General features: G+C 63.3%; 49 protein-coding genes, 1 tRNA gene and 1 pseudogene (1 of these 51 running past the window's edge). 21 read left to right on the top strand and 30 right to left on the bottom strand.

Annotation, left to right across the window (positions count from 1 at the left end):
* A protein-coding gene (leuD, locus tag P1T08_06870; GenBank protein ID MDF1595803.1) for a 3-isopropylmalate dehydratase small subunit crosses the window boundary here: on the top strand, nucleotides 1–514 show its 3' portion. Its footprint begins 92 nt before the window's first position; 514 of the gene's 606 nt are visible here — the last part of the coding sequence; its start codon lies off the left edge, out of view; it ends in the stop codon at nucleotides 512–514.
* A gap of 89 nt (nucleotides 515–603) precedes the next feature.
* Here the strand turns inward: leuD and P1T08_06865 are convergent, their stop codons facing one another.
* From P1T08_06865 to P1T08_06800, 14 genes and pseudogenes are all read right to left on the bottom strand, one after another.
* The gene (locus P1T08_06865) at nucleotides 604–1,386 is read right to left on the bottom strand and encodes a glycerophosphodiester phosphodiesterase (GenBank protein MDF1595802.1); all 783 of its coding nucleotides are present in this window, start codon (nucleotides 1,384–1,386) and stop codon (nucleotides 604–606) included.
* A 65-nt stretch (nucleotides 1,387–1,451) separates the two neighbouring features.
* Nucleotides 1,452–2,798, bottom strand: a complete 1,347-nt coding sequence (gene hutI, locus P1T08_06860) for an imidazolonepropionase (GenBank protein MDF1595801.1) — start codon at nucleotides 2,796–2,798, stop codon at nucleotides 1,452–1,454.
* Between the two features lie 3 nt (nucleotides 2,799–2,801).
* A complete protein-coding gene (gene hutU, locus P1T08_06855; protein ID MDF1595800.1) occupies nucleotides 2,802–4,460 on the bottom strand; it encodes a urocanate hydratase in 1,659 nt (552 codons plus the stop codon).
* A 64-nt stretch (nucleotides 4,461–4,524) separates the two neighbouring features.
* Nucleotides 4,525–5,535: a branched-chain amino acid aminotransferase gene (locus tag P1T08_06850; protein ID MDF1595799.1), complete on the bottom strand. Its 1,011-nt coding sequence runs from the start codon at nucleotides 5,533–5,535 to the stop codon at nucleotides 4,525–4,527.
* A gap of 90 nt (nucleotides 5,536–5,625) precedes the next feature.
* Nucleotides 5,626–6,774, bottom strand: coding sequence for an IS30 family transposase (locus P1T08_06845; GenBank protein ID MDF1595798.1), 1,149 nt, complete (start codon nucleotides 6,772–6,774; stop codon nucleotides 5,626–5,628).
* A gap of 57 nt (nucleotides 6,775–6,831) precedes the next feature.
* Nucleotides 6,832–8,346 (bottom strand): histidine ammonia-lyase, encoded by a 1,515-nt coding sequence (gene hutH / locus P1T08_06840; protein ID MDF1595797.1) that lies wholly within the window; start codon nucleotides 8,344–8,346, stop codon nucleotides 6,832–6,834.
* Between the two features lie 99 nt (nucleotides 8,347–8,445).
* Nucleotides 8,446–9,288: a hypothetical protein gene (locus tag P1T08_06835; GenBank protein MDF1595796.1), complete on the bottom strand. Its 843-nt coding sequence runs from the start codon at nucleotides 9,286–9,288 to the stop codon at nucleotides 8,446–8,448.
* 33 nt (nucleotides 9,289–9,321) lie between these two features.
* Nucleotides 9,322–11,352, bottom strand: coding sequence for a hypothetical protein (locus P1T08_06830; GenBank protein MDF1595795.1), 2,031 nt, complete (start codon nucleotides 11,350–11,352; stop codon nucleotides 9,322–9,324).
* A gap of 35 nt (nucleotides 11,353–11,387) precedes the next feature.
* Entirely contained in the window at nucleotides 11,388–11,567 is a 180-nt protein-coding gene (locus P1T08_06825) for a hypothetical protein (GenBank protein ID MDF1595794.1), read from the bottom strand.
* Nucleotides 11,568–11,808: 241 nt separating this feature from the next.
* Nucleotides 11,809–14,730, bottom strand: coding sequence for an MMPL family transporter (locus P1T08_06820; protein MDF1595793.1), 2,922 nt, complete (start codon nucleotides 14,728–14,730; stop codon nucleotides 11,809–11,811).
* A gap of 57 nt (nucleotides 14,731–14,787) precedes the next feature.
* Nucleotides 14,788–15,375, bottom strand: a pseudogene (locus P1T08_06815) (aminotransferase class I/II-fold pyridoxal phosphate-dependent enzyme).
* Nucleotides 15,376–15,390: 15 nt separating this feature from the next.
* Nucleotides 15,391–15,870 (bottom strand): hypothetical protein, encoded by a 480-nt coding sequence (locus tag P1T08_06810; GenBank protein MDF1595792.1) that lies wholly within the window; start codon nucleotides 15,868–15,870, stop codon nucleotides 15,391–15,393.
* A gap of 62 nt (nucleotides 15,871–15,932) precedes the next feature.
* Nucleotides 15,933–17,264 (bottom strand): metallopeptidase TldD-related protein, encoded by a 1,332-nt coding sequence (locus tag P1T08_06805; GenBank protein ID MDF1595791.1) that lies wholly within the window; start codon nucleotides 17,262–17,264, stop codon nucleotides 15,933–15,935.
* Nucleotides 17,261–18,679 (bottom strand): TldD/PmbA family protein, encoded by a 1,419-nt coding sequence (locus P1T08_06800; protein ID MDF1595790.1) that lies wholly within the window; start codon nucleotides 18,677–18,679, stop codon nucleotides 17,261–17,263. Before P1T08_06800 ends, P1T08_06805 begins: the two co-directional genes overlap by 4 nt.
* 134 nt (nucleotides 18,680–18,813) lie before the next feature.
* On the opposite strand from P1T08_06800, the gene P1T08_06795 reads away from it, so the two are divergent.
* From P1T08_06795 to P1T08_06775, 5 genes are all read left to right on the top strand, one after another.
* Nucleotides 18,814–19,353 (top strand): LOG family protein, encoded by a 540-nt coding sequence (locus tag P1T08_06795; protein ID MDF1595789.1) that lies wholly within the window; start codon nucleotides 18,814–18,816, stop codon nucleotides 19,351–19,353.
* Between the two features lie 322 nt (nucleotides 19,354–19,675).
* On the top strand, nucleotides 19,676–20,542 hold the full coding sequence (locus P1T08_06790; protein ID MDF1595788.1) for an NUDIX hydrolase: 867 nt from the start codon (nucleotides 19,676–19,678) through the stop codon (nucleotides 20,540–20,542).
* 52 nt (nucleotides 20,543–20,594) lie between these two features.
* The gene (locus tag P1T08_06785; GenBank protein ID MDF1595787.1) at nucleotides 20,595–21,725 is read left to right on the top strand and encodes an aminotransferase class V-fold PLP-dependent enzyme; all 1,131 of its coding nucleotides are present in this window, start codon (nucleotides 20,595–20,597) and stop codon (nucleotides 21,723–21,725) included.
* A gap of 84 nt (nucleotides 21,726–21,809) precedes the next feature.
* Nucleotides 21,810–22,298 (top strand): hypothetical protein, encoded by a 489-nt coding sequence (locus tag P1T08_06780; protein MDF1595786.1) that lies wholly within the window; start codon nucleotides 21,810–21,812, stop codon nucleotides 22,296–22,298.
* 90 nt (nucleotides 22,299–22,388) lie between these two features.
* Nucleotides 22,389–24,770, top strand: a complete 2,382-nt coding sequence (locus P1T08_06775; protein MDF1595785.1) for an ATP-binding protein — start codon at nucleotides 22,389–22,391, stop codon at nucleotides 24,768–24,770.
* A gap of 229 nt (nucleotides 24,771–24,999) precedes the next feature.
* On the opposite strand, the gene P1T08_06770 is transcribed toward P1T08_06775, so the two are convergent.
* The 5 genes from P1T08_06770 to P1T08_06750 form a co-directional block, all read right to left on the bottom strand.
* Entirely contained in the window at nucleotides 25,000–25,377 is a 378-nt protein-coding gene (locus P1T08_06770) for a CBS domain-containing protein (GenBank protein MDF1595784.1), read from the bottom strand.
* A gap of 52 nt (nucleotides 25,378–25,429) precedes the next feature.
* Entirely contained in the window at nucleotides 25,430–25,819 is a 390-nt protein-coding gene (locus P1T08_06765) for a CBS domain-containing protein (protein ID MDF1595783.1), read from the bottom strand.
* A 132-nt stretch (nucleotides 25,820–25,951) separates the two neighbouring features.
* Nucleotides 25,952–26,959: a sigma-70 family RNA polymerase sigma factor gene (locus P1T08_06760; protein MDF1595782.1), complete on the bottom strand. Its 1,008-nt coding sequence runs from the start codon at nucleotides 26,957–26,959 to the stop codon at nucleotides 25,952–25,954.
* Nucleotides 26,960–27,207: 248 nt separating this feature from the next.
* Complete coding sequence (locus P1T08_06755; GenBank protein ID MDF1595781.1) at nucleotides 27,208–28,284, bottom strand: endonuclease/exonuclease/phosphatase family protein; 1,077 nt, start codon at nucleotides 28,282–28,284, stop codon at nucleotides 27,208–27,210.
* Nucleotides 28,285–28,447: 163 nt separating this feature from the next.
* A complete protein-coding gene (locus tag P1T08_06750; GenBank protein MDF1595780.1) occupies nucleotides 28,448–29,062 on the bottom strand; it encodes a VOC family protein in 615 nt (204 codons plus the stop codon).
* Nucleotides 29,063–29,157: 95 nt separating this feature from the next.
* Here P1T08_06750 and P1T08_06745 point away from each other — a divergent pair, with 95 nt between their 5' ends.
* Together P1T08_06745 and P1T08_06740 are read left to right on the top strand one after the other, a co-directional pair.
* Nucleotides 29,158–29,994, top strand: coding sequence for an NAD(P)-dependent oxidoreductase (locus tag P1T08_06745; GenBank protein ID MDF1595779.1), 837 nt, complete (start codon nucleotides 29,158–29,160; stop codon nucleotides 29,992–29,994).
* A gap of 39 nt (nucleotides 29,995–30,033) precedes the next feature.
* Nucleotides 30,034–32,049: a thioredoxin domain-containing protein gene (locus tag P1T08_06740; protein MDF1595778.1), complete on the top strand. Its 2,016-nt coding sequence runs from the start codon at nucleotides 30,034–30,036 to the stop codon at nucleotides 32,047–32,049.
* Nucleotides 32,050–32,160: 111 nt separating this feature from the next.
* On the opposite strand, the gene P1T08_06735 is transcribed toward P1T08_06740, so the two are convergent.
* Nucleotides 32,161–33,075, bottom strand: coding sequence for a COX15/CtaA family protein (locus tag P1T08_06735; protein MDF1595777.1), 915 nt, complete (start codon nucleotides 33,073–33,075; stop codon nucleotides 32,161–32,163).
* Nucleotides 33,076–33,166: 91 nt separating this feature from the next.
* Here P1T08_06735 and P1T08_06730 point away from each other — a divergent pair, with 91 nt between their 5' ends.
* Genes P1T08_06730 through P1T08_06720 form a run of 3 tightly spaced genes read left to right on the top strand, consistent with a single transcriptional unit; the run spans nucleotide 33,167 to nucleotide 35,891 of the window.
* Nucleotides 33,167–33,787 carry a hypothetical protein gene (locus P1T08_06730; GenBank protein ID MDF1595776.1) on the top strand — a complete coding sequence of 207 codons (621 nt, stop codon included), beginning with the start codon at nucleotides 33,167–33,169 and terminating at the stop codon, nucleotides 33,785–33,787.
* Nucleotides 33,784–34,737 carry a pyridoxal-phosphate dependent enzyme gene (locus P1T08_06725; GenBank protein MDF1595775.1) on the top strand — a complete coding sequence of 318 codons (954 nt, stop codon included), beginning with the start codon at nucleotides 33,784–33,786 and terminating at the stop codon, nucleotides 34,735–34,737. Before P1T08_06730 ends, P1T08_06725 begins: the two co-directional genes overlap by 4 nt.
* Nucleotides 34,737–35,891: a cystathionine gamma-synthase gene (locus P1T08_06720; protein MDF1595774.1), complete on the top strand. Its 1,155-nt coding sequence runs from the start codon at nucleotides 34,737–34,739 to the stop codon at nucleotides 35,889–35,891. The genes P1T08_06725 and P1T08_06720 overlap by 1 nt, the downstream gene beginning before the upstream one ends.
* A 506-nt stretch (nucleotides 35,892–36,397) precedes the next feature.
* On the opposite strand, the gene P1T08_06715 is transcribed toward P1T08_06720, so the two are convergent.
* Nucleotides 36,398–37,408: a helix-turn-helix domain-containing protein gene (locus P1T08_06715; protein MDF1595773.1), complete on the bottom strand. Its 1,011-nt coding sequence runs from the start codon at nucleotides 37,406–37,408 to the stop codon at nucleotides 36,398–36,400.
* Nucleotides 37,409–37,478: 70 nt separating this feature from the next.
* Here P1T08_06715 and P1T08_06710 point away from each other — a divergent pair.
* Nucleotides 37,479–37,573 (top strand) — tRNA-Sec (locus P1T08_06710).
* A gap of 65 nt (nucleotides 37,574–37,638) precedes the next feature.
* On the opposite strand, the gene P1T08_06705 is transcribed toward P1T08_06710, so the two are convergent.
* Complete coding sequence (locus P1T08_06705; GenBank protein ID MDF1595772.1) at nucleotides 37,639–38,589, bottom strand: LysR family transcriptional regulator; 951 nt, start codon at nucleotides 38,587–38,589, stop codon at nucleotides 37,639–37,641.
* Nucleotides 38,590–38,762: 173 nt separating this feature from the next.
* Between P1T08_06705 and P1T08_06700 the strand changes: the two genes are divergently transcribed.
* The 3 genes from P1T08_06700 to hflX all read left to right on the top strand — a co-directional run bounded on the left by P1T08_06700 (nucleotide 38,763) and on the right by hflX (nucleotide 42,167).
* Nucleotides 38,763–40,418: a tetrathionate reductase family octaheme c-type cytochrome gene (locus P1T08_06700; GenBank protein ID MDF1595771.1), complete on the top strand. Its 1,656-nt coding sequence runs from the start codon at nucleotides 38,763–38,765 to the stop codon at nucleotides 40,416–40,418.
* 157 nt (nucleotides 40,419–40,575) lie between these two features.
* Nucleotides 40,576–40,872, top strand: coding sequence for a hypothetical protein (locus tag P1T08_06695; protein ID MDF1595770.1), 297 nt, complete (start codon nucleotides 40,576–40,578; stop codon nucleotides 40,870–40,872).
* Nucleotides 40,869–42,167, top strand: coding sequence for a GTPase HflX (hflX, locus tag P1T08_06690; GenBank protein ID MDF1595769.1), 1,299 nt, complete (start codon nucleotides 40,869–40,871; stop codon nucleotides 42,165–42,167). The genes P1T08_06695 and hflX overlap by 4 nt, the downstream gene beginning before the upstream one ends.
* Before the next feature lie 35 nt (nucleotides 42,168–42,202).
* Here the strand turns inward: hflX and P1T08_06685 are convergent, their stop codons facing one another.
* The 3 genes from P1T08_06685 to P1T08_06675 all read right to left on the bottom strand — a co-directional run bounded on the left by P1T08_06685 (nucleotide 42,203) and on the right by P1T08_06675 (nucleotide 44,311).
* On the bottom strand, nucleotides 42,203–42,946 hold the full coding sequence (locus tag P1T08_06685; protein MDF1595768.1) for a hypothetical protein: 744 nt from the start codon (nucleotides 42,944–42,946) through the stop codon (nucleotides 42,203–42,205).
* Nucleotides 42,943–43,311, bottom strand: a complete 369-nt coding sequence (locus tag P1T08_06680) for a hypothetical protein (GenBank protein MDF1595767.1) — start codon at nucleotides 43,309–43,311, stop codon at nucleotides 42,943–42,945. Before P1T08_06680 ends, P1T08_06685 begins: the two co-directional genes overlap by 4 nt.
* 274 nt (nucleotides 43,312–43,585) lie before the next feature.
* Nucleotides 43,586–44,311 (bottom strand): ROK family protein, encoded by a 726-nt coding sequence (locus tag P1T08_06675; GenBank protein MDF1595766.1) that lies wholly within the window; start codon nucleotides 44,309–44,311, stop codon nucleotides 43,586–43,588.
* Nucleotides 44,312–44,387: 76 nt separating this feature from the next.
* Here P1T08_06675 and gnd point away from each other — a divergent pair, with 76 nt between their 5' ends.
* The 4 genes from gnd to P1T08_06655 all read left to right on the top strand — a co-directional run bounded on the left by gnd (nucleotide 44,388) and on the right by P1T08_06655 (nucleotide 50,877).
* Nucleotides 44,388–45,896 (top strand): decarboxylating NADP(+)-dependent phosphogluconate dehydrogenase, encoded by a 1,509-nt coding sequence (gene gnd, locus P1T08_06670; GenBank protein MDF1595765.1) that lies wholly within the window; start codon nucleotides 44,388–44,390, stop codon nucleotides 45,894–45,896.
* A gap of 409 nt (nucleotides 45,897–46,305) precedes the next feature.
* Complete coding sequence (locus P1T08_06665; protein MDF1595764.1) at nucleotides 46,306–48,855, top strand: M1 family metallopeptidase; 2,550 nt, start codon at nucleotides 46,306–46,308, stop codon at nucleotides 48,853–48,855.
* A 26-nt stretch (nucleotides 48,856–48,881) separates the two neighbouring features.
* On the top strand, nucleotides 48,882–49,943 hold the full coding sequence (locus P1T08_06660) for a calcium/sodium antiporter (protein MDF1595763.1): 1,062 nt from the start codon (nucleotides 48,882–48,884) through the stop codon (nucleotides 49,941–49,943).
* Nucleotides 49,944–49,959: 16 nt separating this feature from the next.
* A complete protein-coding gene (locus P1T08_06655; GenBank protein MDF1595762.1) occupies nucleotides 49,960–50,877 on the top strand; it encodes a universal stress protein in 918 nt (305 codons plus the stop codon).
* 435 nt (nucleotides 50,878–51,312) lie between these two features.
* Here the strand turns inward: P1T08_06655 and P1T08_06650 are convergent, their stop codons facing one another.
* The 3 genes from P1T08_06650 to P1T08_06640 are packed head-to-tail and all read right to left on the bottom strand — an operon-like array spanning nucleotide 51,313 to nucleotide 53,347.
* Entirely contained in the window at nucleotides 51,313–51,723 is a 411-nt protein-coding gene (locus tag P1T08_06650) for a hypothetical protein (protein ID MDF1595761.1), read from the bottom strand.
* On the bottom strand, nucleotides 51,720–52,442 hold the full coding sequence (locus P1T08_06645) for an ABC transporter permease (GenBank protein ID MDF1595760.1): 723 nt from the start codon (nucleotides 52,440–52,442) through the stop codon (nucleotides 51,720–51,722). Before P1T08_06645 ends, P1T08_06650 begins: the two co-directional genes overlap by 4 nt.
* Nucleotides 52,439–53,347: an ABC transporter ATP-binding protein gene (locus tag P1T08_06640; GenBank protein ID MDF1595759.1), complete on the bottom strand. Its 909-nt coding sequence runs from the start codon at nucleotides 53,345–53,347 to the stop codon at nucleotides 52,439–52,441. The genes P1T08_06645 and P1T08_06640 overlap by 4 nt, the downstream gene beginning before the upstream one ends.
* Nucleotides 53,348–53,546: 199 nt before the next feature.
* Here P1T08_06640 and P1T08_06635 point away from each other — a divergent pair, with 199 nt between their 5' ends.
* Entirely contained in the window at nucleotides 53,547–54,395 is an 849-nt protein-coding gene (locus P1T08_06635; protein MDF1595758.1) for an alpha/beta fold hydrolase, read from the top strand.
* 275 nt (nucleotides 54,396–54,670) lie between these two features.
* On the top strand, nucleotides 54,671–55,723 hold the full coding sequence (locus P1T08_06630; GenBank protein ID MDF1595757.1) for a bifunctional 3-deoxy-7-phosphoheptulonate synthase/chorismate mutase: 1,053 nt from the start codon (nucleotides 54,671–54,673) through the stop codon (nucleotides 55,721–55,723).
* A 48-nt stretch (nucleotides 55,724–55,771) separates the two neighbouring features.
* Here the strand turns inward: P1T08_06630 and P1T08_06625 are convergent, their stop codons facing one another.
* Together P1T08_06625 and P1T08_06620 are read right to left on the bottom strand one after the other, a co-directional pair.
* Nucleotides 55,772–56,371 (bottom strand): zinc-binding dehydrogenase, encoded by a 600-nt coding sequence (locus tag P1T08_06625; GenBank protein MDF1595756.1) that lies wholly within the window; start codon nucleotides 56,369–56,371, stop codon nucleotides 55,772–55,774.
* 279 nt (nucleotides 56,372–56,650) lie between these two features.
* Nucleotides 56,651–57,568: a heme o synthase gene (locus P1T08_06620; GenBank protein MDF1595755.1), complete on the bottom strand. Its 918-nt coding sequence runs from the start codon at nucleotides 57,566–57,568 to the stop codon at nucleotides 56,651–56,653.
* Nucleotides 57,569–57,671: the final 103 nt, after the last annotated feature.

Genomic DNA, 57,671 nt, shown 5'->3' with positions numbered 1-57,671 from the left:
ACGCATCGAGCGCACCGGCTACGGGGAGTTCCTGTTCTGGGACTGGCGTCGAACTGCCGATGGGGAACTCGATCCGGATTTCGTCCTGAACAAACCGGAGTACGCCTCGGCCCCGGTGCTCGTCACCGGCCCGAACTTCGGTTCCGGGTCCTCGCGCGAACACGCCCCCTGGAGCCTGGAGGGCTGGGGATTCGAAGCGATCATCGCCCCCTCCTTCGCAGAGATCTTCTTCACGAACTGCACGAAGGTGGGCCTGCTCCCGGTTGTGCTCACCGAGAAAGAGGTTCAGTACCTGCTCGATCTGGCGGCTGAAGACCCGAAGGCGATCGTGACCATCGACCTCGCCGACCTGGTCGTCGAAGCGCCGGGACTGACCGCCGAGTTCGAACTGGACCCCTTCGTGCGGCGTCGCATGCGCGAGGGTCTCGACGACATCGGAATCACCCTCCAGCAAGCCGACCTGATCGACGCCTTCGAGTCGAGGCGCCCGTCTCACCGACCGAGGGCTCGATAGTTGCGAGTCGCGGGTCGCTAGTCGCGGGTCCGGTCCCCCCTTGAGGGGAAGTACCGCTCGCCGACAGGCGAGGGGTAGGGGCTCCATCGCTACTGAAGGTGATCCCGCATGACCTGGTGCACGATGTCGACGCGATCCGAGATGAGGGCGTCGACGCCGAGGTCGAGGAGATAGCGCATCTCGTCGGGTTCATTCACCGTCCAGACGTGAACCTGCTTGCCTGCTTCGTGGGCCGCGTGCACGAACCTGGCGTCGACGACGGTGGTCCGTCCGTATGAGACCGGCACCTGTAGCGCGTCGGCCGGGATGCGCAGCGATCGGCCGAGGCGGGCGCCCGCCCAGAGAGCTCTCGTCTCCCATGGTCCTGCCGAGGTGGCGACGGACCGGCCCGCCATTTTCCGGAACCGGGCGATGCGCAGATCCTTGAACGATCCAACGATGACGCGATCGTGAAGCCGGAGACGATTGATCATCTCAACGACGATGTGCTCAATCCCGGATTGCTTGAGGTCGAGCGTGAACAGAGCATGCGGAAAGGCGGTCAGCACGTCTTCCAACGCCGGCACGGTCACTCCCCTGCCGCGGAAGGGGAACCCCTTCAACGGTTCATGGCGGAATCCGGCGTCCAGTCTCTGCACCTCAGCGAAGGTGCGGTCGGTGATGAGCCCGGTGGCATCGGTCGTGCGTTCGAGGGTGTCGTCGTGGAAGCACACGAGGATCCCGTCCGCAGTGGTGTGAAGGTCCGTTTCGAGGTATCGAAACCCCAGATCGACGGCACCCTGGAAGGCGGTCATCGTGTTCTCGGGCCACAGCAGGCGGCTGCCACGGTGCGCCATCGCAATCGGATACTCGTGACTGAAGAACGGTTTCATGGTGCCCAGAGCATAAAAGCTAACGGCGATACCTCATGCCTGCTACCCGGTCGGATGTGGACTGGCTATCCGACGACGACCCGGCCGTCTTTGACCACCTTCCAGGTGCAGGGCCGATCCGGCCGGTAGGCGAGATCGAGATAGTTGTCCGTATCGAGCACGTGCAGGTCGGCCACTGCACCTACCCGCAGCCATCCCTTGTCTGGTTCTTCGACGGCCAGAGCTCCGCCGCGGGTGGCCGCCCAGATCGACTCCTCCACCGTCAAACCCATTTCCATGGCGCCCAGGGCAACGACGAACTGCATCGACTCAACATTCGACGTTCCCGGGTTGCAGTCCGTCGCCAGGGCGACCGTCACCCCTGCATCTCGCAACAACCGGGCCGGAGCCTGAGCGGACTGCAACGAGAGCGAGGCCGCAGGGAGGAGCACCGCGATGACACCGGCATCTGCCAGATAGGAAGCCTGGCGTTCAGAGACGTGCTCGAGGTGGTCGGCCGAAACAGCACCGACCTCGACCGCCAGTTCGAGCCCGCCCGTGTCGCCGAGCTGATTGGCGTGGAGCCGCGGACGCAATCCGTGCCTGCGCCCGGCCGCCAACACCCGGCGCGCCTCGTCGACAGAAAATACCCCGGCATCACAGAACACATCGCAGTACTCGGCGATGGAGGCAACCGCGGGCAGCATCTCCTCCTCGATCAGCCACAGGTAGGCGTCCCGATCCGACCGGTATTCATCCGGAACGGCGTGAGCTCCGAGGAACGTAGACACCACGTCGAGCGGCAGGCGGCTCCCGATCTCGGCAGCTACCTCCAGTATGTGACGCTCGGTGAGCGTCTCGAGTCCGTATCCGGACTTGATCTCGACCGTGGTCGTACCGAGCGACAGCATCCGATCGGCTCGTGCCATCGACACCTCGAGCAGACGATCCGGCCCGGCTGCCCTGGTCGCCCTGACCGTCGCCTGGATACCGCCGCCGGCCGCCATGATCGTTTTGTAGCTCGCCCCCCGCATACGTTGACCGAACTCATCCGCCCGGTCCCCGTCGAACACCAGATGGGTGTGGGCATCCACAAAGCCGGGCAAGACCGTTCGACCTCCGCACTCGAGGGTGACTATCTCGCGATATCTCGATGGAAGGTCTTGCTCCCGGCCGATCCACGTGATCCGCCCGTTGCGGACGGCAATGGCGCCCTCCCCAATGGGCCCGTCGAGCCGTGGGTCGTTGGTGATGATGCGATCGATGCCGGTAATGAGGAGATCGCCCGAGGTCTGCTCGAACGCATGGTCACCGGTGATCTCCACTGCCAGTTCGGCGCACTCATCGCAGATGGCGACACCACTGGGTCCGGCGAGGAGATGGGCTACCTCGTCTTCGGGCTTCTCGCAGAAGCTACAAACGCGGCGTGCCAAGGTCTATCCCTCGAGCATCGGGATACCGACGCCCCGCTCTTTGGCAACGTCCTTCGCCCGCTGGTAGCCGGCATCCACGTGACGCATGACTCCGGTCCCCGGATCATTGGTGAGGACGCGGCTGAGTCGTAGCGCGCCTTCCTCGGTGCCGTCGGCCACCACCTGCGCCCCGGCATGGATGGACTTTCCCATTCCAACCCCACCACCATGGTGAACCGCCACCCAGGCGGCCCCGGACGCCGTGTTGAGTAGAGCATTCAGAATCGGCCAATCGGCCACGGCATCGGATCCGTCGGCCATCGCCTCGGTCTCCCGATACGGGGAGGCCACCGAGCCGGAATCGAGGTGATCGCGCCCTATGACAACCGGAGCGGCCACCTTCCCCGTGCGAACCAGTTCGTTGAAGGCGAGACCCGCCCTGTCCCGCTCGCCGTAGCCGAGCCAGCAGATCCGGGCGGGGAGTCCCTGAAAGTGGACCCGCTGGCGAGCCATCTCGATCCAGCGATGCAAGCCGCGGTTCTCGGGGAACAGGTCGATCAGTGCCTGGTCGGTGGCGGCGATGTCGGCCGGGTCCCCGGACAGCGCTATCCAGCGGAACGGGCCCATCCCCTCGCAGAACAGATCGCGAATGTAGGCGGGCACAAAACCGGGGTAGGCGAACGCGTTCTCGAAGCCGCCCAACTTCGCCTCGCCGCGCAGGTTATTGCCGTAATCGAACACCTCTGAGCCGCGTTCCAGGAATCCGACCATCGCCCCGCAGTGACGCGCCATCGAGTCCCTGGCCTCGGCGATGTAACGATCCCGATCGTCGCTCCTGAGCTTGGCAGCCGTCTCCAGGTCGTAGCCGCGGGGAATGTACCCGTTGAGCGGATCGTGGGCGGAGGTTTGATCGGTGACGATGTCGAATGCGATGTCGCGCCGAAGGAGCTCAGGAAATACGTCAGCAGCATTTCCCTCGATGCCGACCGAGAGCTTCCTCTTCTCGCGTACAGCCGACTCGCACAGGGCCATCGCCTCGTCGAGCGATCCGGCGGCCACATCGAGATATCCGGTCTCGATCCGCCGCTGGATTCGGATCGGATCGACCTCGACGCACAACACGACACCGTCATTCATGGTGACGGCCAGCGGCTGTGCACCGCCCATCCCACCGAGCCCCGCCGTGAGAGTGAGGGTGCCTTTCAGCGAACCTCCAAAACGCTTCTCGGCGATCGCCAGAAACGTCTGATACGTTCCCTGGAGGATTCCCTGCGTGCCTATGTAGATCCACGACCCTGCCGTCATCTGGCCGTACATCATGAGGCCGGCCGCTTCGAGATCCCAGAAGTGCTCCCAGTCGGCCCAATCGGGAACGAGCAGGCTGTTGGCGATCAGCACTCGCGGTGCCATCTCGTGGGTGCGAAACACTCCGACCGGTTTCCCCGACTGAACCAGCATCGTCTCATCGTTCTCAAGCGAGCGAAGCGTGCGCACTATGGCGTCGAAAGCATCCCAGTTGCGGGCTGCCTTGCCCCGACCTCCATACACGACGAGTTCATCCGGGTTCTCGGCTACCTCCGGGTCGAGGTTGTTCATCAGCGACCGCAGGGCGGCTTCCTGTAGCCAGCCCTTGGTCGACAGGTCGGTTCCGCGTGGAGCCCGGATGGCGCGTGGCCCGCTCATGTCAGCCTCTCGATTGCTCACCCTCACGCTACTCGGAGGGATAGACAATCGACCGCCGGACGAGCTAGACCGTGCGGATCCAACCGTGGATATCGGGCGCCACGCCTGTCTGGAGAGCAGTGAGGGCGGCACGAAGGCGCAGGGTGTTCGGCCCGACTTCCCCGCTCCCTACCTTGTGCTCCTTGCCCGCGTGCAGGATGGTGCCGACGCCGGCCAGCACAGCAGCCGTGCCCGAGAGAGCGGCCTCGCCGCGCTCGGCGAACTCCAGCATTTCGTCGATGGTGAAGTCGGCCTCGATCACCTCGTAGCCGAGGTCTCGAGCTATGACGAGAACGGAATCACGGGTAACGCCGGGCAAGAAGGATGGGTCGAGGGATTTGGTCAGCACACGGTCGTCGTCGAGCAGAATGAAGTTGGCGGCGCCGGTCTCCTGCACATCGCCGCCGGGAGCGAACAAGACCTGGTCTGCGGCGTGTGTGTGTTTGGCCTCCATGATGAGCCCCAGGGCGGACGCGTAATTGGCGCCGGTCTTGGCCATGCCGAAGGATGGTGTCGACCGGGGACGGTGCGCCTCTACCACCACCTTGAGCGGACGGATCCCCCCGGAGAAGTAGTCGCCGACCGGCGAGCCGAGCACATAGAGCAACGCCTCCTTGCTGGGCGAGGCGGCGGCTCCGACGTTGGCCTCGGTGCCCACCAGGGTCGGGCGCAGATAGAGGGAACCAGGCGGTTCGGGAATGGCCTCCCTGGCCGCATCGACCACCGCGATAATCATGCGCTCCAGGAGCGGCCCGTCCGGAGGTGGAAGGTAGAGCAACCGGGCACTGGCTTGCATCCGCTCGATATGCCGGTCGAGACGAAACAGACGCAGATCGCCCTTGACACCGCGATGGGCCTTGAGACCCTCGAACACAGAACTCGAGTAGTGGAGCACATGGGCGGCAGGGTGGATCGGGAGCGGGGCGACCGGTTCGAGCCGCGGCTCCTCGAAGTGTTCTCCGTCCCATCTGCTGAGTGCCATCTTGTCGGCAAATACCGCGCCGAAGGGGGCGGTCTCGTGCGCTGGAGTTGGCATAGTGCCTCCCTTCGGAATCGGCTCCGGCACTCTAGCGAACACTCCAGCACCGTTCTTGCGTGAGTTTGGCGCGCCGTGCGCCCGGCGGTTTCAAATGGTCTGCGCGACGAGTTGGTTGAATCGCTCGGCTGGGGTGTCCCATCCGAGCGTTTTTCTGGGTCGTGTGTTCAACAGTCTTGAGATCTCGTCGAGTTCGTTTTGGGTGTAGACGGAGAGGTCGGTGCCTTTGGGGAGCCACTGGCGGACGAGGCCGTTCCAGTTCTCGTTGCTGCCTCTTTGCCATGGCGAGTGGGGATCGCAGAAGTAGACGTCGATATCGGTCGCGACGGTGAACGACGCATGGTGGGCGAGTTCGCCGCCTTGGTCCCAGGCCAGTGAACGGGCGAGCCGGTCAGGGAGCCGCCCCATGATGTCGACGAGCCTGTCGGCGACGTGTGGTGCGGTGCGGTCGGCGAGTTTGATGAGCTGCCCGTAACGGGTGGAGCGTTCGACGACGGTGCCGACCTGGGACCTGCCGGCCTCACCGATGATCAGGTCGCCTTCCCAATGGCCCGGAACCGCACGGTCGTCGGCCTCTGGAGGGCGTTGCGAGATGTTGACCATGTCTTTGATCCTGCCCTGCCCGGTGTTGATCCGGCTCTGCGGCTGCCGCTTCGACCGGCCAGAACGCAGGCAGGCAGCCAGTTCCTTACGCAGCTCGCCCTTGGCCTGGACGTAGATGGCGTGATAGATCGACTCGTGCGACACCCACCATTGTTCATCGTCGGGGTGATCTTTGCGAAGCGTCGCAGCGATCTGCTGCGGCGACCAATAGTCGCGCAGCCGGTCTTTGATTTCTTCCCACAGCTCGGGACGGGTCTCGGTCCAGCCTTGGCGGGGACGCAACGCCGCATCACAGACACGCTCTTCGGCGGCGAACGCCCGATACACGTCACGGCCCCCGTTGACCTTGATCTCGTGCCACACCGTTGAACGGTGTCGCCCGATTCGCTTCCCGATCTGTTCGTTGGACTCTCTGCGATCGATCCCGACACGGATCTCTTCACGATCAGCGAGGGTCAACGCGTCAAACCCGCGGGTTCTATCACGAAAACACATCCGGCCATGTTCATCGACCAGACTGTCCACCGTGCGTGGACTGATCCCCGCCACCACAGCAGCATCCCCAATGGTCGCCCCCCGGGCAACCGCCAGCAGCGCAACACGCGCCACACGCCAAGGAGTCTTCGGACGGACCATACCTCACCTCCATGAGGACACCCCGTCGCGCTCACCACCTGAACTCAAGCCCGATTGTCACGCAAGATTGCGGGTGAGGTCGCCGCGCTCGATCATGGCTGCAACCGCCTCGATCTCATCCGACAGCACCCGATCATCCTCGAGGGTTGGAACTACCTCACGGACCTTCCGGACGACGACCGCCACCCGGGCGGACGGTTCGAGTGGCCGGCGATACTCGATGCCCTGCACCGCGCAGAGGATCTCAACCGCCAGGACCCGGCTGATGTTGTCGAGCACCTGCCAGAGCTTGCGACCGGCACCCCAGCCCATCGACACGTGATCTTCCTGACTGCCGGAGGTGGGAATGGACTCTACCGAGGCGGGATGGCTCAGCACGCGGCTCTCTGCCACGAGGGCGGCGGCGGTGTACTGGAGCAGCATGTACCCCGAGTTGAGGCCGGGTCGGGGCGAGAGGAACGCCGGTAGACCGGACGAACGCTCGGGATCGAGCATCCGGTCGGTGCGCCGTTCTGAGATGTTGGCGAGTTCCGTCACTGCAATCGTGAGGAAGTCGAGAGCAAACGCCAGCGGCTGGCCGTGGAAGTTCCCCGCTGAGATCAACTCGCCCGTCTCGGGAAACACAATCGGATTGTCGACGACCGCGCCCAACTCGCGACCGAACACTTCCCCGGCGTGGTCGAGGGTGTCCCACACCGCCCCGTGCACCTGCGGCGCACAACGAAGGCTGTAGGCATCCTGCACAGCATGCACGAAATCGTCCTGATGGCTCCGCCCGATGCCGGATCCCTCCAGCAGCCCCGCAATCCGTGCCGCCGAGGCGATCTGGCCCGGGTGCGGGCGCAGGGCATGGACCTCGGGCCGGAACGGACGGGAGCTCCCCTTCAATGCCTCGATGGAGAGCGCCGCTCCCAGATCGGCGGCGAGTGCCAGGAGACGGGCTCGATGGAGGCCCAGCACACCCAACGACAGCATGCCCTCGGTGCCGTTCAGAAGGCTGAGGCCCTCCTTGGCGCGGAGCCGGATCGGCGCCAAGCCGTGTCTCGCCAGCACGCGAGCGGCCGGCTCGATCTGATCGCCATCTTTGAGGTAGCCCTCGCCGATGATCGGGAGGGCCAGGTGAGCGAACGGAGCGAGGTCACCGGACGCTCCCACCGATCCTTGAGATGGCACAACCGGCAACAGGCCTTCCCTCAGGAACTCGATGTAGCGCTCGACGATGACAGGGCGCACACCAGAGTGGCCCTGGGCCAGCGTCCTGGCCCGCAGGAGCAACATGGATCGAACGAGCTCATCGGGAAGTGGATCGCCGACACCGGCGGCGTGCGAGCGAAGCAGCCGAACCTGGAGATCCTCGGCTTCGGCCGGGTCTATCCGCTTGGAGGCGAGAGCACCAAAGCCGGTCGTGACTCCGTACAGCGTCCGATCCTCGGCCACTGCCTTCTCAACGACGTCGCGGGCAGGAAGCATTCGGGCCCGGACCTCGTGATGGAGGACTGCCTCGGCGCGGCCTTGCGCAACCGCCACCACTTCGTCAATCGAAAGAGGTCCGCCGTCGATCGTCACGTGCATGTCGCGAGGCTATCAGTCGGCTAGCCCCGCGGCATACCACTCCCAGGGAGCCCAGTTACAGACGGATGGGCCGGGCCGCGAGGAAGCCTTCCAAACCCGTCACGGAACATCTGCAGACAACTCGTCAATCCACTTCTCGAACACGTCCAGGAACTCGTTGTAGCTTTGATCCAGCTCGAACGGGTCGCAGGACTCCTCCGGTCGGATCCGGGCGGTAAGCAGATGAATCCCGTTCGCACTCAACTGCACCAGGCTCCTGCGGCCGTCGTACTTGCCGGCGAAGTCGCTGCCGATCAAACCCCCAATCTCGAGTTGAACAGGGCCGCCAGCCGGCGGAAGATATAACGTAACGGGCACCGGAATGGCGCTCGCAGGATCGATGCCCTGCATCGGACCGAACGCAGATTCGATGAACTCCACAGGTATCCCGGCGATGCTTGGCGTCCCCTCGATCAACTCCGATGGGCTAGTGAGGGCTCCAAGTACCGAGATGGCTGCAACGGCGGGGTCCTGGAGGCTCATACCAAGGCCCGTAGTCACAGCCCCGGCCGCCTGAATCAGGCTCAAATAGGGGCCCGCCTCGATGTAGATGACCCCGCGCCACGCTCCCGACATGCCGAAACAGGAGCGGGCACCAAGAGTCACGCTCAGCGGGCCGGGAGCTATTGGACCATCGTCATCGGGGTTGAGCACGACCCGGTACTGGCCTTCGAGGGAGTAGGAGGAGGCGGACTGGAGAAGGGCAAAGGCCATCGTCGACCCCCATCTCTCGCCGCCGGCTTCAACGCCGACGGATCCCGAACCGCTGTCCGTCGTCAAGAGTGTCGCTTGTACCGTCCCTCCGGACGTGGTCCCGACCGATGGATCGACCGTCCCCAGCTCAAACTCACCGATCCGAACCGTGACGCCGTCGACCGGTTCGCCGGCCAGATCGGTGACCATGACCACCATCTGGGTGGCTTCGCCGGGGATGGCCTAGATGTCATCGAGGTCGACGCACAGCACACCGTCGGCCAGTGCCCGAGACACGCCCTGCAGTGGTTCTGTCACCGTCCACGGGCCGGAGCTGTCGCGGGGCGGGCCGGAGGCCCCGACCTCGCCCCCGAGAGCCGCGTCGGCGAACATGACCGGACGGGGTTCTTGGCTCATCGGTTTGATATGGAGACTGATCGTCTCGCCATCGTCGTTCGCGACTATGGCGAGATCCGGGAAAGCCCCCGCCACCGCGACCGCCACCTCGGAAGCACGTCCCGGGCCGAGGTAGCCACCGGCGGTAGCGCTCAGCAGCCAATCGAGCTCTGATCTCGTCGCCACCGCAGCCCTTGGAAGCTCCTGTCGCAAAGTGGCTGCGAGCAGAGTTCCCGCTGCATGATCTCCACCGTCGTCGATGACCAGATTGCGACAGGCGGGAGACGCCACCGCGGGATCGGGACCCCGCGCATCAAACAGAGAGACGGGCGCCACAGCCAGGGGATCAAATGTGACTTCGGTTGGCCCGACCGTTTGATCGGACATCGCCGGTGTTGTGAGGCCGAGAACGGTGCACGTGAAGTTGCCGGTCACCGCACCGTCCCCGGCGGCACCGGAATAGCGGGCATCGAGCTCGAACGTACCCTCGGCGAGGAGTGCCCCCGGGCTGTACGAGACTCCGATTTCTGCAAGACCGCCGGACTGCGCACCGCCCTGCGACCAGTCCCTGATCTCCAGCCGACCATCGTACGAATCGGGGGTGTCCCCACCGTCGACGAACAGCAACACGGCCGGTACGTCCGGGTCATAGGTGGCGAATGCGATCTTGATTTCGGACCCGCGGTAGTCGCAGAACGGCTCAACGAGGAACTCCGTTTCGATGTCTCCGGTGAAGGTGAGGGTTCCACTATCCCCAGGGAACTCGGCAACATCCGGGGCCTGCGCTTCGAGGGCGGTGACCTCGAAGTCGCCATGCTCCAGATCGACTACCGCCGCCGCTCCACATGGGATGTCGAACATGAGGGGCTCAATCTGTTGGCCGTCATCCCTGGCGCCAAAGGCGGCCAACCGACCATGCGGAGCGTCGATTGAGAATGTTCCATCTCCGGTGATCAGGCCGGCGCTTCGTAGGCCATCACCGGTGGACAGGACCCGCAGTGCACCCGGGCCTCCGATCGTTCCGGAGAGCCGGGAGGTTTCAGCGCAGCCCGCCCGAGGAAGGAAATTCGAGTAGAGCGCTTCTTCGCGTTCGGGATCGATGACGAGTGCCTGGAGACCGGCGACCTGCATGCCGGACATCAGCAGCGACCGACCGGCCAGGCCCTGGAGCGGAACGGGATCGTATCCGGGCTGCAGGAAACCGTCGCCATCCGGGACGAGAAAACCGAGCGGTTCGCCCTCCTCGCCCCCGTCGCCTTCGACATACGAGGCCAGATCAAGATCGCCCCACCCGAACAGGGCCAGCGCATCATCATTCACTCGATGGGCGTCCAGTCGCGCCACTACCTCATCGGCCGGACCGACCGACCGCCGATCCGATCGGAGCCAGACTGTAGGGCCGGCCGCCACCAGGAACGTTCCCACTCCGAGGGCCCCGTCCTCTCCCTCCATAATGACGAGGTACTCCCCTTCAGGAGAATCATCCGGGACGGGAATCTCGGCTCGACCGTCGACGAATGGTCCGATCAGCTCGCTACCGGCGGGAGCTACGAGGCGAAGGACTCCGGTCAGGCGACTGCGGGTTGAGAACGATGCGACGGTGCCCGGTTCGATGATTGCCTCCTCAGACTCCACCAGTACCACTGTGGCGCCACCTGCGGTGCTCGATTCGCCGAGATCATCGGAGACAGGCTGCTGCTGCGGCGCGGGAGCCAATGGCGAAGAGTCGGAGGGCGGTAGCGACGGCTGGTCCCGGACCGCCTCGCCATTCGATGTACACGCCGCCAGCAAGATGACCGACATTCCGACGGCGACCGACGACTTCGATCGACGCCCCAGTCTCCGATTACCAGTGGCCCTCCCGGCGAGGTCACGCATCAGCGCGGCCTGAGGCTCCGTCCATCACAGGCCCACTAGAGCTTGTTGAAGAGGTTGCCGATCAACAGCAGGACTGCTCCGCCGGCCGTCGTCCAGTATGCGATCTCGGGGTCGACACCGAGATCGAGCACATCCATCCAGAGGAGGATGCCGATGACGATCGCAACGATGGCGATCGAGAAGGTATTCCGGGTGGGGGCGCTCAGACGCGGCATAGTGGTTCCTCGCTCTCATCGGAGTGGCCTCCTGTGTCTTGCCCACGATGCCTGAAAGACCCAAAACATCGCCAAACAGAGAGACCACAGCTTTCTCAGCAATACAGTGAATCGCCACGGTCCATAGCATTGCGGAGAAACAGGGATGACTTTTCTCAGCAATACAGTGGATCACCACGATGCATAGCATTGCGGAGAATACTCTGAGGATTCACATCTGGCCGAAGACGGCGAGCGACGGCTACTCGACCCCGACTACCTGGCGGTGCTCGACGATCGGCTCACCGCGCCCGCGGTGCCAGCGGTCCCAGAGCACCAGCATGGACGGCAGAACCAAGACCGCGGCAATGAGCGCGAAGCTGATCGCGTAGACAGTCACCGCCCCGAACTGCTGGAAGGGCACGAGCGATGACGTGACCAGAATGCCGAAGCCGGCCACCGTCGTGAACGCCGATCCGGCCAGAGCGCCGCCGGTATGGCGCGTCGTCGAGTGAATCGCCTCTTCCGGGTTGTCGTAGCGTTGTCGGTCTTCCTGATACCGATGCGTGATGTGAATCGTGTACGGCACACCGATGCCAATCGCCAGCGCGGAAATCGTGGCAGTCACCGGCCCGAACGGGATTCCGGTCAAGGCCATCATCCCGAACGTCCAGAGAACAACCAGGGCAACCGGCAAGATCGTGATGATGCCCAGGAACGGTCGGCGAGCCTCGATGAGGAAGTTGAGAACGAGCAAAAAGGCTGCCGCCGCCAGGGTGATCAGCAGCGACCTGAGCTGCGACTCCGACAGCGAGGTCACCACTACCTGCGAGATGATGTTCTCATTCGTCGCCACCGCAGTCACCCCGTCGAGCGCAGAGACCGGCGCCAGGTCGGTAGCCAGATCCGCGGAGAGTTGTTGGACGCCTGCCTCGCCGGCCTGCGTGGACACCGACATGTCCACATAGCCGTAGGTTCCGTCGTCGCTGCGAGCCAGAACTGCGGCCATCTGATCCGGTGCGAGTTCGGCAGCCCGCTCGTAGAGAGCTGCTACGTCGGCCTCGGCGGCGACCGTCAAGTCCGGTTGGAGGCCTGAACTGAAGGCATATTGTGAGAACTCCTCGTTGAATAGCTCACTCCCCCCGGACTCCGGCGGTGTGACGAGTTGTCCGAGGATCGTGGCCGGGAAATTGGCCGCCGCCTGCCCACCGAAGTTGAGCACGTTCTCGGTGTCGGCCATGTTCTGCCATGCCGAGACCGATGCGTTGTGAACCGCCGGCGTCGCAACGTCACCCTCGATCAAGACCTGCGTCGATTCGCCGAACCCACCGGCGAATTGCTCGTTGAGGGCATCGACGGTTTCCAGGACCGCAGAGCCTTCCGGAATGAAGTCGGTGAAGCTGAACTCTGTAGACAGTTGGGTCGTGCCGTACACACCCAGCCCACCCAGGGCGAAGGCAACGATCAAGGTGGGGATTGGCAGTCTCTCGGCGAACACCGATGCACTACCCATCAAGCGTGGCAGCAACCGCTCGCCGCCCTGGCCGAAGGATTTGGTTGGGAGGCGGCCGGCCTTCTCCGCGCGCCTATCGAGGATCATTCGCACCGCGGGGAAGAACGTGAGCATCAGCCAGAACGCGGACGTAATCCCGATCGCGGCAAGGATCCCGAAGTCGCGCAGCGCCGGCACCGGATTGGTCACGTTGGTGAGAAACCCGACACCGGTCGTCACGGTGGCCAGCACCAAAGCAACCCCGACCGTCCTGGTCGCCCGACCGGCGCTCTTGTCGACCGGCGTATCTGAGCCGAGTTCCTCCCGGTACCGGGAGTTCAAGTGGATGGCGTAGTCAACGCCGAGTCCGATGAGCAGAATCGGAAGAATCTGCAACATCTCGGAAAACGCGCCGATCCATCCAAGGAACCCGGGGCCCAGCAGGACACCGATACCTTGCATCCAGGCGATCGACATCATGATCGTCAGCAACGTCAGGCCCATGTCGGCCCACGCACGACGCGTCCACCACTCAACGAACCGGAACCCGCCCAGGAACAACACAAGGAAGGCCAGGATCGCCCAACCGATCGGAACACTGATCAAGGAAGAGAGAATCCAGAAGACCAACCCGGCCGGCAACAGAATCACATGAAAGTCCCACAAGGTGCGACGCGCCCAGGGTTCGCCCAACGTGAGAACACGCCCAAGCCCGAACGCCACAACGAGCAGGACGGCGCCGAGGAGGCGCGCCAATATGAAGGAGCCGCCCTCGCCGCCCAGGTCCATGTTTTCCAATACCGGCGATGGCCAGATCAAGAGCCCGGCGCCCAGGACTCCCACCAGCGCAGTCGTGATCCACAAGGGAACCAGGCGTATGCCGCGGGTCCGGTCGTCCATTCCCCTCCGACCGCGAGGGCGAAGGAAGAACACGAAGATCAGAATCGCCAGGATGATGGCGGCTGCCTGACCGAACAACCGGCCGATGTCCTCCAGGAAGGCGTCCTGGTTCTCGAACAACAGGAAGAAGCTGAACGGCTGAACGGAGACGGAAGCGGACGACGCCTCGCGCAGTTTGGCCGCCAGATCGAACTGGATCTCCTGGATGCCGGCCTCGTCGAGATCGGCAACGTTCAGCCAGACGACCATCAGTCCGGCGCTCGAAGACGGGACGGCCAGATCGGTGTTCTCAGAAGACAGAAGCTGGGTGAAGAAGCCGGCGAACTCGGGCGGCAGCTGGCTCAGCGAATCGTCGAACCCACCTTTGACGGCGGCATCATCGGCCAGCGCAGAGATGGGAATCCCCTGCGCCTCCAGCCCTTGCAGAAGTGGCCTGAAGAAGCCCTGAATCGCGCCATCCGGTCGTTCGGACAGGTAGGGCGCGGCTTCACTGGCCAGGACCGCTTCAGTGGCGGCGGCATACGCCTGCAATCCATCCGCGGTCAGAACGTCACCGGTCTCCGACTCGAACAGCACCTGCATCGGGGTTTCGCTGTTCGAACTGAACTTCTCACTGATCGTCAGGCTGGCCGCCCACTCGGGCGCGTCGGGCGCGAACCCCTCATTGCCCTGCGTTTGCACTTGCTGCGAGATGAAAGATCCGAGGACGAGCGTAAAGATCAAAGATCCGATCACGATCAACCACGGCGAGCTGCGCACAACGCGGGCAAGCAGCCTGATGATTCTTTCCACAATTGCTCCTAGTGGCGGGAAACGACGGGGTACCAGCAGATTAGGAGTCGGGCGTTTCTAGGCGAAATCTCGGCGGGCGGATTGGAGAGCATGCAGCGCGGCCAGGAACCGGTCGTTCTCGCCGTCCAGGCCAACCGTTGTGCGTACCCATCCGTCGACTGCCGGTCGGACGATGACACCTTGGGAAATGAACTCCGACGCCCGGTTCGGCGAACGATGAAATATGAAGTTCGTCTGGCTGGTGGCGAACTCGATTCCGTGCCGCTCGAACGCCCCGATCATACGTGCCCGTTCGCGCTCATTGTGGGCCACCCGGGCAGAAACCCGGTCCTGATGGTTGAGAGCTTCAGCCGCGGCTGCTTGGGCGATCGCCGTGACCGGGAACGGTGCCTGGGTCTTGCGCAGCGAGCGGAGCGTGTCAGGCCTCCCGACCGCGTATCCGACCCGCAGCCCGGCTAATCCGTAGACCTTGGAGAATGTGTGCGTAACGACCACATTGTCGCGTTGGAGCGCCAGCGGAATTGCGGTAGAGAAATCGGTGGCGCCCGCGTAGTGCAGATAGGCCTCGTCTACCACGATGAGGACTCGATCGGGCACTTGATCGATGATCAATCGCACATCCTCGGCCGGCAGGTGGGGTCCGGTCGGATTATTGGGATTTCACAAATACAGCAGGGTGGTGTCCTCCCGAACCGCTTCGACGAGTCGCTGCGGGTCATGGACCCAGGTATCCGTCAGTGGGACCTCGAGTGGTTCTGAACCGGCGATGTGGGTGACGATCCGGTAGAGAACGAAAGAAGGCGACGCACACACCGCCGATGTGCCGGATCCGCCCATCGCCAGCCCGATCGAACGCAACAGGTCGGAGCTCCCGCCACCAAACCAGAGGTGATCCTCTGGAATGCCGAGGTGTTCGGCGGTGGCCGCCCGCAAGGCTCGCTGATCGTTGTCCGGATAGCGGTTGACGCCGCCACCGGCCACGGCCATTGCCTCGATCACTTCGGGACATGGAGCAAAAGGGCATTCGTTGGAAGCGAGCTTGGCGATGTCGCTGATACCCGACTCGGCAGCCACCTCTTCGATCGACCTGCCCGGTGTGTACGGGACGATCTGGTCGAGATCAGAGCGGAATCGGGGCACAAAGAGAAGATAGCAATAGGCAATAGGCAATAGGCCCAGAGTTACGGGTCGCGGGTCGCGGGTTATCCCCTGGCTCCTCCTGTGAAGTTCCAGGCAGCCAGGTGCATCGTGGGCGCGTGCACCATTCTCGGCCCGTACTCCGAATCGGCCAGGCGCGGGTCGTTGCCTATCGCCAGAACGTTTCCCTCACGCAGAGTCTCGAAGAAGGACTCTGTGAACCGCAGGTTCGATACCGGTCGGGTCACCTTTCCCTCCTCGATGAGGAAAGTTCCGTTGCGGGTCAAACCGGTCACGTAGAGGGTCGTCGGGTCGAGAATGCGGCAGTAGTTGAACTCGGTAACCAGCAATCCTCGCTCAATCGAGGCGATCATCTCCCGTTCGGATCGGTCGCCGCCCCCGATGAACAGGTTCGTGGGTGCCGGTCCGAACCAGGTCGAGAACTCCCAGTCGTGCCCGGTCGAGGTCACCTTCATCTGGGCAGCCGTGCGGCGATCGTGCACGAACCCACGGCTCACTCCATCGACGATGAGGTCGACCGGCAGCTTCGGGTTCCCTTCCCAGTCGACCGGAAGGCCAAGCGCGGCCGGATCGGTGACGTCGTCGCGCACCGACACCTTCGGATCAAACTGTGGTTCCCCAACCACCACCTGCGTCCTCCCTTCAGACGCCGCTTTCCCGCCGAAGGCGTACAACCCGACAAACGCCCCGATTGTGGCGACACAGTTGGGGCGAAGTACCACCTCATAGGAACCCGGGTCGACGTCGACGGCACCTACCGCAGCCCGAGCGATCCCGGCTGCCTCCGCCCCAACCGCGGCGCCGTCGAGTGCGGCGAGCGACCTGGAGGCGCGGTGCGCCTTACCCGCCGAGGTCGGAGTCTGGTGGATGCCGTCGAGGACAGCCGACGTGGCCGCACCCTCGAAGCGAAAGCCGAGGTGATTCGCAACCGCCAGAATTTCTTCGGTCGTATCGCAGAACCCGGCCGCGGAGAGTCCGCCGCCGGCTCCGATGAAGTCCGCCACGACCGCCGCCCGCTCCCCGGGGTCGGCCGCCGCGGTTGCCGGATCGTAATGATCGACCGCCGGGACTTGGCCCGGCGGAGCAAACCCGGTCCAGTACTCATCGACGGGATTCAGCGCCACGGCAGCGAGCGCCGCCGCCACCAACCGCTCGATCGAGGCATGGTCGGTGAGGGTCGTGGCGGTCCGGGCGGTTCTCCCGCCGTCGGCGAGATCGAGCGTCAGAACTGCGCTGTCCTCCGCAACGTTCTGGTGAATGAACGAGTTGGCGAACCGGGTGAGTGCTTTGCGGGTCACCCGGATGTTTGCCTGCGCTTCGATACCCGCAGGCACCCGTTCGACGACCTCCTCGCAGAGCTCGAGAAGACGCCTCATCCCAACACCCCCACCCGTACTTCGTGAAAACGGGCCGGTGCAGCACTGTGCCCGGTATGTCCAACCTGAGCCGGTTGGCCCTTTCCGCAGTTGGGCGTCCCCCAGTGGATCCACTCGTCGCCACCGGCCAAGCGATCGAGCGAGCCCCAGAATTGAGGCGTGATTCCGGTGTAGGTCGGGTTTCTGAGCATCCTCCCAATCCGGCCGTCTTTGACTTCCCAGCCAATTTCGCAACCGAACTGGAAGTTCAACCGTCGATCATCGATCGACCAGGATCGATTGGTCTCCATCAGGATCCCCTCCCTCGTATCGGCGACGATCTCTTCGAGAGAGTGCGGGCCCGGCTCCAAACCGACATTCGTCATACGGACCATGGGGATCCGCGCATGTCCATCTGCTCGTACCATCCCACCCGGCGGAAGGCCGGCAATGGAGGCGGTATCCCGCCCGGAGAGGACCCCAACCCAGATCCCTTCGGAGACGATCGGAACGCGTTGAGCGGGAGTTCCCTCGTCGTCGAAACCAAACGTTGCGAGGGCGCCGGGAATCGTGGCGTCGGCATTGATGTTCATGAGTTGCGATCCGTAGCGAAGTTTGCCGAGTTGGGCGAGGTCGAGGAAAGACGTCCCGGCGAAGGCAGCCTCCCACCCCAGGATGCGATCGAGTTCGGTCGCATGACCGACCGACTCATGAATCTGGAGGGCCAGTTGACTGCCGTCCAGGATTACGTCGGTGACGGCCGACGGACATCGATCGGCCTTCAGTAGCGCGGCGGCTTCCTCGGCGACCCTCGCCGTATGGCCCGGCAGGTTCCACTTGCGGATCACCTCATATCCGCCCGTCTCATACTGTCCAAACGACTGTGGATACGAGCGGGCTTGCGACTCTGCCTCGCCGATAGCGAGTGCGTCCATCCCGCCTCCGGACTCAACGATGTGCTGACTGATCCGGTGACCTTGTGAAGACACAAACCACTTGCTCGTATCCCAGAATTCGAGCTTCCCGCTCGTTCGTGAGATCCCCTCGCCGGCCATCATTTGAGCCGTCAGGTCGACGAGCAGATCCGCTTTCTCGCTTACCGCAACCGAGAACGGGTCGACTTCGACGGGAGTCGCATACGACGCTTCAACCACCGGAACATCGGCCAGCGGCAGTGCTTGTCCGGGGACCCGAGCAGACGCGGCGGCGATGGCCGCCGCCCGCTCCCCGGCGGCGCGGGATTGCTCGAAGTCGTTGACGGCGAAGAAGCCCCACGAGGAGCCGATCAGTGCTCGCACGCCGACACCGGCCTTCTCATCCTCGCTGATTCGGCTGATGTGCCCGTCCGCCGCATCGAGTCGTTGATGACGGGTCACTACCGTCCGCGCATCGGCATAGGTTGCACCCGCCGCCAGGGCCCCTTCGACGGCCGCCATTGCTGGATCGAACACAAGACCTCCATTGGACCAACCTTCACAGAGACAGATTACGCGTTCAGCCACCCGGGAGCATCGCCGGAAGTTGGCGGTAGGCAGTAGGCAGTAGGCAGTGCAGCTAACCTGCCGCGGTCATGTCCCGTACTCACGTCAGCGTGTTCGGGTCGTCCCAGTCGCAGCCGGGCGAACCTGATTACGAGAACGCCGTCACCCTCGGTGGGCTTCTCGCCGGGCGCGGCCACACGGTCATCAACGGCGGTTACGGCGGCCTCATGGAGGCGGTTTCGGTGGGAGCCGCCCGAGCCGGGGGCGAAGTGATCGGCGTAACCGCACCGACCGTGTTCCCCGGGAGATCGGGAGCGAATGGCTATCTGACCTCCGAGCGGCCGGCCCCCGACCTAGTGACCCGGATCGGCGCAATGCTCGCCATGTCTGATGCCGCGATCGCGCTGCCGGGATCCCTCGGGACACTGACCGAGCTCGTCGTGACATGGAACCTGAACTTCGTGGCGTCTTTCTCCGGAAGGACCCCGATCCCGCTCATCACAGTCGGCGCACCGTGGTCGGAACTCGTTCCGCTGCTCACCGACCGGGTCTCGACCAATGGGAATCTCGTTACTTGTGTCGACACCGTCGAAGATGCGGTAGCTCAACTCGATGCGCAGATGCCATAGAATCAAGGATGTAGCGAAGTAGCCTGCATGATCGCCAACGCATGACGAACACAAAGACGACTCCAAGTAAGAGTCCCGGCCGGAATCCGGCAGGCCGGCATAGGGCGCGCACCTTCTTCGACCATCTGCTCAGGGCTCAACAGCGCGCCTGCCGCAGAGGGCACCATCGCTACGGGAAGTCGATCCCAATCGGAGCCGGGATTCACCGAAGCTCATGCACAGCGTGCGGCAGCGTTTCGATCGACCTGCGAGACGCCCCCGACCCACTTCGACCGCCCAGCCTCATCCGGCGGCCGTCGGTCCGACCCCGAGCCTGACACCGGTGGCAGAAATCCTGGCCTCGGGGGGCGTCGTCTGGCGGTTCGCCGGCGACGACCTGGAAATCCTATTGATACACCGTGATCGCTACGGCGACTGGACGCTTCCCAAGGGAAAGCTCGACCCGGGCGAGTCCGACCTCGAGGCGGCTCTCCGGGAGGTTCGTGAGGAGACCGGCATGGTCTGCCGACCCGGAGTCCCGATCGGCACGATGCGATACGGGCTCAGCAACGGGAGCACCAAACGGGTGCACTACTGGTCGATGCAGGCGATCGATGGGGGCTTCGCTCCCAACAACGAGGTCGATGAGATCGTGTGGGCGAATCCGGCGGCGGCGGGTCGAATCCTCACCTACGAACACGACCGCGATCTGATCGCCTCGCTTCAGGACAACTGGTGGCAGCTGACCGGGCGGATCTACCTCATCCGGCACGCTACCGCAGGACGGCGCAAGGATTGGAAGGGCGATGATATGAAGCGCCCGCTGAGCAACCTGGGGTGGGAACAAGCGCAGGAGATCGGCACGTTTCTGGCCGATACCCAGGTGTCGCGTCTGCTCACCAGTAGCTATACCCGCTGCCGGCAGACCCTCGAGCCGGCCTCCAAACTGCTCAACATCACTATCGAGAGGCATCGCGCCCTTCTCGAAGGGGCAGGAACGAAACAACTCGAGAAGCTCCTGAGCAAGATCGGGAATACACCGTCGGCCCTGTGTACACACGGCGACATCGTCCCGGCCATTCTCGAGCGCCTGCGTGCAGGCGGTACAACGCTCGAACACGACCTCCAATCCGCCAAAGGCTCCATCTGGGCGATCGATGTCGTTGACGGCAGCTTTCCGACCGCGCGGTACATCGCGCCTTTCGCGTAGGGCCGGCAGGCGCCGATCGACCGGTAGGAATCGATCGCCGTACAATCACGCCATGGCCATGCTCCGCGACCGTTTCCCGATTCTCGATGACTATGCCTACCTCGTGAGCCATTCGCTGGGTGCCATGCCGGATGATGCCTCCGAAGAACTGGCGCGCTACGCCCTCGAGTGGGCGACCAGAGGCGTGCAGGCGTGGAGTGAGGGGTGGTGGGAGACCTCGGTTACGATCGGCGACGAGATCGCTCCGATCGTCGGAGCTCCGGCCGGATCGATTGCCATGATGCAAAACGTGACGGTGGCCGAGGCGGTCGTCGCCTCCTGCTTCCGTCTCCACGAGTCCCGCAACCGTGTCGTCTTCTCCGAGCTGAACTTCCCCTCGGTCATGTACCTCTGGCACAACGTCCCCGGTGCGGAGATCAAACAAGTGAGAAGTTGGGATGGGATCACGGTTCCCACCGAGACGTTCCTGGATGCCATCGACGACCGCACCGCAGTCGTCGCACTCAGCCACGTCCTCTTCAAGAGCGCCTACGTGCAGGACATCGCGGCCATCACCGAACGCGCCCATGAGATGGGAGCGATGGTGGTCCTGGATTGCTACCAGTCGGCCGGGACCCTCCCCTTCTCCCTGACCGACCTCAACGTCGACTTCGCGGTGGGGGGATCGGTGAAGTGGTTGTGCGGAGGGCCGGGTGCAGGATGGCTGTATGTGCGGCCGGATCTCCATGCGGTGCTGCGGCCCGGCCTGGTCGGCTGGCAGGCGGACGCCGACCCGTTCGCCTTCCACCCGGGCGGTATCACCTATGCCGAGGGTATCTGGCGCTTCCTATCTGGAACGCCGAACGTCCCCGCCTGGTACGCGGCGCGCGCCGGTTACCGGATCGTGCGGGAGGTCGGGATGGAGGCGATCAGGGCCTCGTCGCTGATCATGACCCAGCAGGTGATCGACATGGCCGACCGCCTCGACATCCCCATCCGGACCCCGCGCGATCCGGATCTGCGCGGCGGGACGGTCACTCTGGGAGTCGATGACGAGCAGCGAGTAGTCGCCCGACTGATCGAGCGCGGGGTGATCGTCGACGGTCGACCCGGCGCCGGCGTGCGGGTTGGACCGCATTTCTACAACAACGCCGACGACCTCAACCGCCTCGAAGAGGCGCTGAAGGCGGCCCATATCGGCTGATCGCCGGGCGCGCTAAAGGTTTTTCTCCAGATCCCGAAACGTCAGTAGAAGTAACACCTTGCTGGCTGGTAGAGGGAGCTCACGATGCGACGAATCGCAGTTGTAGGAATGATCATCTCGGGATTGGTAGCACTGCCGCTCATCGCCGGGGCGGCAGCCGGAGGCACTAACAAGGTGCAGGTGTGTCATTTCCCGGACGGCGGCGGAGATCCGCACGAAATCGTGATCGCCGAGAAGGCACTGAAGGGGCATGCCAACCATGGCGACATAGTGGGTGCTTGTCTGGAACGCGATTCGCTCCCACCCGTCAACACTCCACCCGTCGCGGTGATCGCACCCATTGACTGTGGAGCTTTCTCATGTGACATGGTTCTTGATGGGACCGACTCCTTCGACGATGAAGGCGATCCACTCACATTCGCCTGGACCGTGGTGGGGACATCGAACACATACAGCTCCAGCGAAGCGTTCTGGTACATCAACGCCCCACCGGCGGACACGTACGAGGTCACCCTCGTCGTTTCAGACGGAGAACTGTCAGACACCTCCCAGACCACGGTCGTTGCCCCGTAACCCTCCCGCGCTGAACGGCGTCGAGGCGGCCCACCCGGGCCGCCTCTTCGCGTCCGGATACAATCACCCGGAACCAAGTGAGGAGCCGGTGTGGTTGAGGTCGCCAGAGGAGAACTGTTCCTGGGAGGGACGCTCGATCCCGAAACGGGTGAGCGCGATGACGGGCAGGTCCTCTACGAGGCACACCAATTGACGACCCACGGGGTCATCGTCGGCATGACCGGGTCCGGCAAGACCGGCCTGGGCATCGTGGCACTCGAGGAGGCGCTGCTTTCGGGTATCCCGGCGTTGATCATCGACCCGAAGGGCGACATGGGGAACCTGTTGCTCAACTTCCCGCTCTTTCAACCCTCGGACTTCCGTCCGTGGATCGATGAGGGCGAAGCCAGACGCAAGGAGGTCACCCCCGAGGTACTGGCGACCCAGACCGCCGATCTCTGGAAGAACGGCCTGGGTTCGTGGGACATCGGCCCGGATCGCATGACCGCCCTCGGCACCGGCGCCGGGTTCACCATCTATACCCCGGGATCGACGAGCGGCATCCCGCTCAACATCATCGGCTCGCTGGCCGCCCCCGCCATCGACTGGGACTCCGACGCCGAGACCGGCCGCGACGAGATCGAGGGCTTCGTCTCCAGCCTCCTGGTGCTGGCCGGAATCGTCGCCGATCCGATCTCCAGTCCCGAGCACATCTTGCTCGCCAACATCATCGAAAAGGCGTGGCGGGAGGGCCGCAGCCTCGACCTGGCCACTTTGATCGGTCAGGTCCAGGAACCGCCCATTCGCAAGCTGGGCGTCTTCGACCTCGACACGTTCTTCCCGAAGAAGGAGCGTACGAAGCTCGCCATGCGCCTCAACGGCCTGGTGGCCTCGCCGTCGTTCGCCTCGTGGCTCGAAGGCCCTCCGCTCGATGTGCAAACGCTGCTGTATGAACCGGACGGGCGCCCGAAAGCCTCGGTGCTCTACCTCGCCCACCTGTCCGATGCCGAGCGCCAATTCGTCGTCACCTTGCTGCTCTCGAAGGTCGTCACCTGGATGCGCACGCAAGCTGGGACCTCGGATCTGCGGGCTCTGATCTACATGGACGAAGTGTTCGGCTTCGCTCCCCCGACCGCCGAACCGCCCTCGAAGAAGCCCATCCTGACCATCCTCAAACAAGCCAGAGCATTCGGCGTCGGGATGTTGCTCTCCACCCAGAACCCGGTGGACCTCGACTACAAGGCGATGTCGAACGCAGGGACCTGGATGATCGGCCGCCTTCAGACAGAACGGGACAAGGCGCGCATCGTTGAAGCTCTGAAGTCTGCCTCCGGCGAGGTCGACGTCCCGATGTTCGACAGGCTGATCTCCGATCTCGGGAAACGGGAGTTCGTGCTCCACAGCACGCGCTCCAAGGCCCCCTCCGTGTTCACGACCAGATGGGCAATGTCGTACCTGGCCGGGCCTCTGACCAGAGACCAGGTCGCCGAACTCATGAAGGACGCCCCTGCCTACGAAGCGCCGGCCACTGCACCAATAGGCGAAACGGCTGCACCCGTGGTAGGCGAGGACGCCACGGTCGTGATCCCTGAGATCGCACCGAAGATCTCCGTCTACCACCTCGATCCCGCCGCTCCCTGGGCAAACGAGGTCGGCGCGTCGTCCACGGGTCGCCGTTACGAGGCCGGAATCGTTGCTCGGGTGCATCTCACCTACGACGACCAATACGCCGCAATCGACCACGACGAGGAGTGGGAAGCAGTGTTCTTTCCCCTCGGCAAGAGCTTCGATGCCGGCACTGCCAGAGCAGTCGACTACGACGACCGGGACCTCCGCTCCGAGCGGACGGATGACGCCACGTACGTGCTGCCGGACGCTCCACTCGACTCGGCCTCGTACTTCACGTCCGTGTCGACGGACCTGAAGAACCACCTCCTGCGAAATCGGAGCGTAGAGATCTTCAAGAACCCGGGGTTGAAGCTCTATTCAAGGGTGGGCGAGACGACGGATGAGTTCTCCGAGCGATGCGGGGCGGCGGCCGAGGACGCCGCCGACGCGGACATCGCCAAACTCAAGGACCGCTACGAGGTCAAGATCAAACGAGTCAAAGATCAACTCGTCGCCACCGAACGCCGGGTGCGTGAACTCGAAACCGACGTCGAAGGCAAGCGCCAGAGCGAGTTGCTCTCGGGAGCGGGCGACCTGCTCTCGGTGTTCCTCGGAGGCCGGCGCCGCTCCGGCGGCCTCGGCCGCGCCGCCCGGCGCCGGTCATCAACCTCCAGTACACAGGAGCGCCTGCGAACGGCCGAACAGAAGATGGGCGACCAGCACGCCGAACTCAATGCCATCGAAGACGACCTAGCCACGGATGTGCTGGAGATCACCGAGAAATGGGATGCCATCGCATCGGAAATCGAGACGGTCGAGATCGGACTCGAAAAGACAGATATCAGCGTCGATGAGGTGGCGGTGGTCTGGATCCCGGTGGAATGAGCCAAGAAGGTTCCAGGTAGCAGGTTGCAGGTAGCTGGTAGCACGTCGAAAGAGGTTCTCGGTCATAGGTTCTGGGTTCTATGAGCGCCCATGAATCGGGTGACAGCTCCGGTGCCGTTTCATTGTGCCGGAACTAGCCCACCGGAAGTCGAAGGGGAGGGCAGCCGGCAGCAGCAAAACCCAAAACCTAGAACTCAGAACCTCCTGACGTTCGGAACCTACTCGGCTGTCAGTCGTTGTCAGACAGAAGCACCCAGAGCAGGTCCTTGATCGACACGATGCCGAGGAGCTCGTTGTCCTCCATCACCGGGAGATGCCGATAGCCGATCTCGAGCATCCATTTGGCAGCATCGCGGACTTCGCTCTCCGGCGAAGTGACATCGGGGTCCACGGTCATCCAGTCCCGCACCAGTTCATCGGTCGGATCGACCCCATCGGCAGCCGCCCGCAGAAGGTCGCGCTCGGTGAGGATCCCGGTTAGTCGAGGTCCATCGATGACCGCGATCGAACCGACACCTGCTCCGAGCATGGCATCAGCAGCATCCCGCAACGTTGTTTCCGGTCCGCACACTTCTGTGCGACCACCAACGAGTCCGTGGAGTTTCACAGCACGACCTCCCTATTAACCGTCACCCTAGATGGCGCGCGCCGGGTTGTGTTCATGGGGCATCGATGATCCGACCCGGATCGACGACTCCGGCGAGGACATCACGAATGCTCAAAATGCCGATCAGCTCATCCTCGACCACCGGGAGATGGCGGTAGCCGATCTCGAGCAGGTACTCGGCGGCGGCAAAGACCTCGGTATCGGGCGAGAAGACATCCGGATTGAACGTCATGCAGCAGCGGACCGGTTCCGTGTCGACGTCATAGCCGCGGGCAACGGCCTCGAGCACGTCGCGCTCGGTGACGATGCCGACGAAGCGCTCCTCGTCCAGCACGCCCATCGACCCGACACCCGCCGATGTCATCTCCTTGGCGGCCTGAGCAATCGTGATGTGGGCTCCGCACACCTCGGGTGGCGTCGAGAGCAGGTCTCTCAGTCGCACAATGTGCCTCCTTCGCAATTCAGGCTAGCGACGTGTGGCGGTCGCGATGCGGCGACCGATCAAGGGTGAGACCCACGCAGAAGAGCGGGCCCGTAGGCCCGCTCTATTCGACTCGCGACCGGTATCTCGCGATTAGACGAGATCCTGCTCCCGGATCCCGAATGACGGGTGACGGAGGCGGCACAGCGCCAGCTTCTCGAGTTGCCGGATCCGCTCGCGCGTTAGGTTGAACTCCTCACCGATCTCTTCGAGGGTCCGGGGAACGCCGTCGTAGAAGCCGTAGCGGAGAGCAAGGATGCGCCCTTCGCGTTCCGGCAACCGCTCGATCGAACGGCGCAGGCTGTTGGCGACGTCCATCTCTTCGGTGATCTGCACCGGGTCGGCGGCGTCCTCATCCTCGATGAAGTCACCGAGTTGGGCGCCGTCTTCACCGACCGGTTGCTCGAGCGAAACCGTGTCGGCCACGCCGAGCGCCAACTCGACTTTGTCGACGGTGACGCCTGCCTCTTCAGCGATTTCCTCGGGCTTGGGGTCGCGGCCCAACTCGGCCTTGAGGCTCGCCTGGGCGGCGCGCACGGCGGCCAGCGTGTCGTGCAGATGCACAGGGATACGAACGGTCCTGGACTTGTCTGCGATGGCACGGGTGATCGCCTGGCGAATCCACCAGGTGGCGTACGTAGAGAACTTGAAGCCCTTGCGCCAGTCGAACTTCTCAACCGCACGAATAAGGCCGAGGTTGCCTTCCTGGATCAGGTCGAGGAAGTCGATACCCGATGTGTTTGCGTATCGCCGGGCGTTGGCTACGACGAGACGGAGGTTGGCAGTGAGGAAGGCGTCTTTCGCCTCCTTGCCCTTCCTGGACTTGCGACGCAGCTCGAGTTCTTCCTTCTTGCCTTTGAACTCACCGTTCTCGAGCTTGGCAGTTGCGTCCTCACCCGTTTCGATCTTCTGGGCGAGTTCAACCTCTTGCTCGGCGGTGAGAAGGTCATACTCACCGATGGCCGTGAGGTACTGACTGACGAGGTCGGTCGTCAACCGGCCGCGTTCGTCTGTCAGCTTGCTGGCGCGGTCGCGTTCGCGCTTGGCACGGGCATCGGCAGCTTTCGAACGCGCAGGACGCGTCTTCTCAGCAGGTGGCATTGGGGGTGTCCTCCATCAGGGGCGAGGATGGAAACGTTTCCATCGCTCATTCAGACCGCACTATGACATACATCGGCACTCTTGTGAACCCCCTTTCTTGCTCGGACATTTCATCAGGCTGTCCACAGGTTTCCAGCCTTCCATCCACAGGGTTACCCACACATGTTGACGGGTGACTGTGCACAACGGAACTGTCGACTGAGCCTGGTCGGCGGTAATCGACCTTTCGCGGGTACCCGAGCAGGAGGCTACGGAAGCGAGAAGGTTGCGACCACGGGCAAATGGTCCGAGACCGACAGCGTATCGGCGGCGCGCACGGCGTGGTCCTTCAACCCGAGGGCGGGATCGAAGAACAGGAAGTCGATGGTCCGATCCGGGCCTGCCACCGCCGGGTCGTTGGGATAGTGCGTGTACCAGGCGGCGGCGTCGACGCCGTTCGCCTCGTCCAACGACGGCACCGACGGATAGTCGTCGGTCAGGACCGTCAATTCGCTGTCGGCCTCGTAATAGACCCGTTGATCGGGAGGCAGATTCTCGAACTGAGGACCGGGCGGAAGCAGGTTGAAGTCTCCGCCGATCACCCACGGGTTCCCGGCCGCGCTGAGGTCGTCGAGCAATCCCTTGGCGAGAGCCACCTGCTGCTGCATCGTGTCACTACCCTGCGCGAAAGCATCGAGGTGGGTGTTCAGCAGGGCGAGGGCGGGGCCGCCCTCCACAGGCAGACGAACTTCCAGGATCGCTCGCCGGAAGTTGAACTGCTTCGTCAGTGGGTCGGACGGCATGATCGGCAACTGATGACGGGTCGCATCGTCGATCCGGTACCGAGAGATGGTCGACAGTTTCATCCCGGCCGAGCCCATGATCCGGGGATGCGGCACGAACCGCGCCTGCCAGTAAAACGCGCTGGCCGAGCAGGCATAGTCATCGGGCAGCATTCCAAGCAGTCTCGCCAACTGATCTTCTTGGTCAGTACGGGAGGCTCCGTCATCGACTTCCTGAAGCAAGATCACATCGGGTGACTCGTCTGCGATGACGCGGGCGACTTCCTCGAACGTGGATGTGATTGCGGTCGCCGACGGTCGCTCATCGGGTCCAGACTCATCGAAGAGGTCGTACCAGAAGACATAACCCTTGCCCGCCATGTACTGGACGTTCCAGGACATCACTTGGAGATCCTGACCCGGTTGCAGGGTAGGAGTTCCCTCGGGGCAAGTGACGGTTTCCGCGCGGACCGCCGGGGGATGAAAAGTGGTGAGCCACACGGCCGCCGCCAGCACCACGACCACCGCCAGCAAACCAACCAGGATTCGCCGCGCCCACTTCACAACCCACCTCCATATATCGCGTCACTGTAGGCGGCCCGGCGTCCATCCTCACTTTCTCCGCAATGCTATGGATCACCACGCGCCACTGCATTGCCGAGAAAACATCGGGGGATTTCTCCGCAATGCTGGGGATCACTACGCGCCACTGCATTGCCGAGAAACCTCAGAAGATCAACTCGCCGGATTCAGTTGCCAGACCCACCCGATGCACCCCCGGCGGTCCATCGACGATGCGAAGGTTGAGATCGTTCGGACCAAGCCATCGTTCGATCTTTCGAACGTCACCGCCCAGCTCCACCCAGGCGATACGTCTCGGTCCGACGCGATGTGATGCCGTCAGACGGCCCGGATGGTCCTGTGGATCGACGTCCCACTCGATGAAAAAGGGCAGGCCCTTTTCGAGCCCGACATCCATGCCGAGTAGTCGCCAATTCAGCTCGCCACCATCCGGCCGCGTTCTGGACATCGCCACCGGGGCGAGATCGAGCCTCCGACCCTCCGCCTCGATGTCCCACGTGCGCAAGCAAAGCCCTGACAACGAGCCGGGCGACGAATGGGCGCCGACCCAGAGTCCGAACGGACTCTCCGCCGCTTCGAGAGGATCCACCACCGCAACCAACTCGAGGTAGTCGTGCCCCAGCGGCACGAGCCGGTTGGCCGTGCCGTGACCGGAGTGACGCCCTCCGGCAACAGAGTCCAGCCCCTGCTCAGCCAGAAGCAGGTTCGACGCGGCATCGAGATCAGGAACCGCCCTTATCACGTGGTCGAAACGCAACACCCCATCGATCCTACGCGTCGCCCACCCGGGAGCGCCGGGCCCACCGCTCGGCCCCTTGTCGTAGAGTCGATTGCAGCCAATCGAGGAGAGACGCAGTGCGCACGGTGGTGGTGACGGGTGGCAGCGGAAAGGCAGGCAGAGCTTGTGTTGCCGATCTACTCGAGCAGGGTTACAAGGTCGTCGATGTTGACATCGCCACGTCGCGCGACCCAGATGCATCGACCCTGGTCGCCGACCTCACGGATCTCGGCCAGACGATCGAGGTATTGAGCGCCGCCGATGCCGTGGTCCATCTGGCCGCCATACCCGCCCCCAATATCCTGTCGGACGGCGAAACCTTCCGGATCAACATGATGAGCACGTACAACGTGTTCACTGCCGCCGCGCTACTCGAACTCGAGAAGGTCGTCTGGGCATCGTCCGAAACCCTGATCGGCATCCCTTTCGAGCGGCGCGACCCGGAATACGCCCCCATCGATGAGGAGCATCCCCTCCTGCCCGAGTTCCACTATGCCCTCTCGAAGCTGGCCGGAGAGGTCATCGCAGCCCAGTTCAACCGGTGGCACGGAATCCCCTATCTGGGCCTTCGCATCTCGAACATCATGGAACCCGACGACTACCAGCGGTTTCCGGATTGGCAGGACGATCCGATGATTCGCAGGTGGAATCTCTGGGGATACGTAGATGCCCGCGACGTTGCGCAGGCCGCCCGGCTAGCCCTCCAATCCGATCTGACCACGGCTGACAACTTCCTGGTGGCAGCTGCCGACACGTGCATGGAACGATCGAGCATGGACCTGATGTCACAGGTGTTCCCCGACGTCCCCATGATCAGGCGGGTGGACGGCACCGAGACACTGCTGTCGATCGAGAAGGCGCGAGCCATGCTGGGCTATGCGCCACGGCACGCCTGGCGCGACGAACTCGGCTGAGCCCCTGCACAAACCGCAACGGTCGCTACGGTGACCGGCATGCCCAACCGCCTTGCCGACGAGACTTCCCCGTACCTACGCCAGCATCAGGACAATCCGGTCGACTGGTACCCGTGGGGAAACGAAGCGTTCGAACATGCACGCCTCCACGACAAGCCGGTCCTCCTCTCGGTCGGTTATTCCGCCTGCCATTGGTGCCATGTCATGGCGCACGAGTCGTTTGAGAACCCGGAGACCGCGGCCCTCATGAACGATCTCTTCGTGAACGTCAAGGTCGACCGGGAAGAACGACCCGACGTCGATGGGATCTACATGAACGCCGTGCAGGCGACCACCGGCCGAGGTGGATGGCCGATGACCGTCTGGCTCACGCCCGACGGCAAGCCGTTTTTCGCCGGGACCTACTACCCGGCGGACGACCGCCACGGTATGCCGTCCTTCCGACGAGTCATAGCAGCGGTGGCTGAGGCCTGGTCGGAGCGCCGGGAAGGTATCGAAGAGCAGGCCGCCCACCTCACCGAATCCATCTCCCGCGAACTGCCTGCGGCCGAATCCGTCCCGGGGCGAAGTGCGCTGGAAGCCGCCTACCGCCAGATCGAGGCGGCGTACGATCCGGTTGCCGGAGGCTTCGGAGGTGCACCGAAGTTTCCCCAGCAGCCCGTTCTCGAGTTCTTGTTGCGGGCGGCGGGCCGGTCCTGGGCACCACGGGCGGAGGAGATGGTCCGCACCACGCTGGAGAAGATGGCGGCCGGGGGCCTCCGCGACCACGTCGGCGGCGGATTCTCGCGATACTCCGTAGACGCCAACTGGAGCATCCCTCACTTCGAGAAGATGCTCTACGACAACGCTCAACTTGCTCGCTTGTATTTGCGGGGCTGGCAGGTGACGGGCCGCGCCGGCTTCCGGGCCACCGCGATCGAGACTTTGGAGTACCTGCTGCGCGACCTCCGACATCCGGACGGTGGGCTCTTCTCCGCTGAGGACGCCGATTCTGAGGGCGTGGAGGGGAAGTTCTACGTCTGGACCGATGAGGAGTTCGACTCGGCGGTCGGCACCGGCGCGACAGTGGCAGGGACATACTTCGGCGTCACGAGTGATGGAAATTTCGAGGGCGCCAATCACCTACAGCAGACGCTCACTCTCGAGGAAACGGCGATCCGCTTCGGGATCTCGAATGAGGAAGCCGCGTCGGCCATCGCCACTGCCAAGGAGCAACTGTATGAGCGCCGGGCGACCCGGATCCGGCCGGGCCTCGATGACAAGGTGGTCACAGCCTGGAACGGTCTGGCGTTGCGGGCGCTGGCGGAAGCGGGCGCCATCCTCGATGAGCCCCGGTACCTCGACAACGCGCGACAGAACGCTCGATTCGTACTGGACAGGTTGCGCAACGCCGACGGGCGACTGCTCCGATCGTGGGGCAAGGGCAACGCCAGGATTCCAGGCTTCCTGGACGACTATGCCGGATATGCCATCGGGCTATTCACCCTCTATCAGGCGACCGGCGAAATTGAGTGGTACGAGGAAGCCGAGCGTCTAACGCGATCGATGCTGCAGCTTTTCGCCGATGACGATGGGCGGCTGTATTCCACAGGATCAGATGCGGAACGCCTGATCACCCGACCCAGGGATCAGATGGACAACCCAGTCCCATCCGGGACATCGCTGGCCGCCGAGGCGCTCATGTGGCTATCGCTCTACACCGGTGAGGCAGATCTGCGGGAGGCAGCCGAGCGGGCGATCTGTGACAGTGCAGCACTCGTGGAGCAATACCCCAGCGCGGTGGGCCACTTGCTGAGTCTGCTGACGTCGATGGACAGAGGACTGCTGGAAGTGGCCATCGTCGGGCCAGCGGCCGACGAACTGAGCCGGGTCATGTGGGAGGGGTTCCGACCCGGAGCGGTACTGGCGCTCGATCGGACCGGACGAGATGGTGAGACGGTGCCCCTCTTGCGTGATAGAGGCCCCGAGACGGGGACCCTTGCCTTCGTCTGCGAGGGTTTCGCGTGTCGGCTGCCTGTATCGGATCCAGACGCCCTACGCACCCAACTCGTCTGAATTCTCAGCAATGCTGTGAACTGTCACGCGCCATAGCATTGCGCAGAAACCTCAGACTGGATTCTCAGCAATGCTATGGATTGCCACGCGCCATTGCATTGCGGAGAAAACTCAGACGGGGGCGGGCTCCGACTCGAGTGCGGACGCACCGAAGAACACCAGAGCCAGCCACAACAAGTCGGCCAGCGTCAGGTGCGTCAGCTGCAGCCAGACCGGCGTTCCCAACAGGATGTTCGCCATGCCGGCCAGGAACTGCACGGCCACCAGACCCATGATGAGAAGCGCCAGACGGTGCGTGAGCTGTTTCGAAGCATCCGCCCCGAAAGTCCACGCCATCCAGCCCGTATACGCGCCGATCGCCACCGCGGCCACCGGGTGAATCACGCGCAACCTCGTGAGAAAGTGCTCGGCGTCGCCAAGTGCGCTCGACAACCCGTCCGCGATCGATTCCGAGGGAAACAGTGTGTCAGCCAGCGCCGTCACCCCACCGGTTGCCGAAATAACCACCACCCCTAAGAGAGCGAAACCCAGGTAGCCCGCCAGGCCGTTCCTGAACACCGGGCGAACCGGACCGCGACCGGACGCCAGCCAGGCCAGCACGGCCAGCGAACCAAGCAAGGCGAACGTGTTGACGAGGTGAACCGGGACCATGATCGTTCGTGCCGCCGACGCATCATCTGCCACCCACTCGGCCAGCACGAGCACAGCTCCGACCAGCGCCTCGGAGATCATGAAGATTCCCGACCACCAGGCAGCCTTGCGAATCTGGCTCCCTCGCGGGTAGTTGCGGAGCACCCAGATGGCAATGGCGGCCACCATGAGCGCCGCCGCCCCGCTAGTCACCCGGTGTGTGAACTCGACCATCCTGGCACCCTCGAGACCGCCGGGAATGACCTCCCCGTTGCAGGTGGGCCACGAGGGTCCGCATCCTGCCCCCGACCCGGTTGCCCGTACGTATGCCCCGTAGACAACAACCACGATGTTCACGGCCAGAGTGGCCCAGACGAACTTGGCGAATCGGGTCATGAGTCGGAGAGTAGCGAGTCGCGAGTTACGTATCGGTCGACCCGCCACGAAAACCCAAAAGCTCCCGCACTCCTGAACCGATACCTACTCCGTGACCAACTGGAAGCGCCTCTGGCGGCCGCTGAGCGCGGGAGCCGTCATCCTCGTGATGGCGTTCTTCCCGTTCGTTCGCAGCACGCGGGTTCCGCTCCTCGGCAATGTCGACCTCGGATTCCACGAACTGGGCCACCTAATCGGCTATCTAATCCCGATCTCCGAGCGACTCACCGCCGCCCTTGGATCCATCACGCAGATCGCCGTCCCCCTCGGCCTGGCCACCTACTTCCTCTGGTGGCGCACGGATCGAGTTGCAGGAGGACTGATGCTGGCCTGGGCAGGAACGTCGGCCTGGGATGCCAGCGTCTACATCGCCGACGCACCCTACGAACGCCTCCAGCTCATCGGTGGCGACCACGACTGGGCATTCCTGCTCGGCCCAACCGAATTCAACAACTACGCCGTCGCCGACGAACTCGCAGCATTCGTGGAATTCGTGGGCGGCTTGTCGCTGATCACCGGCCTGATCATTTGTCTGGCCGTCCCCATCCGCGGCTGGCTGGATAACCGGCGAGCTGAGGAATTCGCCGAACACACGTCCACGCTCCCGGTTCGAGAACCGAAGTGGCACGGTGAATCCCCCGACGGACCCTCCGGCAATACACTGCCCGGGTGATCCACGACAATGCCGCCGCCGCCATCGGCAACACTCCCCTGATTCGACTCTCCCGCGTCCATCCTCCCGGGAATCTCGTCGGCAAGATCGAGTACATGAATCCGGGCGGATCGATCAAGGAACGAATCGCCGTCTCGATGATCGATCGCGCGGAGGAACTCGGCCTCCTGGAACCGGGAGGAACTATCATCGAGCCGACCTCCGGCAACACCGGTGTGGGGCTCGCCATCATCGGAGCAGTGCGCGGGTATCGGGTCATCTGCACGGTGCCGGACAAGGTGTCGAAGGAAAAGCAGGATCTTTTGCGTGCGTACGGTGTCGAAGTGATCGAGACGCCGACCGAACTCCTTCCGGATGATCCCGACTCGTACTACGGGGTTGCCCGCCGACTCGTTGAAGAGGTTCCCGGCGCCTACTCGCCGAATCAGTACACGAATCCAGCCAATCCTCAGGCTCACTACCTGACCACCGGACCGGAGACCTGGGAACAGACGGATGGCCGGGTAGGTGTGCTGGCGGCCGGTGTCGGGACCGGCGGGACCATCACCGGTGCGGGTCGATTCCTCAAGGAGATGAACCCGGATGTCCTCGTGATCGGAATCGACCCCGCAGGCTCCATCTTCACAGCGCCGTCCGAGGCGCAGGTTCACCAGTACGACGTGGAGGGGGTCGGCGAGGATTTCTGGCCGGAGACCCTGGACCCCGGCGTCGTCGACGGGTACCGCATCGTCACCGACGCCGAGTCCTTCGCAATGACCCGCCGCCTGGCCCGCCTGGAAGGTCTACTAGTTGGGGGTTCGGGCGGGATGGCGGTTCACGGGGCCATTGAGGTCGCCGTCGAATATCCGGACCGATTGGTGGTCGTGATTCTCCCCGATTCGGGGCGAGGCTATCTGTCGAAGGTTTTCAACGATGACTGGATGCGGACACATGGATACGAGGTGGACTGATGCGATTCGAGACTGATGCCATTCATGCTGGCCAGCAGCCGGACCCCACGACCGGGGCCGTGGTAGTCCCCGTCTACGCCACCTCGACCTACGTGCAGGATGCGCCGGGCGAACATCGCGGGTTCGAGTATTCGCGCACCGGCAATCCGACCAGACAGGCCCTCGAGGTTGCCCTGGCCGCCCTCGAGGGTATCGGGGAAGACGAACCCGGAGGGGCGATCGCGACCTCTTCAGGAATGAGCGCCACCTCCATCATCGGCTACACACTCCGGCCGGGTGACCATGTCCTCCTTCCCAACGACGCATACGGGGGCACGTTCCGGTTCTTCGCCAGGGTTCTCGCCGAACAAGGAATCGAGTGGTCGGCGGTTGACATGACCGACGAGCGCCTGGTGCGTACGGCCCTCCGTCCGACGACCCGGGTGATCTGGGCGGAGACTCCCACCAACCCCATGCTGAGACTGGTGGACATCGCCGCGGTGGGAGAGGTTGCGCGAGAAGCCGACGCGATGTTCGTCGTTGACAGCACTTTCGCCACCCCTTACCTTCAGCGGCCGCTCGACCTCGGTGCCGACGTTGTGCTGCACTCGACGACGAAGTACCTGGGCGGCCATTCCGACGTCGTCGGAGGGGCTCTCATTACACGAGATCCCGACTTGTTCGCCCGGTTCAAGTTCCTCATCAATGCCGCCGGACCGATTGCAGGGCCGTTCGACGCCTGGCTCGTCTTACGGGGTCTGAAGACGCTGGCAGTTCGCATGGAGCGTCACTGCGCAAATGCCGGCCGCATCGCCCGCTTTCTCGAATCGCACCCGGGCGTCGTCGACGTCTTCTATCCCGGCCTCGAATCTCACCCGCAGCACGACCTCGCCGCCCGGCAGATGCAGGCCGGCGGCGGAATGATCTCTTTGATCCCAGCCGGCGGAATCAGTGCAGCCAGGCGCATCGCCGGCAGCACGAAGCTCTTCTTCCTGGCAGAGAGCCTGGGCGGGGTGGAGTCGCTCATCGAGGTTCCCGCCGCGATGACGCATCTCTCCGTCGATGGCACAGCACTGGAGGTGCCGGCCGATCTGATTCGTCTCTCCGTCGGGATCGAACACATCGATGATCTCCTCGAGGATCTCGATCAGGCCCTGGGTCACGGCGGTAGCTAGTGGCAGTCGGCCTCGGGAAAAGTGCTGGTCATTTCGCCTCAGGTGTGGCAGCATCTCTGCTACCAGAGAAAGGAGGTGGTCCGACTTGAGTGAATGTTTCTGTAGGACTCTGGAGGTGGCCGGACGCTAAGCGGCCATCGGTGCCGCTTGCAGCGAGGAAACCGCCTCGCTATCGGTAGCGACACCAACCCGGACCACCGGGACTGAGAGATCCGCGAGCTGGTCCTCTCGCGGCGCATGAAGTGTCTCTGGTCTTATCTCGCGAAGCGGGCTCCCTCGGGGGCCCGCTTCTCAATTCTCAGGGCCGGGCCAAAGAGGCAAAGTCAAAGGGGGACCCGGGATTCGGTGGCGCAATACGCCGCTGCGACACTCGCCCGACGCTCACCCCCGTCGAGATCGCCATCGCCTCGCGGTCTCCGCCGATGGAGCAGCACTTCAGGACGTAGTACTCATCACCTCCGGCCTGGCTCGCTCGGCGTGGCCGTGAAGGTCATCCTCAACTGAGGTCAAAGGGCCGGTTCGTCGAATATCAATCCGAATGCGTCGCGTGCTTCGCCGACCGCCCAGGTCAACACGATGAACATGAAGACCAGCAAGACGGCGGTCAAGATGATCCTCGTTCGATATGTTCGCAACTCTTCTGGATCATCGAGATACGAGGTGGGCCTGGACCGCAGAGAAACGGCGCTCGAAGCACGGTCGGTCGGTGGCCTCGAGGCGGGCCGGGCGGCGGAGACCACAGGATCAACCACTGTCTCCAGTCCCAGTTGCTCATCGCCCGGCGCCGGTGTCTGCGGGCGAGCCGATGCCGGAGGCTCGGGCACCCCAACCCCGACCACCGGATCGGTCACGGTCGGAGAATCGACCCGATCGACAGAAGGTTCCGGCTGCTGCGGATGAACCGTCTCCAGGGAGTCGCCGCTATCGGGACCGACCACCGGCTCGGTCACCGTCGGAGAATCGACCCGATCGACAGAAGGCTCCGGCTGCTGCGGATGAACCGTCTCCAGGGAGTCGCCGCTATCGGGACCGACCACCGGCTCGGTCACCGTCGGAGAATCGACCCGATCGACAGAAGGTTCCTGCTCGTCGGTGAGTTCCGCAAACGAAGGCTCTGGCTCCTCCTCATCAAAGGGCAAATCGGCTGGAAGAGGGCGACTGTCGTGCGCGACCGGTTCCCGACGAGGAAACAGCTCAGTCCGTTTCGGAGGCAAAGGTGATCGGGTGGGCTCATCGAGCGGCGCATCGATCAAAGGGATGAATGCAGGTCCCACGGCTTCGTCGGCAGCCGCCCCCTCCTGATCTCCAATGGCATTCTGAACTTCTTCGTTCGTCAGTCCCAGCACCGCCGTCAGTGCAGCCATTGCTGCTTGGTCTCCCGGAACGCCGCGGTCGCGCTCCCAGCTCCGAACCGCCGAGGGGGACCGGCCGACGAGTTCGGCCAGCCGCGCCTGGGTCAGGCCCAACGCTGCGCGCTGACGCTGAATCAAATCACCGAGTGAGAGTTGGCTCGACATGAACTGACACCAGATTACCCGGGCTGCGAGCCTGGGTGACTCTTCGCGAAGAACCGCTACTCTCCCGTGCGGAGGCGACCGAGCGCCTGGTGGGCTCCACGGTCTTCAAAACCGATGGGGGGCTGAAAGGTCCCCGGCGGGTTCGATTCCCGTCCGCCTCCGCCATTGAGCCTGCCGCCATCACCGTCCTCAGGGACGGGATGCGGTAGAGCTCCTTCTGTCGATACGAATTACAGAGCCAGCGGCGCCCCGTCGCGAAGCGTTGGTCTGCGCCTGATGTGTTCGTTTTGCGGGTCGAATGCCCAATCCCAGAATGCAGCTTGCGCCCTGGTAGCGGGCCGGTCGGTATCGCGAGCCATATACAGTGTCTTCTCCAGTTCGAGCCCTTCGACCTCGACGACGGCCAGCTTGCCCGTTTCGACCGCCTCGAGTGCGACCATGGCCGATACGAAGGCGACGCCGATTCCCTCCTGCACTGCCATACGAATGGCTTCTGCATTCCCGAGCGTCATGATCGTGTTGAGATGGTCGAGGCTCAGATTGTGCCACTCGAGGCCCTGCCGGACCGCATCGAGAGTGCCCGATGTCGATTCTCGGACGATGAAATGCTCCTCGGCGAGATCCTCAGGAAGAATTGGCTTCTTGGCTACTGCCCACCGATGATCCGGCGGCACAACCAGGACGATGGTGTCGGTCAGGAAAGGCCGGTACTCGACATCCTTGAACGGGATCCTCAGGCTCGTCAGCGCGATATGGGCATCGCCCCTCCGTAATGTATCGAGCGCTGCCTCACGCTGCGTCACCTGGCACACGACCTCAACCTGTGGGTGTCGAGCCATGAGGCCCGCCAGCAGCGGCGGGAGTATGTACTTGCCGGCGGTGGTCGAGCAGGCCAACCGGAGGAGACCAACGACTTCTCCTTGGAGCGAAGCCATCGTCTCTTCGATTCCGATCACCCGCTCGATTGTCTCCCTGGCCATCGGAATGAGCGCTCGACCCGCTTCAGAGAGTGAGATGTGGCGCCCCGACCGTTGGAAGAGCTCGAGGCCCAGTCGATCCTCCAACGCTTTGATCTGCATGCTGATGGCCGGCTGAGACACCCCCAGCCGTCGACCTGCCTCGGAGAAGTTCTCGGTCTCGGCTGCGGCAAGGAAAACCTGAAGCTCGTTGGTGGTCAACATAACCCCATCCTATCTAAAAACTACTCCAGCATCTACTTATGGACATTCATAATCAGTTGATATAAGTATTCAGGGGGCATGGACTTGTTTTTGATTCGAATCCCGTATAGGTTAAGTGCAGACTTTCACAAGTCGGGTGACGACCACGAAATGCCTATAACGGGGAGCGTTACATGAAGGCATCAAAGGCCATCAGAAGAGCAGGCGCCCTGATACTCGCGTTCAGCATGTTGCTGACTCTGGGTGTTGCGGTATCTGCGCAAGAGAGTGAGGGGATGGACCATTCCGGGTTCGGCCCGCTGGAGGGACCGTTCGAAACCGCACCGGATGTCACGGCAGCCTGCCTGACGTGTCACGCCGGAGTCGGCGAGGACTTCATGCAGACGGTTCACTGGACGTGGGAATACGAAAGTGCCACAACCGGAGAGACCTACGGCAAGTACCAGGTGCTCAACAACTACTGCGTCAACGTACGGACCAACGAGCCGCGCTGCACCAGTTGTCATGCGGGCTACGGTTGGACGGACGAATCGTTCGACCACTCGAATCCCGGCAACATCGATTGCGTCGTCTGCCACGATACGACTGGTACATACAAGAAGTTCCCGACCGGCGCCGGTCACCCCGCCTACGAGGACACCACCTTCAGCGGCAAGGATTGGCCTGCAGTCGACCTTGTTTCTGTTGCCCAGGGCGTCGGAAAGCCCAGCAGGGCCAACTGCGGTGCGTGCCACTTCACCGGCGGCGGCGGCGATGCCGTCAAGCACGGCGATCTGGACACATCGCTCAAGGAACCAGGTTTCGAGCTGGACGTCCACATGGATGCTGAAGGACTCAACTTCACCTGTCAGACGTGCCACACGACCGAGGATCACCAGATCGCCGGTAGTAGGTACGAGATGGGCGCTATCGGCTGTGACGACTGTCACACCGAAGAGCCGCACGACGAAGATGCAATCAATGCCCACACAGCTTCGATCGCATGTGAGACCTGCCACATTCCGGAGTACGCCCGCGCCCAACCGACCAAAGAGTTCTGGGATTGGACAACCGCCGGCGACCGGAACGAAGACGGATCGATCAAGATCGTCGACGACGAAGCCACCGGGAAGCCGGTCTACGACAGCCTTAAGGGCAGCTTCCTGTGGGAGTCCAACGTTGTACCGACGTACCTGTGGTCCAACGGCAACTTCGACTGGTCGCTACCAGGCGAGCCTGTTGCCCAGGACGAAGGCTTCCTGATCAACGAGGTACTCGGCGGACCAGGAGATGGCAAGATCGCCCCGTTCAAGGAGTTCGAGGGCATCCAGCCCTACGATCCGGTGGCCCAAGCAGTAATGCCGCTCAACCTATTCCCATCTGGTGAAGCAGACACCACAGCATTCTGGAAGTTCTGGGACATGAGCGCAGCCATCACAGATGCCGCCACCGCCTATGGCCTGGAATACTCCGGCAGCTACGAGAACATCGAATCGGTGATGTACTGGCCGCAGAACCACATGGTTGCTCCCGCAACCAGTGCACTCGAATGCCAGGCATGCCACTCCGAAGATGGTCGCCTTGATTTCGCGACCCTTGGGTTTGACGAGGGACGTGTAGCCGAACTGACGGTGTTCCCTCCAGGGCCGGAACCAGAGCCAGAGACAACCACTACCACAACTGAAGCCCCAACCACGACGACGACTGAAGCAGCCCCGACCTCCACCGTGGCAGCGGCAGACCCCGTCGAGGATGAGTCTTCGAGCACCGGACTCGTCGTCGGCATCATTGCCGCCGTCGTGGTCCTCGGTGGACTCGCCTTCGTGATGATGCGAAGGAGAACTGCTTGAGCTGACAGGGTGGTCCTCCCCCAACCTAGAGCTCGGTAGAGAGCGAGAAGGCCGGGAGCTACGCTCCCGGCCTTCTCTCAGCTCTTAGCCATTGGCCGTTAGCCCTTGGCTCTGAATCAAGTTCCCAAAAGGGGCGGGGAGTGGCACCATAGGAACCATGAAGAGCGGTCAGGACAACGGCTACAAGATCATGTCGGGATGGCGGGTTGGACATCTTCTCGAGGAATCCGCCACCCGATCGGGCCTTCTCGTTCCGGCGGGATCGGAGAAGTCCAACGATGCGCTGGCGCTCGTCGACGTCGACACGCGGCTTCAGTTCTGGGCGGTTCCGACCGGGGCATGGCGCTTCCTCTGGCCGGCAACAGGCGAAGTGGTCGTGGCAGTACGGGAATCGCAGATCATCGCCGAGCAGAAGCCCGAAGACTCCCACGACGAGAACGGCCATTATCTGTGACGACGGGCAGAGGCGGACGCAGGCTCACCGCCACCGTTACCGACCTAGAGGTTGTCGAGCAACGGGCATACCTGATAGGCGTGGCGACCTCATCGGCCAGAACAGAATCCGCCGAGCGATCACTGGCCGAGCTGGGCCGGCTCACCGAAACGGCCGGATCGGAACCGGTATTCACGGAGCTACTCACCCGGGCGGAGCTCGAACCCGGCCTACTCATCGGCAAGGGTCAGGCCAAACGTGCCGTCGAGCTCAGCAAGACGCTCGACATCGATGTTGTCGTATTCGACAACTCGCTCAGCCCGGCACAGCAACGCAACCTTCAGTCGATGTTCGAATGCGACGTAGTCGACCGGCAAGCCGTGATCCTCGACATCTTCGCCCAGCACGCATCGAGCCGGGCGGGCATGCTCCAGGTTGAACTGGCCCTGCTCGAGTACTACCTCCCCCGCCTGCGGGGCAAGGGAGTCGAGCTCAGCCGGCAAGCAGGTGGCATCGGTACCCGTGGCCCGGGTGAGACGAAGCTCGAAACCGACCGGCGGCGCATCCTGCAGCGGATCTCCCGTCTCAAGCGAGAACTCAAGGAGGTCGCCGCCACCCGCCACACGCAGCGCAAGGCCAGAATCCGTTCGAAGCTCCCGGTGGTGGCGTTGGTCGGATACACGAACGCCGGCAAATCGACTCTGCTGAATCAGATCACCGACGCAGACGTTCTAGTTGAAGACCAGCTGTTCTCAACGCTCGACTCGTCCGTTCGTCGGGCCGAGCTCCCGGGAGGGACGCCCTCCCTGTTCTCCGACACGGTCGGATTCATTCGCGATCTCCCTCACCAGCTCATCGAGGCGTTTCAATCGACACTTGACGAAGTACACAATGCAGATCTGCTGCTCCACGTCGTCGACGGTTCGGATCCGGACGCGGACACCCAGATCACGGCCGTTCGATCGGTCCTCGGGGAGATCGGCGCCGAGCAGGTCCCCGAACTGTTCGTCATCAACAAGGTAGACCGGGCCAACCCACAAGCGATCCAGCGACTGGTGGCCATGCACGATGGTGTGGCCGTCTCCGCAAGCACAGGCGCCGGAGTTCCTGCTCTCCTCGACGTCATCGAACGCGACCTCACTGCCACTGCCTACCGGGTTACGCTCGAAATCCCTTACGAACGCGGTGATCTGCTGGCGTTGCTACATCGAAACGGAGCGGTTATCGAAGAGTCGCACACCGAAGCGGGCACCCTCGTGGATGCCCGCTTGCGGGGCGATATGGCCACCCGCTTCGAACCGTGGCTGGTCGAGTAACGAGTACGCTGCACGCTTTGTCGTCCGGCGGGCGACTAACCCTCCCTGACGAGGTCCCTGAGGATCCTGGCGACCTCGTGGGCAGAGCGGACCGCGGATGCAAGGTGGTCTCGCGCGGAGCGGAGGTCCGCATGGGCACCCTCGATCACTCCCTGTGCAGGGACAGGCCAATCGGAAGGCTCGAGCGGGAGAACCGTGTCGGGCACCGGGCCGGCCAGCGCCGAGCTCTGACGGATCAAAGTCACCATCTCCGCCAGTGCCTCCTCGGCCTCAGAGGTGTCATAACCCGCTTGGCGAACCCGATCAATGGCCTCCTGCAATGCTTCACCGCCGACTTCTGCCCGAGTGGTGCCGGCCACGATGGTGTCGGCAACCGCCACCAGATGCGCCTTCGGAACAACGACGGCATAGATCCGATAGTCCTCGAAGATCTTCGGAATCAGATCCCAGAGTTCGGCAAGCGTGCCGGCTGCCTCGATCTCGCGCCCGAGCGCAGTCAGGCCGGCTGCAGATGAGGACAGCTCATCCAGCAGAACCCGCTCATGCGCATCCGTCAGATGCTCCGCTTCCTGCAGGGCCCCGCCGACACGCTCGATCGTGTCGAGCCGTTTCTCAATTGCATTCCCCGCCCGGTCTTTCAGATTCCCGATGATGCGCTCGACGGCGTCACCGGTTTCGGAGGCGGGTTCTGCTTGGGGTGCGGGCTCCTGCGCCAGCGCGATCGCCGGCAGCGCGCTCACGATGAGCAGCGCCGCCAGCAAGGTAGACAGTGTCTTCATGGCTTCAACTCTCCTTCGGTCTGATTCATCGCTGCTCCAAGATTCCCGAGCAAACCATCGAGCTCACCCATGAGCACATCTAGTTCAGATAGATCGAGGTTCAAGTCGGGAAGAGTCGTGGAGGGTTGGTCAGCGATCGGTGTAGGCGTGGTTGTCGTCGTGGTCGTTGGTTCCTCTGCCGGATCCGGGACGACTCCGGCAGGTTGGGTTTCGTCGGCGATCGGGAGGGGGACTTGATCGGTCTCCGCCGTCACGACCGTCGAAGCTCCCGGGGCCGCCTCCGTCTCGCCGTCGGGGTCGGCGGCCCGCCAGGTGCCGCAGGCAGCCAGCGTCAACACCGCCGCCAGGGCCAGGATTCGTCTCATTGCACTCCTTCCACTCCGTGTCTGCTTTCAGCATCGGAGGAAGGAGTCAGGGCACTGTTGGCTACGAGTAAGAAGAATGTAAGAAAGAGCTCCGGGAGGTCAGCCGCGACGAGCAAGTTCACGGACATTGGTCAGCCATGGCCATGAGCTTTGGGCTCTAGGCAGTGTGTCCGGCCTCAGAATCACCTGCGATTGGACAATCGCCTAGGGCCTGCGGCCTAAGGCCAAGCGCCGGAGGGGTCGCATGAAGCGCTCCCGACGGGAAGGCGCTCGGCTACAGCGATGCTGCCAGAAGGGCCGCTCCAACAATGCCGGCGTTGTTGCGTAATCGGGCCGGGACGATCGGCGTTGAACAATGGAGGTATTGCTCGAACTTCCCGAGTCTCCTGCTCACGCCGCCGCCGAGAATGAACAGATCGGGAGAGACCACACGTTCAACGTAGCGGAGATACTCGCCGACCCGGACACCCCAATCCTCCCACGACAGGTTGGCGTCCTTCCGGACCCGCGCCGAGGCGTAATCCTCCGCTTCTCCGCCCTTGAACTCGAAATGGCCGAATTCCGTATTCGGCACGAGCACGCCGTCGACGAACAAGGCGCTCCCGATCCCCGTCCCGAAGGTGAGGAGACAGACGAGGCCTGCTACCCCCTTTGCAGCTCCGTAGGTCAACTCGGCGATTCCTGCTGCGTCCGCATCGTTGAGCAGTGCCACCGGAGTGCGCAGCCGTCGCTCGAGCAGGGCCCGGCCATCTACGCCGATCCAACCTTCGTCGATATTGGCCGCCGTCCCGACCACCCCGTGGCGGACCACGGAGGGAAGCGTGCAACCGACCGGGCCCCCATATTGAAAGAACTCAACGATCCCGGCCACAACCTCGACGACGGCGTCCGGTGTCGAGGGTTGAGGCGTATCGATGCGATGCCGCTCCCCTGCCAGCGTGCCGGTAGACAAATCGACCGGCGCACCCTTGATCCCCGATCCTCCTATGTCGATTCCCATCACAAATCGTTCCACGATCGGAACTGTACCCGATGGCGGTAGCCTGCTCCACAGGCCAATCCTCAGGAGATCCAGCATGCCCGGCACAGCAGACATCGGCCTCATCGGCCTCGCCGTCATGGGGCAGAACCTCGTTCTGAACATGGACGACCACGGCTACGTGGTGGCGGTTTTCAACAGAACGACTTCAAGGGTCGACGAGTTCATCGCCGGACCGGCCGCCGGAACGAATGTGATCGGCACGCACTCCCTCGAGGAGCTGGTGGGCACCCTGGCCACCCCGCGCCGGGTCATGTTGATGATCAAAGCGGGAAGCGCGATCGATACGGTCATCGAGGAACTGCTCCCCCTCCTCGAACGAGGTGACATCATCATCGATGGGGGTAACTCGCACTTCTCCGACACAGTTCGCCGGACGGCCTACCTGGAAGAACGCGGCTTTCGGTTCATCGGCACGGGTGTATCGGGCGGGGAGGAAGGGGCGAGGAACGGCCCTTCGATCATGCCCGGCGGGAGCAAGGAAGCCTGGCCCTTCGTCCGGAAGATGTTCCAGTCGGTGGCGGCCAAAGTGGAAGACGGCACACCATGCTGTGATTGGGTTGGATCGGATGGTGCAGGTCACTTCGTGAAGATGGTGCACAACGGCATCGAATACGGAGACATGCAGGTGATCGCAGAGGCCTACCACCTCATGAAGGCCGGCCTCAGTATGGACCACGACGAGATGAGCTCAGTGTTCCAGTCGTGGGGAGAAGGGGAACTCGACTCCTACCTCATTGATATCACAGCCGACATCCTGAGGTATCGAGATGAACTGGGCGAACCGCTGCTCGAGCGAATCCTCGATGCCGCCGGGCAAAAGGGCACCGGCAAGTGGACGGCGACCGCGGCCCTCGATCTCGGCATGCCGGTCACCCTCGTTGCCGAAGCCGTCTTTGCCAGGATCTTGTCCGCCCTCAAGGAAGAGCGAGTTGCCGCGGCCGGGCAGTTGGGCTCCAGTTCCGGGTCGATCGACGAGACGGACTTGCGCAACACCTCCAACTCCGCCGACAACGAGGATGGTGGCGCAGGCCCGCGCAGCCTCTTCATCACTGCGATCCGCGACGCTCTCTACGCGTCGAAGATCGTCTCATACGCTCAGGGTTTCATGCTCCTGCGCGCCGCCGCCGAAGAGCACGGCTGGGACCTCGACTACGGGCGTATCGCTTCCCTGTGGCGCGAAGGGTGCATAATTCGCGCAGCCTTCCTCGACGACATCACCGCCGCCTTCCGCCGAAACCCACACCTCGCCAACCTGATGCTGGACGACTTCTTTGCTGCTGCCCTCGCTCGAGCAGAGTCAGGATGGCGCACGGTCATCACCACCGCCGTGTCACACGGGATTCCGGTCCCTGCATACTCGACGGCGCTGGCGTTCTACGACGGATACCGAACCGAGCAGCTGCCCGCCAACCTGATCCAGGCCCAGCGCGACTACTTCGGAGCACACACCTACGAACGGAACGACCGGCCGCGCGGCGAGTTCTTCCACACGAACTGGACCGGCCGGGGCGGAGACACCACGGCTGGGACGTACGACGCGTAGTTCGCACCGGTTCTAGGAGCTTCTCCCATGAGCAGGCGACGTCAAACAAATGCGCCGCGGCTAGACCCCGCCCTTCGGCGCTAATCCGAGTAAATGGACACGGCGAAGGCGGACGATTCATTCAGGAAGAAGGGGAACGTTCGACGGCGGTGCAACTTGGGGAGGCTGGGGACCACCGCCGTCGAACGTTCCAAGGAGGTCTCAGGAGGGCGGTCACTCCCTACCTGCGGCATCACACCACAACCTCTGAGTCAACGGTACGGCACAGCACGCAAACGGGACGGCAAGGGCAGGTTAAGGAAGGGATAAACCGCCGGGGCGCCCATCTCCTGGGCGGCCGCGTCCGCCTGGCCCGGTCCGTAAGGTCACGGCTACCATTGAGGGCCGCCCAACCGCATCCAGGAGTATCGTGTCGACCGAACACCGACTTCCCCGCACAGCCTTCCCGCGTCGATACGACCTCACCCTCGAGCCGGACATCTCCAACTCGTCGTTCACAGGTACGGAGATCGTGACGATCGACGTCATCGAGCCGCTCGAAACGCTCACGCTGAACGCCATCGAGCTCGATATCGATGCCGCCTCACTCGTGGGCGGAGACGGGATTCCCCGTCACGCAACAGTCGGCTACGACGAGCCCAACGAGCGAATCACCATCACGCCACCTACTCCTATCGAAGCGGGCGAGTGGGCACTTCACCTGTCCTTCAGCGGCACCCTGAATGACCAGTTGCGGGGCTTCTATCGCAGCACCTTCACCGACGATTCCGGTGGCGAGCAGGTGATCGCCACGACCCAGTTCGAAGCAGCCGACGCTCGCCGGGCGTTTCCTTGCTGGGACGAACCAGACTTCAAGGCCGTGTTCTCAATCACGCTGATCGTCAGGGAAGAGCTGACGGCCATCTCCAACATGTCGGAAGCGGATCGCAGGCCTGGCGGCGACGGCAAGGCTGTCGTGCGATTCACGGATACGCCTGTCATGTCGACCTATCTGGTCGCCTTCATCGTGGGGCCGCTCGAAGTCACCGAACCCGTCGATGTCAACGGAATACCACTTCGCGTTGCATTCCCGCCCGGCAAGGGTCATCTGACCGACTTTGCACTCGACATCGGCGCCTACGCCCTCCGCTGGCTTTCGGACTACTACGGGATCCCTTACCCGGGTGACAAGGTCGACTTCGTCGCCATTCCCGATTTCGCGTTCGGCGCGATGGAGAACCTGGGTGCTATCACATATCGAGAGAACGCCGTCCTCATCGATCCGAATACAACGGGCCAGTACGAACTGCGCCGGGTGGCGGACGTGATCGCCCACGAGCTCGCCCACATGTGGTTCGGCGATCTCGTCACGATGAAGTGGTGGAACGGGATCTGGCTGAACGAGGCGTTCGCTTCGTTCATGGAGATGAAGACCGTCGAGTCGTACCGACCCGACTGGGAACGCTGGTTGGCGTTTGCCGTTGATCCCGGCGCAGAGCGAACCGACTCGATGGACATCGACGCTCTGGCCAGCACACGAGCGGTCGAATTCGAGGTTCGCTCGCCAGACGAGGCGAACGAGATGTTCGATCCTCTCACCTACGGCAAGGGCGCCGCCCTTCTACGGATGATCGAGCAATACCTCGGAGTGGAATCGTTCCGCAACGGCGTCGGCAACTACCTGCGCGCCCACGCCTACAGCAACACCGAGACCGAGGACTTATGGACAGGACTCGACAGCGCCTCGGACGGCGGTGTCGGCGACATCATGAATACATGGATCCTCCAGGGCGGCTATCCCGAAGTGAGCGTTGAACGCGCAGAGGGCGGTCTGCGACTAACGCAACGTCAGTTCCGCTACGTGGAAGATCCCATGGCGGCCAACCTCTGGCAGATCCCGATGCAGATTCGATTCGGCGCCGCAGGCCGGGAATCGACGGTCAAGCACCTGCTCGTCGCCGAATCCGAGTTGGTTCCGTTTGACGAGCCCATCGACTGGACGATCGTCAACGCCGGCGGGCACGGCTTCTATCGGGTCCGCTACGAAGCAACGCTCCTGAGCGCACTCCAGGCCCGGCTTGCCGACCTCGATCCGCTCGAGCGTTTCACCCTCCTGGACGACACCTGGGCGTTCGCAGTCGAGGGATCCGTGCCAATCGATGAGTTCGCCAGGCTGGCCGCGGCCTTCCGTGACGAACGAGAGCATGCCGTCTGGCAGATGCTGACCACGCACCTGCTCGAGATGGGCCGGTACGTTCCCAACGACAATCGGTTTGCGGCCTTCGTGCGACGCCTCGTCGCACCGACTGCCGAACGACTCGGATGGGAACCGGCCGCCGGCGAAGACGACCTGACCCGCCGGTTGCGCGGGCAGATCCTCGCCACGTACGGGCGCCTCGGAAAGCACGCCGACACGATCCAAAGAGCCAAAGGCCTCTTCCGCGACGTCGTCGCAGATCCATCCATCATCGATGCTGAGGTGTCCCTCGCCGTTCTGGCGATAGCCTCCTCACACGGCACCGTCGACGAATACGAGATGGTCGTCAAGGCCTACGAGTCGACCACGAATCCGCAGCAACAGGTGCGCTACCTACGAACGCTCACCTACTTCCCCGGACTCGATGTCGCAGACCGGACGTTCGAGATGGCGCTCGACGGGCGCATTCGCGGCCAGGATGGTGGCTGGGTAATCGCCGGCTTGCTCGCAAACCCGTCGACGATGGACCACATCTGGACCAGGGTGACCGAGCAGTGGAAGACGCTGACCGACCTCCTCCCGCCTGCCACTCAGCGATATCTCGTCCACAGCCTGCCGGCCATGGTTGAACCCGGCCTGGCCAGACGGGTCGAAGCGTTCTTCTCAGAGACCGGGTTTCCGGTGGCGGCGAAGTCGCTGGCACAGAAACTCGAACTCCAGCGAGCCATGGTGGCGCTCGGGCAGCGGGAAGGCGACAGCCTGGACGCTTTCCTCGGCCGATGAGTTTCTAGAACAGAGTGAGACGCTAGGTGGACAACGGCATCATCAAGTGGATCGCCGATGAGGAGGTCCTCCAGGATTTCGTAGCGGGATTGCCCGTACTGACCATCCTCCTCATCATCGTCGTATCCGTTGCTCTTCTCTCCAAAGGAGCGGACTGGATGATCGACGGGGTCGTCGATCTCGCACAGCGCACCGGACTCCCGAAGATCGTGATCGGCGCCACCGTTGTCTCCCTGGGCACCACTCTTCCCGAAGCATTCGTTTCGGTGATGGCCGCCTTTCTCGGCAACCCCGGCCTGGCGCTGGGCAACGGAGTCGGATCGATCATCGCCGACACCGGGCTGATATTCGGGTTGACCTGCGTTCTCGTTGCGGTACCGGTGAATCGGTTCATCCTCAATCGCACCGGCTGGGTGCAGGTGGGCTCGGCAACCCTGCTGGTCGGCATCGCGGTGATCGCCTTGATGACCGCCGAAGCGGGCCAGAAACCGATCCTGAGCCGCTGGGTGGGCCTGTTCTTCCTGATCCTGCTGGTCGCATACCTGTATGTCACCTATAGATGGGCAACCCAGAGCGGAGATTTCGGTCAAGACGAGGAGATCTCAGACGAGGAGCCAATGAAACTGCCGAAGGCGTGGTCGATGATCATTGGTGGACTCACCCTGATCGTGGTCGGTGCCCGGGTCCTGGTGCCGAGCGCGTCAGAAATCGCAGTCCGGGCAGGCGTACCGGAAGACGTCATCGCCGCCACGCTGGTTGCCTTCGGAACCTCTCTGCCCGAACTGATGACGGCGATTGCTGCAATCCGCAAAGGTCACCCAGAAATCACCGTCGGCAACATAGTTGGTGCAGACGTGTTGAACGTGCTCTTCGTGATCGGCGCAGCCGCCGTAGCCGCTCCACTCGCCATTCCGGACAACTTCTACTTCTTCCACTTCCCGGCGATGCTGATCATTCTGATCTCGTTTCGGGTTTTCATCAGCAGGGCCGACACCGCCTTCCGGCGCTGGCAGGGGGCGTGGCTGCTGGCCGTGTACGGTGTGTATGTGACGCTCCAATACACGCTGAATGTCGGAGGGCCGCTGTGAAGATACGGAACGAGCAATGAGGGTCCTGCTTGCGACCGACGGTTCGGATACCGCCGGGGCGGCGGTTCGGTTCGTAGCCGGATTCCCCTTCCCCTCCGGCACCGACGTGAAAATCGTCTCTGTCATACCGAGTGTTCTGCGCGATCACGAGATCGAGACGCTCACCCCCGAGCAGCGAACCGCATTCGAGGAGTCGAAGAGCGGCACCCGTATCGAGGTCGAAGAGCTCCTAGATTCCGAGGCCGCCGTCCTCCGGCAGGCGGGGTGGAGCGTCACAACCGAGATCGGGGTGGGACATCCAGCGGCCGAGATCGTCGGAGCAGCCGAAGACTATGACGCGAACCTGATCGTTGTTGGATCACACGGGCTCACCGGGTTCAAACGATTCCTGCTCGGCAGCGTTTCGAATCAGGTCTTCCAGTCATCCAAACGGTCTGTCCTGATCGTCCGCCAACCCGAGGCGGAATGTGAGGGGAGCCAACCCGAGCTTCCGGCCCTCCACGGCCATCCATGGCGCATTCTGGTCGGCTACGACGGTTCGGAGCCGTCCGAAAAGGCTATCGCCTTCTGCACATCGCTGGATTTCGGCGATGAAGCAGCGATCCGGGTCTTGACGGTCCTGCCCATGGTGCGCCTGTTCCGCCAGGACATCCGCCAGGAGCTGAACTGGATCTGGCAACAGAAGAAGGAGACCGAGAAACAGTCGCTCGAGGCGGCCGCCGACCGGATTCGCGAAGTCACGGCCGGAGTGACGACGGCACTCACCGAAGCCGGTGACGTAAGTCACGCGATTCTGGCAGCAGGAGAGGACTTCAAGGCAGACCTGATCGTCCTCGGACACAAGGGGAAGGGTGCCATCGAGAAGTTCTTGATGGGCTCTGTGACCCCGCGGATCGCGCAGCATTCCTGCCGGTCGGTTCTAGCCATCCGATAGCAGAGCGGACGATCGTTGCTTGCAGGAGGTGCCCCCTCGGGGACCGAGCCCCCCTACCCCCGCCTACCGGCGGCGGTACCTTCCCCCCAAAGGGGGGACCGAAAACCGCGTGCTCTCCCGTTTGCAGGGGAGCCGTCCGGCGTAGCCGGACTGAGGGGGGTGTCCTGCGGGTCTCGTCCCGGTCCTACAAGTGTTCGGCCAAGCCCCCTCCGCCCTGCTGCATCAGCAGCAGGCCACCTCCCCCAGCTGACGCCGGTGGAGGACGTTTCTGAGCGGCCACGGGTCGGACTCAAATCGCGACAGAACGCCCAAAGGGGGACCGAAAACCGCGTTTCTCCCCCGCGGAAGCGGGGGAGATGCCGAGTCCTCGAGGCGAAGGGGGCACGCCCGGGTTGGTGCGACGGAGTAGGCGCCGGTTCGAGTTATTTCACCGGCTCAGCGCCCGGATCTGACGTTCGTGCGTCCTCTCCGGCTCCGTGTGGCGAGGCCGGCCAGGACGATCCCCAACCCGATCGAAGTCAGCGCCAGCGCGATGTGGACCGACTTGAAGGCGACACTCTCGTCTCCACTCAAGACGGAGGCGGACGATCGAATCCAGATGATCAGCATGAGTACCCCGAATCCGATGAAGACCCGGGTCATCCATGCGGTCAGGGGCCGGCCGCGCCGGAGAAGCACCGCGATGCCGGCCAGCGCAAGGCCGAACAGCAAGGACCCACCGACCCGGATCCAGGTCCATGGATCAGACGCCTCGTCGCCCGTGAGTAGGCCGATGCGGTTGCCCCACGCAATGAATGTCCAAAGCGACGCAACCGCCGCCCACCAGAAGATCCGTCGCTCGCTCACTTCTCTTCCCAACTGAAGAATCGCACGGCCAGCAGCGGGGCAACGATGGCCCAGAACACCAGGACCCACACCACTTCGCCGAGCGCCTCGCCATACCCGGTCGCCCAACGAATCATCTCGGACAAACCGGCCGCCGGCATGATGTCGGCGATGGCAGCAAGTGGTCGCGGGAGGCCGTCGACTGAGAACATCACTCCGCCGAGTCCAAAAAAGGCAACGAACAATCCGTTCACCACCGCCAGCGTCGCTTCGGCTCGCAGTGTTCCCGACAGCAGGAAGGCGAGTCCGCCGAAGGCAGCTGTGCCGAGGGCGACGGCGAGCACCAACGCCCACCAGGAGATCGGCGGCCGGAAATCGAGGAACAGTCGAGCAGCACCCAGGATGATCACGATCTGGAGGGCCTCCAACAGGAGCGTGGCGACCAGTTTCCCTGCAAAGAGAACGGAACGGGGTAGTGGGGTGGCACCCAGGCGTTTGAGGACCATGTACTTGCGTTCGAACCCGGTCGCGATCGCTAGTGCGACGAGCGCAGATGAGATCACCGACAGCGTGAGGAGGCCCGGTACCAGGAACCCGATTTCGATGTCAAACAGATTCGTGGCGCCGAAGAACAGCAGCAGCGAAACGGGGACGATGAGGGTGAGCAGCACCGCTTCACCCCGCCGCAGGGTGAGCATGAGCTCCATGCGGGCTTGCTCGACCAGCATCCGCCCATTCATCGGTTGTTCTCTTCCATAAGCGCCAGAAAGACCTCCTCGAGGCCTCCGGCCCCGACGCGCAGCTCGGTGATCAGGGCATCACGCTTGGCGAGCCAGGCAGCCACATCGGACACCAGCTTCGGGGTCGGCGTGTCGGTGGTCACGACGTAGAAGCCTGTACGCACCTCGCGGACGTCGATTCCGATCTCCTCGATCAGCTCTTCGATGGGCAGATCGGGAACTGAGACGAACGACACATCACCCCGCGCATGGATGAGGTCGACGGGCGACCCTTCCGCCACCAGACGTCCGTGATTGAGGATTCCGACCCGATCAGCGAGGCGTTCTGCTTCGTCCATGAAGTGGGTGGTGAGAAGAATCGTTACGCCTTCCGACTGCATGTGCTCAATGATCTCCCAGGTCGTTCGCCGGGCCACCGGATCCATGCCGGCGGTCGGTTCATCGAGAAAGACCAGTTCCGGTCGGTTGACAAGTGCCAGCGCCAGCGAGAGCCTCTGCTTCTCACCTCCTGAGAGGCGGCGGTGAAGCGTGGTCGCACGATCGGCCAACCCGACCAGTTCGAGGAGTTCGTCCGCGGCTCTGGCACTCGGGTAGTAGGAGGCGAACAGCGAAACTACCTCCCGGGCCTTTGCCCCCTGATACACGCCGCCCTCCTGCAGCATGACTCCGATCCGGCGTTGGAGGCGAGTGCGATCCGAAACGGGGTTCAGCCCGAGCACTTCGACAATGCCTGAGTCGCAGGCACGGAGCCCTTCGAGGATCTCGACGGTAGTGGTCTTGCCGGCCCCGTTCGGGCCGAGCAACGCATAAGTCTCGCCGGTACCTACGTCGAGGCTGAGGCCGTCGACTGCGGTGAGCGCCCCGTAGCGCTTGGTCAGGTCCTCGAGGTGAATTGAGATTGACACAAGGCGATCGATGCTAGACGGGAGTGGGACCGCCCTGTCGGGACGCGGGAAATCGGCACCACCTTGTGGGCAGGCAATTGGCCATTGGCAATTGGCTCCGGGATAGATCGCTACCACATACCTCAGAACCCCAGAGTGGTCGCATCGGAGGCCCGGCTCTCCCGCAAACACATCCTCCCGGTCCTCGTACAATGCGCGGATGCTCAAACGTCTCCTGCTGCCCTCTCTGCTTGTTGTGGGTGTTGCGAGGCTCATGCCGGAGATCCTCAAGCGAACTCTGGCTCCCCCACAAAGACCTCAGCCGCACACGCCCGCGGATCTCGGACTCCCGGAGGAAGAGGTTGCATTGGCCAGCGCAACCGGGACGGAGTTGAAGGCCTGGTTCATCCCGGCCGGCGGTCGAGCGCCGGCGATCGTCGTCTTGCACGGATGGGGCGGCAACGCTTCGCTCATGCTGCCCCTGGCACCCCACCTTCATCGCGCCGGATTCCATGCGGTCTTCCTGGATGCCAGGAACCACGGCAGGAGCGAACACGATGACTTCGTCTCTATGCCTCGCTTTGCTGAAGACCTCGACGTGGCGATCGAGTGGCTGCGAAGCAGACCCGATGTCTCATCGATCGGCGTGATCGGCCATTCTGTCGGAGCGGGCGCGGCCATCCTGGCTGCATCCCGAACGGATCAAATCAACGCGGTCGTGTCCGTGGCCGCCTTCGCTCACCCGGGTGAGGCCATGGCGGAAGGTCCCCCGTTCAGCCACTTCCCACGGTCGGTTCAGCGAGGTCTCTTTCGGACCATGGAACGAACAATCGGGTTTCGTTTCGATGACATCGCCCCACGGGAGCGGGTGGCGCTGGTGAGCGCTCCGGTCATGCTCGTACATGGCGGGGCCGACACGACCGTCACGCCCCGTCACTTCGAGGAACTGGTCCGCCGGGTTCCCGACGCGGAGACGCTCTTTGTCGAAGGTGCCGACCATGCGTCGCTCGATGCCTTCGAACCGCACATACATCGAATCCTCGGGTTTCTGTCCGAGCATCTCCGGTAGGGCCCCTCCGTTCCAGGTCGGGGGTTCCAGAGTGCAAACCGATCCCGGGCATCCTGTTACCGGAACCCCCTCGCCCCTTTACACAACTCTGTATCTTCGATACTGTGCGTTGCACATGACATCACGAGTCTTCTTTGCGTATTTCGGTTTTACCGGACGGAGTGTCCGGGCCGAAGGTGCGCGCAACTAGCAAGACAGCATTCACCATCACCAGGCCCGGAGCTCACGGCTCCGGGTTTTTCATATCTGGAGCCCTTCCGGCGGAAGGACATCACATGATTCGCAAAGCAGAACGCATCGACTCCAGCGCAGCCAACACGGTCGTTGAGGTCGGCTCTGTGCGCTTCGGTCATGATCCGTTCCCGGTCATTGCCGGGCCGTGTGTGATCGAGAGCGAGGCCCAGATCAAAGAGACTGCCGAGGCGGTGGCGGCAGCCGGGGGGGCAATGCTGAGAGCCGGAACCTCGGTTGCCGGTGCATCGCCATATGAGTTCCGTGGTCTCGGTAGTGAAGGGCTGAAAATGCTGAGAGCAGCGGGTGATGCGGTGGGCCTGCCGGTCGTCACCCAGGTCATCGAACCCGCCGGCATTCCCGAGGCGTCTGAATTGGCCGACATGATCGAGATCGGCGCCGGCAACATGCAGAACTTCGAGTTGTTACGTGCGATCGGTCAGCAGGAACGCCCCGTTCTGCTCAAGAGGGGGCCGTCGGCCACTATCGACGAGTGGCTCTGGGCCGCCGAGTACATCCTGGCCGAAGGAAACGACAACGTCGTGCTCTGTGAGCGCGGGATCCGGACGTTCGCCGATGGCGACACCCTGGATATCAGTTCGGTGCCGATCGTCAAGGAACGGACCCACCTGCCCGTGATCGTGCTGCCAAGCCACTCGGCAGGAAGCCGCGCCCGAGTCGTGCCTCTGGCGCTGGCCGCGCAGGGCGTCGGCGCCGACGGGTTGGCGGTCGAGGTCCACCCGACGCCCGAGGCTGCCCTCGTCAACGCCATCGGTCAGTTGGCCGTTTCGGAGTTCGCCCACCTCATGGAGGCGCTCGGAATCAACCGGATGCGCAAGGCCATCGACCTGGTCGACCGTGACATCGTCAGGCTGTTGTCCCGTCGACGCGATCTCGCCCTGCAGATCGGACGGGTAAAAGCCGAGCGCGGAATGTCGGTGCGTTCACCGGCCCGTGAGGCGGAACTCGTGGCAATTATCCGGGAAGAAGCCGTCCTGCAAGACCTCGATCCCGAACAGGCCGAGGCCGTTTTCCAGGTAATCCTGGCCGGTTCTCGCGCCGAGCAGCGCCGCCTGCGGTCGCTCGGGGAGCTCTAGACTGGGGCATCGGCCACACGCCGCACCAGGATTCACCCGTCCTCGTACTCAACCCGGCGCAGTGCCGGTGCAATCAGCTCCAACCACCGCCGACTTCGACCCGAGAAGCCCTCCCGCCGGATCGGCAACGAGTACCACCTTGCCGCGTTGCCCTCCGCGTTCGAGCAAAACCTGAGCACGAGCAGCCTCAACCAGCGGTATGCGATCCGCCACCACCGGATGGATCTTTCCGGACGCCAGCACATCAAAGAGACCCTTCAGAGTTTCGTGGTCGCCACCGGTCGGGGTCATCGGCGCGTGTTTACCGTCCGGTATGAGCGCCAGCGCGAGACGAGTCAGCAGACTCGCCGGGATGACCCGCATCCCGGCTTTCGAGGTGGCGGCCACGCCGAACCAAACCAGGCGTCCACCCTTGCGCAGCGTCCGGTAGGACCGCCATAGCTGGCGGGCTCCGCCGATGGGGTCGAACACGACATCCACCGCGTCGCCCGTGAGATCGCGAATGCGCTCGACGAAGTCGTCGTTGCGGTAGTCGATCGGCGTGGCTCCGAGGTTCGAGACGAGTTCGTGGTTGTGTTTGGATGCCGTGCCGTACATTTCCAGCCCCGCCAGGCTGCCCAACTCCAACAGCGCAGAGCCGGGCGCCATTCGGACCCAACCGCGAGAAGAGCTCTCCCTTCTTCACAGATAGATCCACATGGTCGACTGCCGTGAGGGGTCCGTATGTCCTGGAGATGCCGAACGTCTGAACGGCGGCGTTGCTCACGGTGGCGGAGCTCATGGCTCTCCTGGGTCGTATCCATCCATTGGAACCGGCTCGGTCCGGTGGCTGCCAGAGGCGTGAGGCCCTTCCACCGGGACCATTTGGCCACCCCCGGGGTCTGTATCGACCATCGCCGGCCTGTCAGCCGAAATCGCCGGCACCGTTCAGATGACCACGTCAACCCAAATGGCCGCAAACAGGAGCGACAGATAGATGGTGGAAGTTCGGAATAGATTCATCGCCGTTTCCGGATTGTTGAGAAGACGGACGGAGTCGAACAGCATCCACGCTCCGAGTACCGCCGCCGACCCGGTGTAGATCCAACCCAGGTTGGCGACGGGCACCAACCAGAACGTCACGAACACCAGCAACCCCGAATAAACGATGATCTGTTGCGCCGTCTTCTTCGGACCGACGATCACCGGCAACATCGGAACTTCCACGGCCGCGTAGTCATCTCGATATCGCAACGCCAGCGCCCAGAAGTGGGGCGGCGTCCAATAGAAGACGATGGCGAACATGATCCATGCCGACAACCCAACAGTATTGGTCACGGCCGCCCAACCGACCAGCACCGGCGCAGCCCCTGCGGCTCCCCCGATCACGATGTTCTGCGCCGTCGTCCGCTTCAAGGTCAGCGAGTAGACGAACACATAGAACAGCAAGGCGGCGGTTGAGATGGAGGCCGCCAGCAGATTCGTCGTAATCCAGAGCACGGCAAAGCCGGCGAATCCCAGAACGACTCCAAAGCGCAACGCACTCCGAGGCTCAACCCGGCGGCGGGGTAATGGCCGGCGTGAGGTGCGCTTCATCTGCTGGTCGATGTCGCGATCGATGTAGTTGTTGAGCGTGTTGGCGCCTGCGGCAGACAGCGTGCCTCCGACGAGTGTGGCGAATACGAGCCAGGTACCCGGCCAGCCCCTGGCGGCGAGAACCATCGCAGGAACCGTTGTGATCAGCAGCAGTTCGATGATGCGCGGTTTCGTGAGCGCGACGTAGGCGCCGACGAGCTCACGCCAGCCTGAGCCGCGCGCATCGGGATCGGTGATGGAGATGGAGGGCGTGTCCGAAGGGGGCTCCATGAGTCACGGAGCATACCGCGCCGTTGGGTGTCGCTCGCCAGCTTGATGGGACCACCGGTTCGCCAGTGTGATGGGACCGGGTTGGGGTTCGGTCAGGTCCGGC

This window comes from Acidimicrobiia bacterium, from assembly GCA_029210695.1.
In the GTDB taxonomy this organism is placed as follows: domain Bacteria; phylum Actinomycetota; class Acidimicrobiia; order Spongiisociales; family JAHEDJ01; genus JAHEDJ01.
The sequence above is the reverse complement of the archived record's forward strand: the minus strand, read 5'-3'. Positions and strand labels throughout refer to the sequence as shown.

Excerpts from the sequence above, each read along its gene's own strand:
- P1T08_06865 (MDF1595802.1), bottom strand. The coding sequence starts at position 1,386 with ATGAAACCGTTCTTCAGTCACGAGTATCCGATTGCGATGGCGCACCGT.
- hutU (MDF1595800.1), bottom strand. The coding sequence starts at position 4,460 with ATGAGCGGGCCACGCGCCATCCGGGCTCCACGCGGAACCGACCTGTCG.
- P1T08_06850 (MDF1595799.1), bottom strand. The coding sequence starts at position 5,535 with ATGCCAACTCCAGCGCACGAGACCGCCCCCTTCGGCGCGGTATTTGCC.
- P1T08_06845 (MDF1595798.1), bottom strand. The coding sequence starts at position 6,774 with ATGGTCCGTCCGAAGACTCCTTGGCGTGTGGCGCGTGTTGCGCTGCTG.
- hutH (MDF1595797.1), bottom strand. The coding sequence starts at position 8,346 with ATGCACGTGACGATCGACGGCGGACCTCTTTCGATTGACGAAGTGGTG.
- P1T08_06835 (MDF1595796.1), bottom strand. The coding sequence starts at position 9,288 with ATGGTCACCGATCTGGCCGGCGAACCGGTCGACGGCGTCACGGTTCGG.
- P1T08_06830 (MDF1595795.1), bottom strand. The coding sequence starts at position 11,352 with ATGCGTGACCTCGCCGGGAGGGCCACTGGTAATCGGAGACTGGGGCGT.
- P1T08_06825 (MDF1595794.1), bottom strand. The coding sequence starts at position 11,567 with ATGCCGCGTCTGAGCGCCCCCACCCGGAATACCTTCTCGATCGCCATC.
- P1T08_06805 (MDF1595791.1), bottom strand. The coding sequence starts at position 17,264 with ATGAGGCGTCTTCTCGAGCTCTGCGAGGAGGTCGTCGAACGGGTGCCT.
- P1T08_06800 (MDF1595790.1), bottom strand. The coding sequence starts at position 18,679 with ATGGCGGCCGTCGAAGGGGCCCTGGCGGCGGGTGCAACCTATGCCGAT.
- P1T08_06795 (MDF1595789.1), top strand. The coding sequence starts at position 18,814 with ATGTCCCGTACTCACGTCAGCGTGTTCGGGTCGTCCCAGTCGCAGCCG.
- P1T08_06785 (MDF1595787.1), top strand. The coding sequence starts at position 20,595 with ATGGCCATGCTCCGCGACCGTTTCCCGATTCTCGATGACTATGCCTAC.
- P1T08_06780 (MDF1595786.1), top strand. The coding sequence starts at position 21,810 with ATGCGACGAATCGCAGTTGTAGGAATGATCATCTCGGGATTGGTAGCA.
- P1T08_06760 (MDF1595782.1), bottom strand. The coding sequence starts at position 26,959 with ATGCCACCTGCTGAGAAGACGCGTCCTGCGCGTTCGAAAGCTGCCGAT.
- P1T08_06740 (MDF1595778.1), top strand. The coding sequence starts at position 30,034 with ATGCCCAACCGCCTTGCCGACGAGACTTCCCCGTACCTACGCCAGCAT.
- P1T08_06735 (MDF1595777.1), bottom strand. The coding sequence starts at position 33,075 with ATGACCCGATTCGCCAAGTTCGTCTGGGCCACTCTGGCCGTGAACATC.
- P1T08_06720 (MDF1595774.1), top strand. The coding sequence starts at position 34,737 with ATGCGATTCGAGACTGATGCCATTCATGCTGGCCAGCAGCCGGACCCC.
- P1T08_06715 (MDF1595773.1), bottom strand. The coding sequence starts at position 37,408 with ATGTCGAGCCAACTCTCACTCGGTGATTTGATTCAGCGTCAGCGCGCA.
- P1T08_06705 (MDF1595772.1), bottom strand. The coding sequence starts at position 38,589 with ATGTTGACCACCAACGAGCTTCAGGTTTTCCTTGCCGCAGCCGAGACC.
- P1T08_06700 (MDF1595771.1), top strand. The coding sequence starts at position 38,763 with ATGAAGGCATCAAAGGCCATCAGAAGAGCAGGCGCCCTGATACTCGCG.
- P1T08_06695 (MDF1595770.1), top strand. The coding sequence starts at position 40,576 with ATGAAGAGCGGTCAGGACAACGGCTACAAGATCATGTCGGGATGGCGG.
- P1T08_06685 (MDF1595768.1), bottom strand. The coding sequence starts at position 42,946 with ATGAAGACACTGTCTACCTTGCTGGCGGCGCTGCTCATCGTGAGCGCG.
- P1T08_06680 (MDF1595767.1), bottom strand. The coding sequence starts at position 43,311 with ATGAGACGAATCCTGGCCCTGGCGGCGGTGTTGACGCTGGCTGCCTGC.
- P1T08_06675 (MDF1595766.1), bottom strand. The coding sequence starts at position 44,311 with ATGGGAATCGACATAGGAGGATCGGGGATCAAGGGTGCGCCGGTCGAT.
- gnd (MDF1595765.1), top strand. The coding sequence starts at position 44,388 with ATGCCCGGCACAGCAGACATCGGCCTCATCGGCCTCGCCGTCATGGGG.
- P1T08_06655 (MDF1595762.1), top strand. The coding sequence starts at position 49,960 with ATGAGGGTCCTGCTTGCGACCGACGGTTCGGATACCGCCGGGGCGGCG.
- P1T08_06645 (MDF1595760.1), bottom strand. The coding sequence starts at position 52,442 with ATGAATGGGCGGATGCTGGTCGAGCAAGCCCGCATGGAGCTCATGCTC.
- P1T08_06635 (MDF1595758.1), top strand. The coding sequence starts at position 53,547 with ATGCTCAAACGTCTCCTGCTGCCCTCTCTGCTTGTTGTGGGTGTTGCG.
- P1T08_06630 (MDF1595757.1), top strand. The coding sequence starts at position 54,671 with ATGATTCGCAAAGCAGAACGCATCGACTCCAGCGCAGCCAACACGGTC.
- P1T08_06625 (MDF1595756.1), bottom strand. The coding sequence starts at position 56,371 with ATGGCGCCCGGCTCTGCGCTGTTGGAGTTGGGCAGCCTGGCGGGGCTG.
- P1T08_06620 (MDF1595755.1), bottom strand. The coding sequence starts at position 57,568 with ATGGAGCCCCCTTCGGACACGCCCTCCATCTCCATCACCGATCCCGAT.